At 62.5% G+C, this 56,025-nt stretch carries 52 protein-coding genes, 1 tRNA gene, 1 pseudogene and 1 riboswitch (1 of these 55 only partly in view); of the genes and pseudogenes, 24 read left to right on the forward strand and 30 right to left on the reverse strand.

Features of this window, described 5'->3' with window-relative positions:
* Window positions 1–279: 279 nt before the first annotated feature.
* The 4 genes from FHT70_RS26570 to mscL all read right to left on the reverse strand — a co-directional run bounded on the left by FHT70_RS26570 (window position 280) and on the right by mscL (window position 4,439).
* Complete coding sequence (locus FHT70_RS26570; RefSeq protein WP_183705943.1) at window positions 280–1,332, reverse strand: enoyl-CoA hydratase/isomerase family protein; 1,053 nt, start codon at window positions 1,330–1,332, stop codon at window positions 280–282.
* Window positions 1,333–1,477: 145 nt separating this feature from the next.
* A complete protein-coding gene (gene galE, locus FHT70_RS26575; protein WP_183705945.1) occupies window positions 1,478–2,512 on the reverse strand; it encodes a UDP-glucose 4-epimerase GalE in 1,035 nt (344 codons plus the stop codon).
* Window positions 2,513–2,714: 202 nt separating this feature from the next.
* Complete coding sequence (locus FHT70_RS26580) at window positions 2,715–3,881, reverse strand: pyridoxal phosphate-dependent aminotransferase (RefSeq protein ID WP_183705947.1); 1,167 nt, start codon at window positions 3,879–3,881, stop codon at window positions 2,715–2,717.
* Between the two features lie 120 nt (window positions 3,882–4,001).
* Window positions 4,002–4,439: a large conductance mechanosensitive channel protein MscL gene (gene mscL, locus FHT70_RS26585; RefSeq protein WP_183705949.1), complete on the reverse strand. Its 438-nt coding sequence runs from the start codon at window positions 4,437–4,439 to the stop codon at window positions 4,002–4,004.
* Between the two features lie 221 nt (window positions 4,440–4,660).
* On the opposite strand from mscL, the gene FHT70_RS26590 reads away from it, so the two are divergent.
* Window positions 4,661–8,164 carry a PAS domain-containing hybrid sensor histidine kinase/response regulator gene (locus tag FHT70_RS26590; RefSeq protein ID WP_183705951.1) on the forward strand — a complete coding sequence of 1,168 codons (3,504 nt, stop codon included), beginning with the start codon at window positions 4,661–4,663 and terminating at the stop codon, window positions 8,162–8,164.
* A gap of 9 nt (window positions 8,165–8,173) precedes the next feature.
* Here the strand turns inward: FHT70_RS26590 and FHT70_RS26595 are convergent, their stop codons facing one another.
* Window positions 8,174–8,731, reverse strand: a complete 558-nt coding sequence (locus FHT70_RS26595) for a TetR/AcrR family transcriptional regulator (RefSeq protein ID WP_183705953.1) — start codon at window positions 8,729–8,731, stop codon at window positions 8,174–8,176.
* 136 nt (window positions 8,732–8,867) lie between these two features.
* Here FHT70_RS26595 and FHT70_RS26600 point away from each other — a divergent pair, with 136 nt between their 5' ends.
* Entirely contained in the window at window positions 8,868–10,070 is a 1,203-nt protein-coding gene (locus FHT70_RS26600) for an MFS transporter (RefSeq protein ID WP_183705954.1), read from the forward strand.
* Between the two features lie 15 nt (window positions 10,071–10,085).
* Here the strand turns inward: FHT70_RS26600 and FHT70_RS26605 are convergent, their stop codons facing one another.
* On the reverse strand, window positions 10,086–10,529 hold the full coding sequence (locus FHT70_RS26605; protein WP_183705956.1) for a nuclear transport factor 2 family protein: 444 nt from the start codon (window positions 10,527–10,529) through the stop codon (window positions 10,086–10,088).
* Between the two features lie 118 nt (window positions 10,530–10,647).
* Window positions 10,648–11,052: a GFA family protein gene (locus FHT70_RS26610; RefSeq protein ID WP_085776860.1), complete on the reverse strand. Its 405-nt coding sequence runs from the start codon at window positions 11,050–11,052 to the stop codon at window positions 10,648–10,650.
* 57 nt (window positions 11,053–11,109) lie between these two features.
* On the opposite strand from FHT70_RS26610, the gene FHT70_RS26615 reads away from it, so the two are divergent.
* On the forward strand, window positions 11,110–11,610 hold the full coding sequence (locus FHT70_RS26615) for a MarR family winged helix-turn-helix transcriptional regulator (protein WP_183705958.1): 501 nt from the start codon (window positions 11,110–11,112) through the stop codon (window positions 11,608–11,610).
* Window positions 11,611–11,752: 142 nt separating this feature from the next.
* On the opposite strand, the gene FHT70_RS26620 is transcribed toward FHT70_RS26615, so the two are convergent.
* The 4 genes from FHT70_RS26620 to FHT70_RS26635 all read right to left on the reverse strand — a co-directional run bounded on the left by FHT70_RS26620 (window position 11,753) and on the right by FHT70_RS26635 (window position 17,724).
* Entirely contained in the window at window positions 11,753–11,962 is a 210-nt protein-coding gene (locus tag FHT70_RS26620) for a cold-shock protein (RefSeq protein ID WP_011423929.1), read from the reverse strand.
* A gap of 299 nt (window positions 11,963–12,261) precedes the next feature.
* Window positions 12,262–14,478, reverse strand: a complete 2,217-nt coding sequence (locus FHT70_RS26625; RefSeq protein ID WP_183705960.1) for an FAD-dependent oxidoreductase — start codon at window positions 14,476–14,478, stop codon at window positions 12,262–12,264.
* Between the two features lie 67 nt (window positions 14,479–14,545).
* Window positions 14,546–15,754, reverse strand: coding sequence for an acetyl-CoA C-acetyltransferase (locus tag FHT70_RS26630; RefSeq protein ID WP_085776857.1), 1,209 nt, complete (start codon window positions 15,752–15,754; stop codon window positions 14,546–14,548).
* A 173-nt stretch (window positions 15,755–15,927) separates the two neighbouring features.
* Window positions 15,928–17,724, reverse strand: coding sequence for an acyl-CoA dehydrogenase C-terminal domain-containing protein (locus FHT70_RS26635; RefSeq protein WP_183705962.1), 1,797 nt, complete (start codon window positions 17,722–17,724; stop codon window positions 15,928–15,930).
* A 241-nt stretch (window positions 17,725–17,965) separates the two neighbouring features.
* On the opposite strand from FHT70_RS26635, the gene FHT70_RS26640 reads away from it, so the two are divergent.
* The 4 genes from FHT70_RS26640 to FHT70_RS26655 all read left to right on the forward strand — a co-directional run bounded on the left by FHT70_RS26640 (window position 17,966) and on the right by FHT70_RS26655 (window position 24,879).
* Entirely contained in the window at window positions 17,966–18,649 is a 684-nt protein-coding gene (locus FHT70_RS26640) for a DNA-3-methyladenine glycosylase I (protein ID WP_183705964.1), read from the forward strand.
* A 338-nt stretch (window positions 18,650–18,987) separates the two neighbouring features.
* On the forward strand, window positions 18,988–22,755 hold the full coding sequence (locus FHT70_RS26645) for a peptidoglycan-binding protein (protein WP_183705966.1): 3,768 nt from the start codon (window positions 18,988–18,990) through the stop codon (window positions 22,753–22,755).
* Between the two features lie 400 nt (window positions 22,756–23,155).
* A complete protein-coding gene (locus FHT70_RS26650; RefSeq protein ID WP_183705968.1) occupies window positions 23,156–24,079 on the forward strand; it encodes a sulfite exporter TauE/SafE family protein in 924 nt (307 codons plus the stop codon).
* Window positions 24,079–24,879 carry a TIGR02186 family protein gene (locus FHT70_RS26655; RefSeq protein ID WP_085776851.1) on the forward strand — a complete coding sequence of 267 codons (801 nt, stop codon included), beginning with the start codon at window positions 24,079–24,081 and terminating at the stop codon, window positions 24,877–24,879. Before FHT70_RS26650 ends, FHT70_RS26655 begins: the two co-directional genes overlap by 1 nt.
* Before the next feature lie 30 nt (window positions 24,880–24,909).
* Here FHT70_RS26655 and FHT70_RS26660 read toward each other — a convergent pair whose 3' ends face one another.
* Window positions 24,910–25,197, reverse strand: coding sequence for a YciI family protein (locus FHT70_RS26660; protein WP_183705970.1), 288 nt, complete (start codon window positions 25,195–25,197; stop codon window positions 24,910–24,912).
* 12 nt (window positions 25,198–25,209) lie between these two features.
* Complete coding sequence (locus FHT70_RS26665) at window positions 25,210–25,818, reverse strand: TetR family transcriptional regulator (protein ID WP_183706013.1); 609 nt, start codon at window positions 25,816–25,818, stop codon at window positions 25,210–25,212.
* Window positions 25,819–26,012: 194 nt separating this feature from the next.
* Between FHT70_RS26665 and FHT70_RS26670 the strand changes: the two are divergent.
* Window positions 26,013–26,606: pseudogene (locus FHT70_RS26670) on the forward strand (dihydrofolate reductase family protein).
* Between the two features lie 184 nt (window positions 26,607–26,790).
* Window positions 26,791–27,372 carry a transglycosylase SLT domain-containing protein gene (locus tag FHT70_RS26675; protein WP_097601598.1) on the forward strand — a complete coding sequence of 194 codons (582 nt, stop codon included), beginning with the start codon at window positions 26,791–26,793 and terminating at the stop codon, window positions 27,370–27,372.
* Window positions 27,373–27,424: 52 nt separating this feature from the next.
* On the opposite strand, the gene pdeM is transcribed toward FHT70_RS26675, so the two are convergent.
* Entirely contained in the window at window positions 27,425–28,150 is a 726-nt protein-coding gene (gene pdeM / locus FHT70_RS26680) for a ligase-associated DNA damage response endonuclease PdeM (RefSeq protein WP_183706015.1), read from the reverse strand.
* A 22-nt stretch (window positions 28,151–28,172) separates the two neighbouring features.
* A complete protein-coding gene (locus FHT70_RS26685; protein ID WP_183706017.1) occupies window positions 28,173–30,683 on the reverse strand; it encodes a ligase-associated DNA damage response DEXH box helicase in 2,511 nt (836 codons plus the stop codon).
* Window positions 30,684–30,780: 97 nt separating this feature from the next.
* Here FHT70_RS26685 and FHT70_RS26690 point away from each other — a divergent pair, with 97 nt between their 5' ends.
* Together FHT70_RS26690 and FHT70_RS26695 are read left to right on the forward strand one after the other, a co-directional pair.
* Window positions 30,781–31,281 carry an Rrf2 family transcriptional regulator gene (locus FHT70_RS26690; RefSeq protein ID WP_183705972.1) on the forward strand — a complete coding sequence of 167 codons (501 nt, stop codon included), beginning with the start codon at window positions 30,781–30,783 and terminating at the stop codon, window positions 31,279–31,281.
* Between the two features lie 21 nt (window positions 31,282–31,302).
* Window positions 31,303–31,764: a carboxymuconolactone decarboxylase family protein gene (locus tag FHT70_RS26695; protein ID WP_183705974.1), complete on the forward strand. Its 462-nt coding sequence runs from the start codon at window positions 31,303–31,305 to the stop codon at window positions 31,762–31,764.
* Window positions 31,765–31,815: 51 nt separating this feature from the next.
* Here FHT70_RS26695 and FHT70_RS26700 read toward each other — a convergent pair whose 3' ends face one another.
* The 3 genes from FHT70_RS26700 to FHT70_RS26710 form a co-directional block, all read right to left on the reverse strand.
* Window positions 31,816–31,983: a hypothetical protein gene (locus FHT70_RS26700; protein ID WP_157131363.1), complete on the reverse strand. Its 168-nt coding sequence runs from the start codon at window positions 31,981–31,983 to the stop codon at window positions 31,816–31,818.
* A gap of 303 nt (window positions 31,984–32,286) precedes the next feature.
* Window positions 32,287–32,922, reverse strand: coding sequence for a YitT family protein (locus FHT70_RS26705; protein WP_183705976.1), 636 nt, complete (start codon window positions 32,920–32,922; stop codon window positions 32,287–32,289).
* A gap of 211 nt (window positions 32,923–33,133) precedes the next feature.
* Window positions 33,134–34,066, reverse strand: a complete 933-nt coding sequence (locus FHT70_RS26710; RefSeq protein ID WP_183705978.1) for a methyltransferase domain-containing protein — start codon at window positions 34,064–34,066, stop codon at window positions 33,134–33,136.
* A gap of 142 nt (window positions 34,067–34,208) precedes the next feature.
* Here FHT70_RS26710 and FHT70_RS26715 point away from each other — a divergent pair, with 142 nt between their 5' ends.
* From FHT70_RS26715 to FHT70_RS26725, 3 genes are read left to right on the forward strand one after another with little or no spacing between them, the layout of a single operon-like run.
* Window positions 34,209–34,475: a DUF6460 domain-containing protein gene (locus FHT70_RS26715; RefSeq protein WP_085779950.1), complete on the forward strand. Its 267-nt coding sequence runs from the start codon at window positions 34,209–34,211 to the stop codon at window positions 34,473–34,475.
* Between the two features lies 1 nt (window position 34,476).
* Window positions 34,477–34,995 (forward strand): CAP domain-containing protein, encoded by a 519-nt coding sequence (locus tag FHT70_RS26720; RefSeq protein ID WP_097601590.1) that lies wholly within the window; start codon window positions 34,477–34,479, stop codon window positions 34,993–34,995.
* Window positions 34,996–35,003: 8 nt separating this feature from the next.
* The gene (locus FHT70_RS26725; RefSeq protein ID WP_183705980.1) at window positions 35,004–36,350 is read left to right on the forward strand and encodes an MATE family efflux transporter; all 1,347 of its coding nucleotides are present in this window, start codon (window positions 35,004–35,006) and stop codon (window positions 36,348–36,350) included.
* Here FHT70_RS26725 and FHT70_RS26730 read toward each other — a convergent pair.
* Complete coding sequence (locus tag FHT70_RS26730; protein WP_183705982.1) at window positions 36,326–37,414, reverse strand: quinone-dependent dihydroorotate dehydrogenase; 1,089 nt, start codon at window positions 37,412–37,414, stop codon at window positions 36,326–36,328. The two genes, FHT70_RS26725 and FHT70_RS26730, sit on opposite strands and share 25 nt — an antisense overlap.
* Window positions 37,411–37,764 carry a DUF952 domain-containing protein gene (locus FHT70_RS26735; RefSeq protein WP_183705984.1) on the reverse strand — a complete coding sequence of 118 codons (354 nt, stop codon included), beginning with the start codon at window positions 37,762–37,764 and terminating at the stop codon, window positions 37,411–37,413. The genes FHT70_RS26730 and FHT70_RS26735 overlap by 4 nt, the downstream gene beginning before the upstream one ends.
* A gap of 120 nt (window positions 37,765–37,884) precedes the next feature.
* Between FHT70_RS26735 and FHT70_RS26740 the strand changes: the two genes are divergently transcribed.
* The 5 genes from FHT70_RS26740 (at window position 37,885) to FHT70_RS26760 (ending at window position 41,145) form a co-directional block, all read left to right on the forward strand.
* Window positions 37,885–38,283: a hypothetical protein gene (locus FHT70_RS26740; protein WP_097601587.1), complete on the forward strand. Its 399-nt coding sequence runs from the start codon at window positions 37,885–37,887 to the stop codon at window positions 38,281–38,283.
* An 89-nt stretch (window positions 38,284–38,372) separates the two neighbouring features.
* Complete coding sequence (locus FHT70_RS26745) at window positions 38,373–39,020, forward strand: response regulator transcription factor (protein WP_085776838.1); 648 nt, start codon at window positions 38,373–38,375, stop codon at window positions 39,018–39,020.
* A 228-nt stretch (window positions 39,021–39,248) separates the two neighbouring features.
* Window positions 39,249–39,920 carry a helix-turn-helix transcriptional regulator gene (locus FHT70_RS26750; RefSeq protein ID WP_183705987.1) on the forward strand — a complete coding sequence of 224 codons (672 nt, stop codon included), beginning with the start codon at window positions 39,249–39,251 and terminating at the stop codon, window positions 39,918–39,920.
* 11 nt (window positions 39,921–39,931) lie between these two features.
* Window positions 39,932–40,645: a thermonuclease family protein gene (locus FHT70_RS26755; RefSeq protein ID WP_183705989.1), complete on the forward strand. Its 714-nt coding sequence runs from the start codon at window positions 39,932–39,934 to the stop codon at window positions 40,643–40,645.
* Between the two features lie 86 nt (window positions 40,646–40,731).
* On the forward strand, window positions 40,732–41,145 hold the full coding sequence (locus FHT70_RS26760; protein ID WP_183705991.1) for a tellurite resistance TerB family protein: 414 nt from the start codon (window positions 40,732–40,734) through the stop codon (window positions 41,143–41,145).
* A gap of 10 nt (window positions 41,146–41,155) precedes the next feature.
* Here FHT70_RS26760 and FHT70_RS26765 read toward each other — a convergent pair whose 3' ends face one another.
* On the reverse strand, window positions 41,156–42,031 hold the full coding sequence (locus FHT70_RS26765) for a transporter substrate-binding domain-containing protein (protein ID WP_183705992.1): 876 nt from the start codon (window positions 42,029–42,031) through the stop codon (window positions 41,156–41,158).
* 416 nt (window positions 42,032–42,447) lie between these two features.
* Here FHT70_RS26765 and FHT70_RS26770 point away from each other — a divergent pair, with 416 nt between their 5' ends.
* On the forward strand, window positions 42,448–44,460 hold the full coding sequence (locus tag FHT70_RS26770; protein ID WP_183705994.1) for a methyl-accepting chemotaxis protein: 2,013 nt from the start codon (window positions 42,448–42,450) through the stop codon (window positions 44,458–44,460).
* Between the two features lie 253 nt (window positions 44,461–44,713).
* Here FHT70_RS26770 and FHT70_RS26775 read toward each other — a convergent pair whose 3' ends face one another.
* Window positions 44,714–45,094 (reverse strand): VOC family protein, encoded by a 381-nt coding sequence (locus tag FHT70_RS26775; RefSeq protein ID WP_183705996.1) that lies wholly within the window; start codon window positions 45,092–45,094, stop codon window positions 44,714–44,716.
* A 354-nt stretch (window positions 45,095–45,448) separates the two neighbouring features.
* Here FHT70_RS26775 and FHT70_RS26780 point away from each other — a divergent pair, with 354 nt between their 5' ends.
* Window positions 45,449–45,727 carry a hypothetical protein gene (locus FHT70_RS26780; RefSeq protein ID WP_183706019.1) on the forward strand — a complete coding sequence of 93 codons (279 nt, stop codon included), beginning with the start codon at window positions 45,449–45,451 and terminating at the stop codon, window positions 45,725–45,727.
* Between the two features lie 23 nt (window positions 45,728–45,750).
* Here the strand turns inward: FHT70_RS26780 and FHT70_RS26785 are convergent.
* Window positions 45,751–45,824: transfer RNA gene (locus tag FHT70_RS26785), tRNA-Gly, on the reverse strand.
* A gap of 61 nt (window positions 45,825–45,885) precedes the next feature.
* Window positions 45,886–46,980: a 2'-deoxycytidine 5'-triphosphate deaminase gene (locus FHT70_RS26790; RefSeq protein ID WP_085776833.1), complete on the reverse strand. Its 1,095-nt coding sequence runs from the start codon at window positions 46,978–46,980 to the stop codon at window positions 45,886–45,888.
* A 74-nt stretch (window positions 46,981–47,054) separates the two neighbouring features.
* Window positions 47,055–47,133: riboswitch (SAM riboswitch) on the forward strand.
* Window positions 47,134–47,177: 44 nt separating this feature from the next.
* On the opposite strand from FHT70_RS26790, the gene FHT70_RS26795 reads away from it, so the two are divergent.
* Together FHT70_RS26795 and apaG are read left to right on the forward strand one after the other, a co-directional pair.
* Entirely contained in the window at window positions 47,178–48,362 is a 1,185-nt protein-coding gene (locus FHT70_RS26795) for an O-succinylhomoserine sulfhydrylase (RefSeq protein WP_183705999.1), read from the forward strand.
* Between the two features lie 224 nt (window positions 48,363–48,586).
* Window positions 48,587–48,979, forward strand: coding sequence for a Co2+/Mg2+ efflux protein ApaG (gene apaG, locus FHT70_RS26800; protein ID WP_010029240.1), 393 nt, complete (start codon window positions 48,587–48,589; stop codon window positions 48,977–48,979).
* Window positions 48,980–49,027: 48 nt separating this feature from the next.
* Here the strand turns inward: apaG and FHT70_RS30750 are convergent, their stop codons facing one another.
* From FHT70_RS30750 to FHT70_RS26820, 4 genes are all read right to left on the reverse strand, one after another.
* Window positions 49,028–49,369, reverse strand: coding sequence for a hypothetical protein (locus FHT70_RS30750; RefSeq protein ID WP_311044243.1), 342 nt, complete (start codon window positions 49,367–49,369; stop codon window positions 49,028–49,030).
* Window positions 49,370–49,727: 358 nt separating this feature from the next.
* A complete protein-coding gene (locus tag FHT70_RS26810) occupies window positions 49,728–50,720 on the reverse strand; it encodes an Hsp33 family molecular chaperone (protein WP_183706001.1) in 993 nt (330 codons plus the stop codon).
* A 93-nt stretch (window positions 50,721–50,813) separates the two neighbouring features.
* On the reverse strand, window positions 50,814–51,728 hold the full coding sequence (gene argF / locus FHT70_RS26815; protein ID WP_085776829.1) for an ornithine carbamoyltransferase: 915 nt from the start codon (window positions 51,726–51,728) through the stop codon (window positions 50,814–50,816).
* A gap of 37 nt (window positions 51,729–51,765) precedes the next feature.
* On the reverse strand, window positions 51,766–52,965 hold the full coding sequence (locus tag FHT70_RS26820) for an aspartate aminotransferase family protein (RefSeq protein WP_183706003.1): 1,200 nt from the start codon (window positions 52,963–52,965) through the stop codon (window positions 51,766–51,768).
* A 424-nt stretch (window positions 52,966–53,389) separates the two neighbouring features.
* On the opposite strand from FHT70_RS26820, the gene FHT70_RS26825 reads away from it, so the two are divergent.
* Window positions 53,390–53,923: a GcrA family cell cycle regulator gene (locus FHT70_RS26825; protein WP_097601772.1), complete on the forward strand. Its 534-nt coding sequence runs from the start codon at window positions 53,390–53,392 to the stop codon at window positions 53,921–53,923.
* Window positions 53,924–54,545: 622 nt separating this feature from the next.
* Here FHT70_RS26825 and phoB read toward each other — a convergent pair.
* Window positions 54,546–55,229 carry a phosphate regulon transcriptional regulator PhoB gene (phoB, locus tag FHT70_RS26830; protein ID WP_004672768.1) on the reverse strand — a complete coding sequence of 228 codons (684 nt, stop codon included), beginning with the start codon at window positions 55,227–55,229 and terminating at the stop codon, window positions 54,546–54,548.
* 125 nt (window positions 55,230–55,354) lie between these two features.
* On the reverse strand, window positions 55,355–56,025 hold the 3' portion of the coding sequence (phoU, locus tag FHT70_RS26835) for a phosphate signaling complex protein PhoU (protein ID WP_004672769.1). Its footprint extends 43 nt past the window's final position; the window shows 671 of its 714 coding nt (coding positions 44–714); the start codon falls outside the window, past its right edge; it ends in the stop codon at window positions 55,355–55,357.

A 56,025-nucleotide genomic window follows, 5' to 3' on the forward strand; every position in this document is an offset into this window, starting at 1 on the left:
GAGAACCTTACAAACCATCGACAACCCGTTCGGCACGAGGTTGTCACCCATGTCTTAGGGACAAACTGTTACCTATGTCTCCGGGTCGGACAGACACTATGCCGAAGCGTATCTGGCGGTCGATCAGGTCAAGGGAGAGAGAAAGCTAGGCTTTAGGACAGGGCGGCCTATGGTTTCGGCGTGTCGCGCCGGAGATTTGGTATTGAAGAGACTGGCAACAGGAAGCAAAAGGCTCTCACCCGCCGCACGGTGCCACGCATTCGGCAGAGGATGACAGCGTCAGAGTGAAAGCGGCGGGTCGGCCGGTTCCAAGAAACGTTCGACCGTTTCCGTCTTCACGGCCTCGACTGATGCCGGTGACCATTTCGGATTGCGGTCCTTGTCGATGACAGCGGCGCGGATGCCTTCGAAGAAATCGGGATTATCCAGCATCTGCAGGCAGGCGCCGAGTTCGCGGCGAAGACATTCGGCGAGCGAACCGCTGCGCCGGCCGGCCCTCAGCAGCCGCAGAGCGAGTTTCAGGCTGGTCGGCGACCGGCTGAGCAGCACCCGGCGCGTCTCGGCGGCAAACTCGCCCTCTTCCTTGGCGAGAGCCCCGAGGATTTCCTCGACGCTGTCGAAGGAAAATGTGTGGTCGATCATATCGGCGTTCTGCCGCAAGCGGCTTTCCCCCAGTGGCTCGGAAAATCCCTGCAGCAGGGCATCGACTTCAGTCGACGCGCTGGCGCGCGGCAGGTCGCAAAGAGCATCGATCACCGCGTCGAGCCGCAACGAAGCGATCTGAACATCGGCAAGACCGGCATAGATCGCATCCGCAGCACCAATGTCGAGTCCGGTCAGGCCGAGCCATGTTCCGGCTTCGCCGGGTGCCTTGGGCAGCAGCCATGTGGCGCCGACATCGGGGACATAGCCGATGCCGGTTTCGGGCATGGCAAGCCGCGTACGCTCGGTCACGATGCGATGGCGGCCGTGTGAGGACAGACCGACGCCGCCGCCCATGGTAATGCCGTCCATCAGCGCGACATAGGGTTTGGGATAGACGGCAATCTTATGGTTGAGGCGGAATTCCTCGCGCCAGAAAGTTCCGGCGAGATCATCACCGGCGCGGGCGCTTTCATGCAAGGCACGGATATCACCGCCGGCACAGAAGCCGCGTTCGCCTTCGCCGGTGATTACGACGCTTGCCACCTCGGATTCGGAGGCAAAGTCATGAAGGGCCTCCGTGAGCGCGCGGATCATCGGCAGCGTCAGACTGTTCAGCGCCCGCGGCCGGTTGAGCCGGATGATGCCGGCAGTGCCCCGCCGTTCGATGATCACTTCCCCGTGCTGCATGGTTCACCTCATCTGCTGCACCATGCATAGACGAGGATGCGCCATCGCTCCAGAGCATTTCAGGCCCGGCACCGATCGACTGCTCAGGCCGACAGGGACCCTCGGGCTGACGCTGCGGCTTCGCAGCGGCTCGCATAGACACCGCTCAGAAGGATGCGGCGGCAAGTGCGCGGTGGATGCTGTTCAGGTCGTCGACGTTTCTGTTCGACAGGAAGAGTTCCCAATCGAGCGAACTCTGGACGATGGTCTCAAGCGAGTCGTATCGGGGCTTCCAGTCGAGCACCTGCCGGGCGAGCGAAGCGTCGGCGACGACGCTTGCCGAGTCGCCGGCGCGCCGCGGCGCCATGTGGATCTTGAAGGAATGCCCGTGCAGGCGGGTGACCATGTTCAAGACGTCGAGCACGGAATAGCCGCTGCCATAACCGCAATTGGCGACGAGCGGGCCCTTGTCTCTACGCAGGTGCTGCAGCGCTTTCAGATGCGCATCGGCGAGATCGCTGACATGGATGTAGTCGCGCACGCCGGTGCCGTCATGGGTGGGATAGTCGATGCCGTAGACATGGACGCTGTCGCGCTTGCCGAGCGCTGCCTCGCAGGCAACCTTGATGAGGTGCGTGGCGCCGGAGGTAGACTGGCCGGTACGGTGGTGCGGGTCAGCGCCGGCGACGTTGAAGTAGCGAAGCGCGACATAGTTGAAATCATAGGCGGCGGCGGCATCACGCAGCATGATTTCGGTCATCAGCTTCGACTGACCGTACGGATTTTCCGGGTTGAGGGGAGCCGTCTCCTTCACCGGCAGATCGCTCTGCTGCTGGCCGTAAACGGCGGCCGTCGAGGAGAAGACGAAGTTGCGGATGCCGGCCCTGATCGAGGCGGAAAGAAGCGCACGGGTCCTGCCGGAATTGTTGTCGTAATAAGAGAGCGGATCGGCGACAGACACCGGCACGACGGCGGAGCCGGCGAAATGGATGATCGCCTCGATGTCGTTTTCGATGAAGATCTTCTTCAGGATGTCGGGGTCGGCGACGTCGCCGAGATAAAAACGCGCCTCCGGCGCCACCGCCCAGCGGAAGCCGGTGGAGAGACGGTCGAGCACGACCACATCCTCGCCGGCATCGATGAGCGCCCAAACCATGTGACTGCCGATATATCCGGCGCCGCCCGTCACCAAAACCGCCATGCCCCACACCCCGCTTCAATTTATAAGCAGGGGCATCAGGCGCCGGTTTTCTTTCCAATTTTCTTATCACGGCGCCGTTGTTAGTCTTTTGAACGGGTATGTTTGGAGTCGTGGTTAGAGGCCGATTTCGCTCTTCGCTACAGTTTTATCGATCGGCCGATTCCGGCACGAAATCATCCCGCACGGTGTGCCCCGCGCCCTCTCAGCGCTTGACGATATAGTCGCAGAGCCGCTCGGCCGCGATCGCCACCTGGGCGGGGTCGCGCAGGAAACAGGCACGCAGGAAGAGTTCGCCGCCGGCGCCGAAGGCAGCCCCGGGAGCAAGGCCGACGCCTGTCTTGTCGACGATATCGATGGCGGCGCTGCGGCTGTCGGCAACGCCGTCGATCTTCAGGAACGCATAGATCGCGCCGTCGGGCTTCAGCGTCTCGACGCGATTGGTGGCAATCAGCGCATCGCAGAGGGTATCGCGCGACCGCGCCGCCTTGGCGATGTTGGCGGCGACGAAATCATCGCCTTGATCAAGGGCTGCGACGGCGCCCTTCTGCATGAACTGCGCCACGCCTGAGGTCGAATACTGGATGAGATTTTCGAGCACCTGGCCCATTTCGGGGGGTGCCACGATCCAGCCGACGCGCCAACCCGTCATCGACCAGTTTTTCGAGAAGGAATTGACGAAGACGATCTTGTCGTCCGGCTCCATCACGTCGAGGAACGAGGCGGCACGGCCGCCGGCGAAGTAATAGCGCGCGTAGATTTCATCCGCCATGATCCAGAGATCATGCTTGCGGGCGAGCGCCAGGATATCGCCGAGATCTTTCTTCGTCGCGGTCCAACCCGTCGGGTTGGAAGGGGTGTTGATGAAGATGCCTCTGGTCCCGGATGTGATGGCGGCTTCGACACGCCCGAGATCGACCGTCCATTTGCCGCCTTCGAACTGCAGCGGGACGCCGACGGAGCGGGCACCTGCTATTTCGAGGGCTGCGGCAATATTCGGCCAGGCGGGGGTGAGATAAACGAATTCGTCGCCAGGCGAAGTCAGCGCCTGCACGCAGATCTGGATCGCCTGCATGCCGGAGCCGGTGACATAGAAATGCTCGGCCGGAAGACGGACGGCGAAATGCCTGTCGTAATAATCCGACAGCGCCCGGCGAAGCTCCGGAATGCCGCGCTGCCAGGTATAGAAGGTCTCGCCTGATGCAAGCGCTTCCATCGCCGCCCTGCTGATGAAGTCGGGGGTCGGCAGATCGCCTTCACCGACCCAGAGCGGCAACAGGCCTTCGCGGCCGCGTGCATAATTGACGACTTCGACGATCCCGCTTTCGGGCGCCGCTATGGCGCGCGGGCTGAGGCTTTTCACAATCGACATGCATATCTCCGGTTTCCGCCTTCATAGCGGATTTGCGCCGGCAAATCCCATGATAACAAGTGATCGCATATCGATTTTCGTGATGAATGGCGGCCCGCCCGACAGCGGGCCGAAGACCGATCAGAGGGCCGGGCGTTTGGCCAGCAGATCGCGGATCTCGGTCAGCAGCTGGACGTCGGCCGGCGGCGGCGGCAATTGTTCCGGCTCCTGCTTTTCCTGACGCTCGACCTGCTGGCGCAGATAGTTCACTGCCTTGACCATCAGGAAGATAATCCAGGCAAGGATCAGGAAGTTGATGAGAACGGTGAGGAAGCTGCCATAGGCGAAGACCGCCCCTTGGGCGCGGGCGGCGGCAAGTGTCGGCGCGTTGACGGCCGACGAGAGCGGCAGGAAATAATTGGAAAAATCGAAGCCCCCGAAAATGGCGCCGACGATCGGCATGATAAGGTCGTCGACCAGCGATTTGACGATGCCGCCGAAGGCACCGCCGATGATGACGCCGACCGCAAGATCCATGACATTGCCGCGGGCGATAAAGGCCTTGAACTCATTGAGCATCGGATCCGTCTCCCTTCGATCCCATTTCAGAGATATGCCGTTGTTTCGATTAGCTACATTTTCGTTGCAATTAATCAATTGCAAATCGCAATTATCTGGTGAAGTCGCCACCAGGCCTTTGACTTAAGGTGTAGATGGACGGGAATTTTCAAGGCACCTGAAATGCCTTAAGCTGACTTCGTTGCGGGAGGTGCCGGCGGCTTTTCGCCGGCGGAGGACTAATGCTTCCAGGCTGGGTCATATTCGCGTCTGCCTTCGGCTATCTGCTCCTGCTTTTCGCCGTGGCTAGCTACGGCGACCGCAAGAACCGCGGTCCGGGCGCGCTCGAAGGCGGATGGCCCGTCGTCTATGCGCTGAGCCTTGCGATCTATTGCACCTCCTGGACCTATTTCGGCAGTGTCGGGCTTGCCGCCCAACGCGGCCTGGAATTTGCCGGTATCTATATCGGCCCCATCCTCGTCTTCACCTTCGGCATGCCGCTGCTTCGCCGCATCATCGAGCTTGCCAAGGCGGAGAAGCTCACCTCCGTCGCCGATTTCGTTGCTGCGCGTTACGGCAAGAATCCGACGGTCGCGACGATCGTGGCGCTGATCTCGCTGATCGGCACCATTCCCTATATAGCCTTGCAGCTGAAAGCGATCTCGAGCACCGTCAGCGCGATGGTCAATCCGTCCGACTACGGCATCGGCAGCGGTAATCTCTATTTCCTCGACCTGCCGCTCATAGCCACCCTGGTGCTTGCCTGCTTCGCCATCATGTTCGGCACGCGGCATACGGATGCGACGGAACATCAGGACGGCCTCATCCTCGCCGTCTCGATGGAATCGGTCGTCAAGCTCGTCGCCTTCCTGACAGCCGGCGTCTGCGTCATCTGGTTTCTCTTCGATGGCCCGGCGGACCTCTGGAGCAAAACCGTCGAGAACGACCTAGTCATGTCGGCGCTTAGCTATCATACGCCGATCAGCCGCTGGATCACGCTGATCGTGCTGTCGGCCTTCGCGATCATCATGCTGCCGCGGCAATTCCACGTCACCGTCGTCGAAAACCGAACGGCAAAGCAGCTGAAACTCGCGGGCTTCCTGTTTCCCAGCTACCTCGTCGCCATCAATCTCTTCGTGCTCCCGGTGGCGATCGGGGGCCTCCTGACCTTCGGCGGCACTGGCAATGCCGACTTCTACATGCTGTCGCTGCCGCTTGCCGGCCAGATGCCGGTGGTTTCGCTCATCACCTTCATCGGCGGCTTCTCCGCCGCAACGGCAATGGTCATCGTCGATTCTGTGGCGCTGTCGATCATGGTGTCGAACGACATCATCATGCCGATCTTCCTTCGGCGCAAACTTGCCGGCCGCGCCGGCCAGCGCGACGATTTCGCCAAGACGCTGCTCAACATCCGCCGCAGCGCCATCTTCGCCGTGCTGCTGTTCGGCTATGCCTATTACCGCTCGACCGACAGCACCGCCGGGCTCGCCTCGATCGGCTTGCTGTCCTTTGCGGCGATCGCGCAGATTGCGCCTGCGCTGTTCGGTGGGCTGATCTGGCGGCGGGCAAATGCGCGCGGCGCCATCCTCGGCCTGACCTCCGGCTTCACCATTTGGGTCTATCTGTTGTTCCTGCCGTCGCTCGGCGGTCCCGACTATTCCTATGTGGCGAGCGCCGTGCTCGGCTTCATCTTTCCGGGCGCGACGCTGTTTACCGCGCCCGACGCCGACCCGCTGGTCAATGCGACCGTCATGAGCCTGCTCGTCAACACGGCCTTCTTCATCGTCGGCTCGCTCACCCGCAATGCCCGACCGCTGGAGCGCATCCAGGCCGGCATCTTCGTCAAGCGGCATTCGCGATCGCAGTTTGCGACACGCGGCTGGAAGACCCGCATCAGCGTCGGCGATCTCAAGGCGGCGATCTCGCGTTATCTCGGCGAAGAGCGCATGCAGCGCTCGTTCACGACCTATGAGCAAAGTTCCGGCCGCAAGCTGGAGGACGAACAGCAGGCCGATATGGCGCTGATCCATTTCAGCGAACAGTTGCTCGGCAGCGCCATCGGCTCGTCCTCGGCAAGGCTGGTGCTATCGCTGATTCTGCAGAAGATCGAGGACGCCTCGTCCGACACCGCATGGCTGCTCGACCAGGCAAGCGAAGCGCTGCAATATAACCAGGACATGCTGCAGACGGCGCTGTCGCAGATGGATCAGGGCATTGCCGTCTTCGACAGTTCCAACCGGCTGACGATCTGGAACCGACGCTTCCGGCAACTGCTTGAGCTGCCCGAGAGTGCCGGCCAAGTCGGCTTTCCCCTGTCGGAGATCGTTACCACACTCAGCCAGCGCGGGGACATCGCGCCCGGCGATCTCAACCAGACGGTGCGGCATTTCCTGACGCTCGACAAACCCTTCGCGCTGGTGCTCGGCGGCGGCGAGCGGATCATAGAGGTGCGCTCCAACGCCATGCCCGATAAGGGCATCGTCGCCACCTTCACCGATATCACCCAGCGCGTCAGCGCCGACCAGGCATTGAAGCAGGCGAATGAAACGCTGGAGCAGCGCGTCGCCGAACGGACGGCGGAACTCACCCGCGTCAACCGCGAACTTGCCGAGGCGCGGGCGGCCGCCGACGAGGCGAATATCGGCAAGACCCGCTTCTTCGCCGCCGCCGGCCACGACATTCTGCAGCCGCTCAACGCCGCCCGGCTCTATTCCTCGGCGCTGGTCGAGCGCATGGCGCAATCCGACAACAGCCCGATCGTGCGCAATATCGATTCGGCACTGGAATCGGTCGAAACCATCCTAGGCGCGGTGCTCGACATCTCCAGGCTCGATACCGGCGCCATGCGGCCGCGGCTCGCTTCGGTCGCGCTTTCCGACCTCCTGGAGCGAATCGAGACCGATTTTGCGCCGATCGCCCGTGAGAAACAGCTGAAGCTGGTGGTCATGCCGACATCGCTCAGGGTCCGCTCAGACCCGAACCTCCTGCGCCGCCTGGTGCAGAACCTCGTTTCCAACGCCATAAAATACACGATCACCGGCAAGGTGCTGGTCGGGGCGCGGCGGCGCGGGAACCAGGTGATCATTCAGGTGATCGATTCCGGCATCGGTATTCCGCCATCGAAATTTCGCACCGTGTTCAAGGAATTCGCGCGGCTGGATGAAGGCGCCAAGACTGCCTCCGGCCTCGGGCTCGGCCTTTCGATCGTCGACCGCATCTCCCGCGTGCTCAACCATCCGGTCGAGCTGCTCTCGACGCATGGCAGGGGCACTGAATTTCGCATCTCCATGCCGCTCGACGTCTCACGCCCGGCCGAGGCTGCGGTAGCCGTCACCCTCGCCGACCGCCCGGGGCAGCCGCTCAAGGGACTGAAAATCCTCTGCATCGACAACGAGCCGAATATCCTCGAAGGCATGCGGCTGCTGCTCAGCGGCTGGGGTTGCGAGGTGACGGCGCTTGATTGCCTTGCCGACGTGATCGCCATGGACGGCCGGGACGGGCCGCCGGATCTTGCCATCGCCGATTATCATCTCGACGACGGCACCGGCCTTGCCGCAATACTGCATCTGCGCCGACAGTTCGGCATCGACATCCCCGCCTTGCTTGTTACTGCCGACCGCACGCCTGAAGTGCGCAGCGAGGCGGAGCGGCACGAGATCGCCGTTCAGCACAAACCGGTACGGCCGGCGGCGCTGCGCGCCTATATCACCCAGATATCCGGCCTCAAACGCGCGGCTGCGGAATAGCCGGCAAGCTCAGCCGGCCGGGCTGATGACGCGAGAGACGAGATCGCGCACACGCGCAGTATCCGGCACCTCGCCAAACAGGATGCGGTACATGATCGGCGCCACAACCTGATCCATCACAAGATCGACGTCCGGGAAGGTTTCGCCCCGCGCCTTTGCCCTGTCGGCGATGACGACGATCTGCTGTCGCGTATATTCGCAGCATTTGCTGGCGTTGGCGCCGGCCTGCGCCGCCAACACGTCGCGGATCATCTCGCGGCCCGGCCCGGAGGACATTTCATCGGCATATTGCTCGGCCCAGGCCTGAAGATCGGCCGTGCCGCTGCCGGCGTCGACCGGCTGCATATCGGGCCGCAGCCGCTCGACGGCGACATCAGCGAGAAGCTCCTGCAGGTCGCCCCAGCGGCGATAGATGGTCGACGGCGTCACGCCTGCCCTGGCGGCGATCAGCGGGATCGTCACCTCGGCGCGGTTCATCTCGGCCAACAGATCGCGTGCCGCCTTGTGCACCGACGCCTGGACCCGGGCGCTTCTGCCGCCCGGACGGAGATTCTCTTTCACTGCCATGCCTGCAACCCGACCTTCATCCTGACATCGATGGTTCAAAATCTTTGACAGGAGCATAAACGCAAATAATTTGCCTTTGCGGCGCATCCACCCTACATCGAGCTAACGCAACAGGTTAGCTTTAAGGGGTTTATATATGTTCGCCGCAGCCAAATCCACAGAGAATGCGCCGCGCCCCTCGATCGGTTTCCATGCGCTGACGCTCGCCACCTTCTTCGGCGCCTCCTCGGTGCCGACGCCACTCTACCGGATCTATCAGGAGAATTTCGCGATCTCGCCGGTGCTGATCACCGTTATTTTCGCCGTCTATGCCTTCGCGCTCTTGGCGGCGCTGCTGACAGCCGGCTCGATCTCAGATCATCTCGGCCGCAGGCCGGTAATCTTTTCCGCCCTGCTGCTCGAAATCGTCGCCATGATCCTATTCGTCGTCGCCAGCGGCCCCGGCTGGCTGATCGCGGCGCGGATCGTCCAGGGCATTGCCACCGGCATCGCCGGCGCCTCGCTCGGAGCAGCCCTTGTCGATGTCGACCGGGCGAAGGGACAGATCGTCAATTCGATCGCGCCGCTTTCCGGCATGGCGCTGGGTGCGGTCGGCACCAGCGCCCTGATTCAGTACGGCCCCTTCCCGATGCATCTCGTCTATGCGCTGCTGCTCGTCGCCTTCGCGTTGCAGGCGGCCGCCATCTGGCTGATCCCCGAGAGCGGCGGCACGCGCCCCGGCGTTTTCGGCTCGCTGGTCCCGCGCGTTTCCATTCCGCCGCAGGCGAGGCGGCCGCTCTCGCTGGTGACGCCGATCAATATCGCCAATTGGACGGTCGGCGGTTTCTACCTTTCGCTGGTCCCCTCCCTAGTCGCTACCACGACCGGCAGCGCCGCACCGCTGACGGGCGGAGCAGTCGTCGCCGCTTTGACGGCGAGCGGCGCGATCACCGTCTATCTCAGGCGCGGCAGGACGGCCACGGCCAATCTCGGCTTCGGCGTATCGGCAAGGACGCTCGGCATCCTGACGGTCGTCGCCGGCGTGCATCTCGCCAATGTGCCGCTGCTGTTGATCGGCACTATTCTTACCGGCGCCGGTTTCGGCACCAATTTCCTGGGCTCGCTCGGCACCATCATGCCGCTCGCCAAAGCGGACGAGCGGGCCGGACTGCTGTCGGCCTTCTACGTGCAGAGCTACCTCGCCTTCAGCCTGCCAGCGATACTGGCAGGCTTCCTGGCGAAATCCGCCGGCTATCAAGTGACGACGGACATTTATGCGACGGCGATCCTGCTGTTGCTGGGCGTCGGCATCGTGGCCCTTCGCGCCGGCCGAGGAAAGACTGCGGAGAATGCGGCCTAATTCCGGAGGGAGTGTTCACGGCTGGAGATCCAGCAGTGCCCGGCCGCTGCCATCCATGGCGAAAGGCACCGAGGCGTGCTGGTGGGCGACCAGCCAGCGGCCATCCTGCTTGACGAGGCCGAGGGTCTGACGGAACCAGAGATCGACTTCGGTGCCATCGGTCTTCGTCCCGGTCATCCGCGTGAGGCCACTCCAGAAAGCGACACCCTCGCCGACCGTCAGTTTGGCATCGCGCACCTCGCCGCCAATCGGGCCTTCCCAGGTGTCGAACCAGGCCTGCAGGCCTGCCTTGTCCTTGCCGTTGATGACCAGCGGCGGCGCCAGGGAAAATTCCACGGAATCTTCGGCCTCGTAGGAAAGCGCCTCCTCGGCGTTCTTTTCCCCCAGCGCCTTGGCCCGCATCATCAGCATGGCGATGACCGCCTCTTCCTTGTGCCTAACAATTGCTTCGTCTTTCACGGCCGTTCTCCTTTTCCGCTATGGACAGAGGACGAGCGGCAGGAGAACAATCCGACAATGATGCATTTCACTCTCGGCAATTTCGGACACAAGATCGCTGCGTTCTACCGGAATTACTTCAGAGATAACTCGTCACTGCGGGCTCGTTCCACCAGGCATCGTGCCTGCCATCGGCGTAACGAACCGGCAGCCCCGCCAGTTCCTCCGGCCTAATATTATCCAGGCAGGCGATGTTGATCGAGACATAGGCGCCGCCGATCGCCTCGACATAACCGTCGCCATAGGCCGGCACCCCGCAGGTGCGGCAGAAGCGGTGATGGCCGCTCATCGTGTTGAACTGGTAATCGGATGTCTCCGCCGGGTCGGACATCAGCCGGAAATCCTCGGGCTTGACGTTGGCGCCCCAATAGCGCCGCTTGGCACAGATCGAGCAATTGCAGCGGCCGGTGCCGGCTTCGAGGTCGATATCCACCTCGTAGTGCACTTTGCCACAATGGCAGCTTCCCTTGTAAGTCTTCTTCATGGCGATCTCCCCATCGGCGTTGCTTTCAGCATGTCAATATGACAATGTGTTGTCATTATGAATGAGATACAGAATAGACAACATGTTGTCAAACAGAATCGGCCGAAGCGAACGGTGGAAGGGGATGCCTTTTCCGCTTTCGCGATCACGGTCCTGCGTCTGGCCGCTCACCTGACGGCGGCCGGCGACCGGTTGGCGAAGCCTGCAGGACAGACCAGTGCGCGCTGGCAGGTGCTCGCCGCGGCAAGGCGCGGCGACCTGTCGGTGGCGCAGATCGCCCGCGCGCTCGGCCTCGCTCGTCAGGGCGTTCAGCGGCTGGCCGACGTGCTGGAGAGCGAAGGGCTGATCGCCTATGCCGACAACCCGCAGCATCAGCGCGCCAAGCTGGTGCGACTGACGGCGGACGGGGCGGCACGGCTCGGGGCGATCGAGGTGGCGCAGGCAGGATGGGCAAACAAGCTCGGCGCCGCGTTTACCTCAGCCGAGCTCGATGTGGCGCGGGCTGTCATGGCGCGGGCAATGGAGGCGATGGAGGTGGACGAGGCGTCCGGCGGTTGAGCAATTCGCCCCGCGGTGATGCGCCCGCCGTGGACTGAAAACGAAAAAAGGCCGGGCTAACCCGACCTTCCCTGCCATCTCGACGAACCGTGCCAGTACATCCGTGGTCACGATCCGGAGATGATATTCAAGCCCCGGAGGCTCAGGCCGCCTGGAGGCGGTCTGCCGACATCTTGCCGGATTTGTTGTCGCGGACGAGATCGTAGGACAGCTTCTGGCCATCCTTGAGGTCACGCATGCCGGCGCGTTCAACGGCCGAGATGTGGACGAAAACGTCGGCAGCGCCGTCGTCCGGCTGAATGAAGCCGAAGCCCTTGGTTGCGTTGAACCACTTTACGGTACCTGTGTTCATGACGATATCCTTTCGAATCGCTCATAGAAGATTGCAGCCCGGAAATACCGAACGGCGATGAAAACCGATTTTGGAGGAAGGTCGCCAGGAACGACGCAAGCGCCGTTTCAAAGTTCATCTAGCAAGATCGATGTGCACGGGTGTAATCGGAAATTGTGTCCGCGGCAAGGCGTCGGCAAGGAAAAGTGGAATTCGGCGAACTGGAGAAAGCGCGGGATTCTTTTGCGCCGTGACCTGGCATCCCTCTGCCTGCCCGGCAGAGGGTGGCTACGTTTGGCGGAAACGATAGCAAAAACAGATTACGCCGCCGCCTTCGCTCCTGCATAGGGATCGAACCGGCCATAAAATGTCTCACCCTTGGCGGCCATATCCTTCAATAGCGGCGTCGGCTTGAAATGCTCTCCGTAAGCTGACGCTAACTTTTCTGCCAGTTCCACGAATGCCTTTACGCCCATCCCATCGATATAGCTCAGCGCCCCGCCGGTGTAGGGCGCGAAGCCAAAGCCGAGGATCGAGCCGACATCAGCTTCGCGCGGATCTGTGACGATGCCTTCCTCGACCGTCCGGGCGGCTTCGAGCGCGATGGTGACGAGGAAACGTTGCTTGAGGATGGCGACGTCGACCTCGTCCGGGCTTTTCTGCGGATAGAAGCTCTTCAGCTCCGGCCAGAGCGACTTCTTCGCCGGTTTCGGCGGATAGTCATAGAAGCCCTTGGAATTCTTGCGGCCGAAGCGTCCTTCCTTTTCGACGATGCGGGAGATCAGCTCCATGTGCCTGGGATCGACAGCCCTTTCGCCGAGATCGGCGACCGTCGCCTTGAGGATCTTCAGCGAAAGGTCGATCGCCACCTCGTCGTTCAAAGCCAGCGGCCCCACAGGCATGCCGGCCATCTTGGCGGCATTCTCGATCATGGCGGGCGGCACGCCCTCGATCAGCATGTCGTAGCTTTCCGACATGTAGCGCAGCACGCAGCGATTGACGAAGAAGCCGCGGGTGTCGTTGACGACGATCGGCGTCTTCTTGATCGCCGCGACATAATCGAGTGCGACGGCGAGCGCCTTGTCGCCGGTTTCGCCTCCGAGGATCACCTCGGTCAGCATCATCTTTTCGACCGGCGAGAAGAAGTGAATGCCGATGAAGTCGGCGGGGCGTTTCGAATTCTTCGCAAGGCCCGTGATCGGCAGCGTCGAGGTATTGGAGGCGAAGATCGCGCCCTCGGGCAGCACTGCTTCGACCGCCTCGATAACAGCCTTCTTGACTTCGCGATCCTCGAACACGGCCTCGATGACGAGGTCGGCATTGGCGAGATCGGCATAATCGGCCGACGGCGAGATGCGGGAAAGAAGGGCTGCCGCTTCGTCCTGCGTCAGCCTTCCCTTACCGATCGAATCCTTAACGAGCCCTTCGGAGACGGCCTTGCCCTTGGCGGCCGCTTCCATATCGCGGTCGATCAGAGTCACCGGAATGCCGGCGGCGGCGGTGACATAGGCGATCGAGGCGCCCATGAAGCCGGCGCCGACGACGCCGACATGTTTCAGCTCCGTCTTCGGGATACCGGCCGGGCGGCGTGCGCCCTTGCCGAGCTCTTGCATGGAGATGAACAAAGAGCGGATCATCGAGAAAGCTTCCCGGGTCTGCAGCACCTCCGTGAAATAACGCTGCTCAATCTTCAGACCGGTGTCGAACGGCACCTGCAGGCCTTCATAGACGCATTTCAGGATGGCGAGCGCTGCCGGATAATTGCCCGACGTCTCGCGGCGCAGGATCGCCGGCGCGGCCGGCCAGAGCTGGGCGGAAGCCGGCGTCCAGATGCCGCCGCCCGGCAGCTTGAAGCCTTTCTCGTCCCACGGCGCGACCGGCTTCAGGCCATCCCTGATCATTTGCTTGGCGGCGGGGATCAGCTGATCCGGCTCGACCACCTGGTGCACGAGGTTCATCGCCTTGGCGCGCGAGCCGCTCAACGACTGGCCTGTCGTCATCATCTGCAGCGCGTCCTGGGCATTGGCGAGGCGCGGCACGCGTTGGGTGCCGCCGGCGCCGGGGAAGATCCCGACCTTGACCTCGGGCAGCGCGATCTTGACGCTCTTGGCATTGGAAGCGACGCGGCCGTGGCAGGCAAGCGACAGTTCGAAGGCGCCGCCCATGCAGGTGCCGTTGATCGCCGACACCCAGGGCTTGCCGGAGGTTTCGAGCTTGCGGAACAGGCCGCTCATCCGGCCGACCAGACCAAAGAGCGTCTGCACCGCCGTCTCCGGGCTCTTGGCTTTCTCCTCCTGGTAGGAGCTGAACATCGACTTGATCATCGAAAGATCAGCGCCGCCGGAGAAGGAGGATTTGCCTGAGGTGAATACGACGCCCTTGACGGCGACGTCAGCGGTCGTCGCGTCGATGATGGCGTTGAGCTCCTCCATCACCTCGGCGGTGAAGACATTCATCGATTTCCCGGGCATGTCCCATTTGACGAGAGCGATGCCGTCGGCGTCGGTTTCGAGCGTGAAATTGGTGTAGCTGCTCATTGGGAATTCCTCTCCCTGAATTCTCTTGCGGTGAAGCCCTCCCCTTGTGGAGAGGGTCGCGATCCCATCAGACGCGTTCGATAACCGTTGCCGTGCCCATGCCGGCGCCGATGCAGAGCGTCACCAGCGCGGTGTTGAGGTCGCGGCGCTCCAGCTCGTCGAGCACGGTTCCGAGGATCATCGCGCCGGTGGCGCCGAGCGGATGGCCCATGGCGATGGCACCGCCATTGACGTTGATGCTGTCGTGATCGATGTCGAAGGCCTGCATGTAGCGCAGCACCACGGCGGCGAAGGCCTCGTTCAACTCAAAGAGGTCGATGTCCGACAGGCTCATGCCGGTCCGCTTCAGCAGCTTTTCGGTCACGTCGACGGGGCCGGTCAACATCAGCGCCGGATCGGAGCCGATATTGGCGAAAGCCTTGATGCGGCCACGCGGCTTCAGCCCCATGCTCTCACCGCCAGCCTTCGATCCCAGGAGCACCGCAGCGGCGCCATCGACGATGCCGGAGGAATTGCCGGCATGGTGGACGTAGTTGATCCGCTCGATCTCGGGATGGGCCTGGATGCCGACGGCTTCGAAGCCACCCATCTCGCCGGGCATCTGGAAGGAGGGGTTGAGAGAGGCAAGCGCCTGCATATCGGTGCCGGGGCGCATGTGCTCGTCCTTATCCAGGATCGTCAGGCCGTTCTGGTCCTTGACCGGGATCACCGACTTGTCGAACCAGCCCTGCTGCCAGGCATGGGCGGCGCGCTTCTGGCTCTCGACGGCGTAGGCATCGACATCGGTTCTGCTGAAGCCGTATTTGGTGGCGATGAGATCGGCCGAGACGCCCTGCGGCATAAAATAGGCCGGGAAATTCACCGACGGATCCATGAACCAGGCGCCGCCCGACATGCCCAGGCCGACGCGCGACATGCTTTCCACACCGCCTGCGATGACGATGTCGTCGGCGCCCTGGGCGATCTTGCCGGCGGCGAAATTGACGGCATCGAGGCCGGAGGCGCAGAAGCGAGAGATCTGCATGCCGGGCGCACGGGTGGAATAACCGGCTTCGAAGGCGGCAGCCTTGGGGATGACGGCGCCGGCATCCATGACCGGGTCGACGCAGCCCATGATGATGTCGTCGACGGTTGTCGTGTCGAGCCCGTTGCGGTCGCGGATCGCTTCCAGCGTCTTGGCGGCGAGGCGGACGGAAGGCACCTCATGCAGGGCGCCGTCCTTCTTGCCGCGGCCGCGCGGCGTGCGGACGTGATCGTAAATGAAAACCTCGGTCATTGTCTCGTCTCCCTGATGGCGCAGACGCGCCTTTGAATTCTGCGAAGACCAAATAGCCCTTCGTTTTAAGCTCAGGGCGTTCGGCGCTCGAAACGATTCACCGGATCGTTTCGTCGGCTGCGCCGACCGCTTTCTCACCCCCAACCCTCCCCACAAGGGGAGGGAGAACCGGCTCAAAACGCTTCAGCGGCCAGCGCCATCATCGTGTCGGCGCCGGCTTCGATGCGGGTCTTGCGAAGGGCGGTTTCCGGCATGATCCGCTCCATGAAGAATTTCGCCGTGGTCAACTTGTTCTTCAGGTAATCCTCGCGGGCGGCATCGCCCGAGGCAAGGCCGTACTCGGCGGCCTTCGCCATCTTCGCCCACATATAGCCGAGAACGACGAGACCGAAGAGATGCATGTAATCGGTCGAACCGGCGCCGGCATTGTCGGGCTTGGCCATGGCGTTCTGCATGAACCACATGGTCGCGGCCTGGACGTCGTTCAAGCCCTTCTTCAGATGCTTGGTGAAGAAGGAGAGCTTTTCGTCGCTGCGGTTCTCCTCGCAGAAATCGCCGATTTCCTTGAACAGCGCCATGACGGCGCGGCCGCCGTTGAGCGCGAGCTTGCGCCCGACGAGATCGAGCGCCTGAATGCCGTTGGCGCCTTCGTAGATCATGGCGATGCGGGCATCGCGCACATACTGGCTCATGCCGTGCTCTTCGATATAGCCGTGGCCGCCGAAGACCTGCTGGGCCATGACGGCGTGGTCGAAGCCCCTGTCGGTCATCACACCCTTGAGGATCGGGGTGACGAGGCCGAGAATGTCGTCAGCGGTCTGGCGCTCCTTCTCGTCGGTGGCGCGGTGGGCGATATCGGACTTCAGCGCGGTCCAGAGCAAAAAGGCGCGGCCGGCCTCGTTGAAGGCGCGAATGGTCATCAGAGTCCGGCGGATATCGGGATGGACGATGATCGGATCGGCCTTCTTATCCGGCGCCTTGACGCCGGAGAGCGAGCGGCCCTGGATGCGGTCGCGGGCATAATTCGCGGCATTCTGATAGGCGATTTCGGAAATGGCGATGCCCTGCAGGCCGACCATCAGGCGCGCCTCGTTCATCATCACGAACATGGCATTGAGGCCGCGGTTTTCGGCGCCAATCAGGAAGCCGGTCGCCTCGTCGTAATTCATGACGCAGGTGGCGTTGCCGTGGATGCCCATCTTGTGCTCGATCGCACCGCAGGACACGGCATTGCGGTCGCCAAGAGCGCCGTCCTTGCCGACCAGGTATTTCGGGACGATGAAGAGCGAGATGCCCTTGGTGCCCTCGGGGGCCCCCTCGATGCGAGCCAGAACCAGATGGACGATGTTGTCGGTCAGATCGTGCTCGCCGGCAGAGATGAAGATCTTCTGGCCGGATATTTTATAGCTGCCGTCGGCCTGCGGCACCGCCCGGGTGCGCAGCATGCCGAGATCGGTGCCGCAATGCGGCTCGGTCAGGTTCATCGTCCCCGACCAGGAACCGTCGACCATGTTCGGCAGATAGGTTTCCTTCTGCTCCTGCGTGCCATGGACGAGGATCGCGGCGATCGCACCCTGCGTCAGGCCCGGATACATCATCAGCGACATGTTGGCGGCGGAGGTATATTCGCCGACGGCGGCATGCAGCGTATAGGGAAGCCCCTGGCCGCCGAATTCTTCCGGCACGGCAAGGCCGATCCAGCCGCCTTCGCGATAGGCATTATAGGCTTCCTTGAAGCCCTTCGGCGTCGAGACACTGGCGTCGTCCTGACGTCTGCAGCCTTCCTGGTCGCCGGAATAATTGACCGGAAAAAGAACTTGTTCGGCCACCTTGGCTGCCTCGCCGAGGATCGCCTCGATCATATCGGGCGTCGCATCGGCAAACCCGGGAAGATTGTTGTAGCGTTCGAGGCCCAGCACGTCGTTCAAAACGAAAAGCGTATCGTTCACCGGGGCCTTGTAGACTGGCATCTCTCAATTTCCTCCCATTCGGATAACCGGATCGCGCCGGCCTTGGTCATCGTCTTACAAAATATTGACGTTTGCGTAAACGTCAAACTCTTCCTCTCCATCGCCTTTTCATGAAAAAATTCGAGAGGGCGAATCCGCAAGCCGTCGATGCGGAGGCAGGAGACGCCATCTCATCTTCCTTGTCCATTCGGGAATGGCGTATAAGCGCAAGCGTCTTTCACTATGCATCAGGTGGGCCGGCATGATCAGTTTCGAGGCGATTAGGCAGCGTGCGGAAGAGCGAAAAGGCGGTGCGGCCGCGCTGCAGGCAATGCTCGAGAAGCACCAGCCGGATCACGACCGGCTGCGCGCCATGCCGGACGACCGCATTCTGGCCGACATGACCCGCCGCATCTTCTACAGCGGCTTCGTGCAGAAGGTGATCGATGCGAAATGGCCGGGCTTCGAGGCGGCGTTTTCCGGCTTCGATCCGGCGGCGCTGAATATCGCGCCCGACGATTACTGGCATGAGCTGACATCGGACGAGCGGATCATCCGCAACGGCGCGAAGATCATGTCGGTTCGCGCCAATGCCGCCTTCGTCAGAGAGCTGGCGAGCGAACATGGCAGCGTCGGCGCCTTCTTCGCCGACTGGCCGCGGGAGGACCAGATCGGCCTCCTCGATCTGATAAGCAAACGCGGCAGCCGGCTCGGCGGCATGACCGCCCAGTATTTCCTGCGCGGCATCGGCCGCGACAGCTTCGTCGCCACGCTCGACGTGCTCGCCTGCCTGAGATCGGCCGGCGTGCCGCTCTCCTCCTCCGGCACGACGAAGAAGGACCAGCAGCTGATCCAGCAGGCCTTCAACGACTGGGCCGCCGAGACCGGCCTTTCCTTCATCCACCTCTCGCGCATCAGCGCCTATTCGATCGATGCCGCGCACTGAAATTCCGGCCTGGCGATGTCTATCCGATCCGGCGAATTTCACGGCAATTGCCGCCTAAAGAAGCCTTTCGGCTGCAAACGTTAAAAAATTCTCATCTATCTTAACGGCTTGTTTACCACGTTTCGTGAAAGGTGCGGATTGAGCCGTAGTGATCCGCATTCCTTTTCCCAGTCCCGCGTTCCTAAAGAATGCCGCTACATCGTTCAGCCTGAGGAAAGTCTAATTGACTATCTTCTTATGGATGATGCGCTCCGGTCCGCGTGAAGACGTGGGCAGCAGACGAAGAAGCCACGGATCGAGCTCTGACGAGAGGTCGAGCAGTCGAAGCGAGCAAGAAGATGAACGGATCGCGATCAAATCCTTCCCGACAGTCCGACAGGACCTCGCTCGATGCGCTGAACCGCACGATCGAAGGGCTGGAGGCGCGCATCGAAGGGCTGATGGGCAGCGGACGCGATCAGCGGACGCGCACGCCAACGGCCGAGCGCGATCCTTATGCGGCCTCCAATGCGCCGCGCCCCACACGAGCGCCGGTCGAGCCGCGGCCGGATCCGCTGGCGGAAATTCGCCAGCGCCAGCGCGCATTGGAAGCGGGCCGCGAACGCTCCTATGGGCGCGAGCAGGCCACCCAGCTGCGCGACCCCGCACCGCGCGCCGCCGCGCCACTGGCCGCCCCTGCCTTACGCGCCGGCGACGACACGATGACCGAGATCGCCCAGGCGCTCGTCAACCTCAGGCAGGACTTGAAGCGCGATATTTCCGAGGGCGTGACCCGCGAGATGAGCGCACTGCGCGCCGAACTGCGCGAGATCAAGGCGACCGCCGGAGACAGCCGCTTCGCCGACGACATTCGCGCCGACATGAACCGCCTGGCCCAGAGCATCAGCCAGTTGACCGGCCGCTCGAGCGGCCCGGAGGCCGTCGGCCTGCGCGAGGATTTCGAGGAGCTGCGATCGCTGATGGACGGGCTGGCGCGCGAGGAATCGCTGCGCCATATGGAAAACCGCTGGGACGGCGTCGAGAGCCGACTTGCCGCACTCGATACCGAGGGGCTGCAGGAAGAGCTCGTTTCGCTGGCCTACCGGCTCGACGATATCAAGCGCCATATCGGCGGCATGGGCGAAAGCCCCGCGGTCCGGGCGCTGGAAGACAAGCTCATCGCCATCGCCACGGCGATGGAGCAGTTCGGCAACATGATCCAGCCTCATGACCGGGTCATGTCCGAGCAGTTTGCCGCCATGGATATGCGCCTCGACGAGATCAGCCGGGCGATTGCGGCAAGCGGCCGCGCAGCTGCCGCCAACGATCCGACGCTGATGCAGCGGCTGGAAAGCCGCCTGTCGTCGCTCGCCGACCAGATCGACCTGATGAGCCACGACGCGGCCAGCCGGGCAACCCCAGCCGACGAGCTGGCGATGCGGCTGGAAGCGCTGACGGAGCGCGTCGAGGAGCTGGCCAAGGCGGAAGCGACGTCCCGGCTCGACGAGCGGCTGGAACATCTATCCTACCTGCTGGAGCGCACGCAGAAGGCGGCCGCGCAACCCGACCTCACCGGCCCGCTTTCCGACATCTCCCGCAAGATCGATGCGCTCGAGAATGGAGCGGTCAATGACGTGCTGGCGCAGCGGCTCGATTATCTCGCCCGGCGGATCGACGAGATGGCCTTTCAGCAGCCCGCGCCTGCCGCGGCGATCGATGACAGAGCTTTCCAGCGTCTCGAAGGCCGGCTGAGCGACATCGCCGCCCGGCTGGAAGAAACAACGGCGGCGCCGCCGACCGATCCGCAAGCGCTGAAGAACCTCGAAGACCAGATTGCCAACCTTTCGGCGCTGATGAGCGAGCCGCGCGAAAGTGCCGCGATCCCGGCCGACCTCGACCGGCGCATGGGCGCGATCGAAGATTATATGGCGACAAGCGACGAATATATCATCGAGGCGGCGCGCCAAGCGGCGGAGGCCGTCGTCGAGGCCTATTCGCGCAATGGCGGCCTGCAGGGCGGCGTGCCCGCCGCCGACATGTCGGCGCTGACGGCGCTGGCCGAGGATCTGCGCCATCTCGAGGATATCAGCCGCGACAGCGAGGAGCGCACGCACAAGACCTTCAAGGCGCTGCACGAGACGCTGGTCCACATCGCCGACCGGCTCGACGGCATGGAAGAGCGCGGACGGCCGATCGCTCAGATGCCGATGGCCGACGTCGATTTCGATGTCGACCCCTATGCGCTGATGGTGGCTGAAGCCGCCCAGACGGCGGACGTGCCCCCGGCAGCGAAAGCCTCTCCGGTCATCCGCACGGCTGAGGTCGCGGCGGAACCTGCCGCCCCCGCCCAGGCCGCGAGCATGAGCGCAACAAGCGCAATCGCCATCGAAGCCGCGACGCGGCCGCCGGAGACCCCGACACCGGCGCCGGCAAAAACCAGCCTGTTCGCCAGCCTTGGCAAGCGGCTGCGGCCCGGCAAAAAAGCCGAGGCGCAGGCGAAGGAACGACCGGTGATCGACCCTGCGCCGTCGATCGATCCCGCCGACGTGGTCCCGACGGATGCGGCGAACGAACTGCTCGAGCCGGGTTCGGGCGCGCCCGACGTCAAGAAGATTCTTGAACGGGTGCGCGCCAGCCAGAGTGCCCAACGCGGCAAGCCTGCCATCGAGACGGATCGGGCCGACTACATCGCGGCTGCGCGCCGGGCGGCGCAGGCTGCCGCAATGGAAGTGGACGCCAATCCAAAGCAGGCGGCAACCAAGGCCGACAAGAAGGCCGCAAATGCCGACAAGACGAGCAAGACCGACAAGGCGGGCAAGCCCAGCGCCTTTTCGCGCTACCGCCGACCGATCCTTCTCGCCGTCGGCGCCGTCTTGCTCGCCATCATGGCCTTTCCGCTGGCGCGGACGTTGACGAGCGGCGAACCCGCACCGCAGCCGCCGGCGGAGGTCTCTGCGCTGACGGGGGCGACGGAAAACCCGCAGCCGGTTCCGCCTGAGGCGACACCCGCCCAGCCGGACACCGGCGCTGCCGATCTGAACGTCCCTGCAGCGGCGAGCGCACCGGCCGCCGATCAGGCGCAACCGGAAACAGCCTCGCCGGCCGCAGGCGATCATCTGACCGATGCAACGCCGCTCGATGGCGAAGGGGCCGCAACTTTGGCCCCCGCCGGTTCGTCCGCGACAATGCAGGAAACATCGAGCTTCACTCCGAACAGCCCGACCGCAGCGGCGGTCGCGCCGCAGGCAGCGATCACCATCCCCGACACCGTGCAGCCGAAATCACTTGCCGATGCGGCACAGGGCGGCGACTCCCTGGCGCTGTTCGAGATCGGCGCACGCTATTCGGACGGCCGCAACGGCATGACCGTCGATCAGAAACAGGCCGCAGGCTGGTACCAGCTTTCGGCCGACAAGGGTTTTGCGCCGGCACAATACCGGCTCGGCAGCATGTATGAGAAGGGCAACGGCGTCGAACGCGACATCTCCAAGGCGAAGGGCTTCTACGAGCAGGCGGCGAACCGGGGCAATGCCAGCGCCATGCACAATCTAGCCGTTCTCTACGCCTCCGGCGCGCTCGGCCAGCAGGATTATGCGACGGCGGCCTCGTGGTTCACCAAGGCCGCCAATCTCGGCATCACCGACAGCCAGTTCAACCTGGCGATCCTCTGCGCCAGGGGCAACGGCGTTCCGGCGGATCTCGAAGAATCCTATAAGTGGTTCGCGATCGCCGCCAAGGCCGGCGACAAGGATGCAGCACAGAAGCGCGATGAAGTGGCCAACGCCATGAAGCCTGACCAGCTCGAACGGGCGCGTGCCAAGGCCGACCTCTGGAAGCCAGAACCGCTCGACCACCGCGCCAACGGCATCGACATCCCCGACGAATGGGCGGGCACAGGGATGAAGACGGCAACCGTCGACATGAAGAAGGCGATCCGCAACATCCAGGCGATCCTCAACAATAACGGTTTCGACGCCGGCGTGCCCGACGGCGAAATGGGGGCGAAAACCGTCGCCGCGATCAAGAGCTTCCAGAAGTCGATCGGCCAGGAGCCGGACGGCAAGGTGAGCGACGCGACCGTGAAGGCGCTGCTCGAACGCAACAAGCAGGTCGCCAAGGCGATCTAAGGTGCGTCGACGGAGGTCGAGCCGCCGGTGAAGACCCCTCCCCGCAAGGGGAGGGGCTTGCATGCCGCGCCGACGTTATCTCTTTCACGGATTCACCCGCGGAAACGTTGATGTTGCTATGGGGTGATGCCGCGCATCCCCCTTGGGGAGGGGTCTTCGCAGGCCTTGCGGCACTAAGCCGCAAGCTTTTCCGAAATTTTCCCACCCTCGTCACAAAACCTGAAAAAAGCCCGATTATGCCGGACATATCGATCCGCGCATCGCCGAATCTCCCGCCATCGATCTCTATCAATCGGGGCCGATCGAAAGCCTCTGGCAACGATTTCACAGTATGGTGCGCATTCGAACGGGGACGTGACAGGAACCGCCCGGCAGGGGCGGTCATCATTCGGGGTCGGTTGTGACAATTTATCTGCCCATCGCAGAATTGTCGGTGAACATCTTCATCATTCTCGGCATGGGGGCGGCCGTCGGATTCCTGTCCGGAATGTTCGGCGTCGGCGGCGGTTTTCTCATCACCCCGCTATTGATCTTCTACAATATCCCGCCCGTCGTCGCCGTCGCCACCGGCGCCAACCAGGTCGTGGCGTCGTCGATTTCGGGTGCGATCACCCATTTCCGGCGCGGCACGCTCGACGTCAAGCTCGGCACAGTGCTCCTGGTCGGCGGTCTTACAGGGGCGACCGTCGGCATCTGGATCTTCTCGCTGCTGCGCGCCATCGGCCAGCTCGACCTGATCATCTCGCTGATGTATGTCATCTTCCTCGGAGCGGTCGGCGGGCTGATGCTGCTCGAAAGCATCAATGCCATGCGCCGCGCCGCACGCAACGAGCCGCCCGCGCCGCGCAAGCCGGGCCACCAGCATTGGGTGCACAAGCTGCCGCTCAAGGTGCGCTTCAAGAAATCGAAGATTTTCCTCAGCGTCATTCCGATCATTGCGCTCGGCTTTGCGATCGGCATCCTGACCTCGATCATGGGTGTCGGCGGCGGCTTCATCATGGTGCCGGCAATGATCTACCTGCTGCGTATCCCGACCAATGTCGTGGTCGGCACCTCGCTTTATCAGATCATTTTCGTGACCGCCTATACGACGATCGTGCAGGCGGCGACGAACTTCTCTGTCGACATCGTGCTTGCCTTCATCCTGATGGTGGCGGGTGTCATCGGGGCGCAATATGGCGTGCGCGTCGGCCAGAAGCTTCGCGGCGAGCAGCTGCGCGCCCTGCTTGGCCTGCTGGTTCTGGCCGTCGGCCTGCGTCTGGCGATCGCGCTGGTCGTGACCCCTGCCGACGTCTATTCGGTGGTGATGGGGACCGGGAACTGATGCGCCTGCTTGCCTCGATCCTCCTGCTCCTGTGTCTGCTGCCGGCGGTTGCCGGGGCGCAGTGGCTGCCGGGACAGGCAACGGAAGCGGTGCGGGAGGGGCTGGAGATCGGCACATCGACCAGCGAAATTGCCATCACTTCGGATTTCCACGGTGCCGATCTGACGATCTTCGGGGCGCTCTCGAACACCGACCAGCTGCTGCTCGCCATTGGCCAGTATGACGTGGTGGTAGTGCTGGAAGGCCCGCGCGAGGATGCGACGGTGCGCAAGAAGGAGCGCGTCTTCGGCATCTGGGTGAACAGGCGCTCGATGACTTTCGAGGCGGTGCCGCATTCCTATTCGATGTCGAGCTCGCGCATGATCGACGATCTGACGACGCCGCTGGAACTCACCGACCAGGGGATCGGCATCGACCACATTCCGCTGACGCCGGTCGGCTTCGTCGGCGACGGCAGCAATCTCGGCGAGTTCCGTCAGGCTTTCCTGCGGCTGCAGCAGGTGGGCGCGCTTTACGACCGGAACCCGAGCGGCGTGCGGTTCGTTTCATCGAACCTCTTCAAGGCGAGCCTGCGCCTGCCGGCAAATATTCCGAACGGGGTGCACACGGTGCGCGCCTATCTCTTCAAGAGCGGCAATCTCATCACCGATAAATCGCTGCCGCTGCGCGTCATCAAGACGGGCATCGAACAGACGATCACCGACGCGGCCCATGATCAGCCGATCCTCTACGGATTTGCGGCCGTGGCGCTCGCCGTCGTCACCGGCTGGAGCGCCAGCCTGATCTTCCGCAAGGAGTGATCCGGCGCCGCGAACCGTCGCGCTCGTGTCTCATGTCTTCAGGAAGGCGAGCCGCTCGTCGACGCGAGCGGGGGCAATTTCCAGAATATCGGCGCTGACGACGCCTTCCGCTACGAAAGGATCCAGCTGAATCCTGGTTTCGAGTTCGGCGCGCGAGGTGTTGTGAGCGACGACTGCTCCACCTGCGCTCGGCTGAAGGCCGCCGGCGAGAAGAAAAATCCCGTCGTCGAAGCCTCGTTTGAGCCAGGCATTATGCGCTTCCATCAGAACCGGTGCTTTGGCCCTGCTTTCAGAAAATTTCAGAGTAATGAAAAACATGCAGTGTCTCCTTCAGGAATGCTGTCGTGAAAGGGTGTCGGGAAAGGCGGGTGTTTCTGGCCGCTGCTCCGCCAGCCACGCGCGCATATTTTCCACCTCGTTTTGAACAAAGATTTCGTCGCGATAGGCGGCCGCAAGCGTCGCGACGCCCTGGCTCCGCATCAGAATGTGCATGGCAAGCGCATCGGCTTCAGCCTCGCGGCCAAGCTCGCTGAATTGACGTGAGAGCCAATGGCGAAACAGATCGAAAAGTTCGGCAGCACGGCTCTTGGCAATGTGATCGAGCTTGGCGAGTTCGGCGCAAAGCGTGCCGACCGGGCAACCGTGGGCCATGATTTTCGACTGATTCACGATGAGGAGATTGACGAAGCTGAGAATACGCTCGTCAGGTGCCTCGGCCTGTGCTTCCCACTCATCGAGCATTGACCTGGTTTTGAGGAGGCGATGGGTGATCACCGCATCGAGAAGCTCGTCCTTCGTCTTGAAGTGATAATAAAAATTGCCTCGCGAGAGTCCGACTGTACCCGCAATGTCGGCAAAGGACGTTGCTTCAAAGCCTCTCTCGTAGAAAAGCCTGTCGGCTGCTTCGACAATTTGCTGCCGGGTGGCCGCAGCGACCATTTTCATTCTCCCTTTCTGTCCGCGAAGCTACGATTCGTAGGTCAATTGACCTAGCCATTAGGACAATTGACCTAGAAGAGTCAAGCGCCGGAACTTCTTGTCGGCGGCCTCCATGACCGCTTGCGTATCGCAATCAGTTGAACTACTGTGAACCAGTTGCTTATTAAAAGCGGTTCTCACTTGAGGAGGATGAAATGCGGAAGCTTGTCGTCTGGAACCTGATGACGCTCGACGGCTAGTTCGAGGGAACGAAACCGTGGGAGATCGACTTCCACAATCTCGCCTGGGGACCGGAGCTCAAGCGCTATGCCGAGCAGTTCGGCGAGGAAGGTGACCTCCTGGTCTTCGGCCGCAAGACCTATGAGGGCATGGCCGCCTACTGGCCGACTGCCGAGGACGAAGACAAGATCAAGGCCTATATGAACGGCATTGCCAAGATCGCCGTCTCTCGAACAATGACCGATCCCGGCTGGAACAATGCCCGCATCGTCAGCGATCCGATTCCCGAATTGACGAGGCTGAAGCAGGAGGACGGCAAGACGATCTTCATCTTCGGCAGCGCCGCGCTTGCCGACAGCCTGCTGAAGGCGGGCCTTATCGATGAGATCAGGGTTTGCGTGGTGCCGGTCATTCTCGGCGGCGGCAATCCGCTTTTCAAAGCGAACGCGGCCCAGGTGCCGCTGAGGCTTATTGAATCCTCGACCACGCAAAGTGGCGCGGTGATCCTGCGCTACGAGCCGCTCAGGGCAGTGGGACACGACGGATTCGGCTCGCTGCCCCTACCCTGAGCCTAGTCATGGCCGAGCCACTGTCTCGATTCCAATTGGCGCCGGCAGACAGACGGGCGGCTGATCTCACCGGCCTCCGCGACGGAAATGGCACTCCGCTGCCTTCAGAAAAGCTCGTATTCGACTAAAAACCGGTTTTTAACATTTACGAGTTAGTAATCTCTCGGAAACGAGAGGTTCTGTTATGCGTACTCGTATCGTTCTGACCGCCGTGGGTCTCGCGCTGCTTGCCGGCTGCGCGACGGCGCCGAAGCAGACGAGGAACATCTGCGCCGTCTTCGACCAGCGCGAAGGACTCTTCTCCAGCTGGCAGAGCGCGGCCGAGCGGACGGAGAAGAAATACGGCGTGCCCGTGCCGATCCTGATGGCGACGATGTACACCGAATCGGGTTTCCAGCCCTACGCGCGGCCGCCGCGCACCAAGCTCTTCGGCTTCATTCCCTGGACCCGGCCGTCGACCGCCTACGGCTATTCGCAAGCGCTCGACGGGACATGGGATCACTATCAGTCGCAGACGGGGAACTGGGCGGCGCGCCGCACGAACTTCGCCGACGCGATCGATTTCATCGGCTGGTATCATTACCAGAACAGTGTGGAGACCGGTATTCCGCTCAACGATGCCTATAATCTCTATCTCGCCTATTATTCGGGCCCGACGGGATATAAGCGCGGCGACTGGCGCTCGAACGGGCAATTGCAGCAGACGGCACAGAAGTTCGCGCGAATGGCGGGGACATATCAGCAGCAATTGCAGGGGTGTGATTAAGTTCAAAGGCGTGCAGTGTGGCACCCCCCACGGCACACATCGAGGACAGACGCTACCCCCGCAAATTCCCATACCTGACCGAATAAATCCGATCGCGTCCCAACAGATGCGCGATCAGCGATTCCTTTTCGAACAAGCCCTTCATCGCATGATGGCCGAGATCGAGGCCGCCGCTCATCACCCCAAAGGCCGGCATGAGGAGGCGAGCGCCGTCCGTGGCGAAGCAGGGGCGGCGGATTGATCGTTCGCGCCGGCGCACGGTCGCCGAAGGATGCAGGTGGCCGGCGATTTCGCCGCTCTGCAAGCCGTTCCTCGGCTCGTGGCGGAAGGTCAGGCCGGCATAATGCACCTCGTCGGCGCAAGCGCCGGGCAGATCGACGATGCCGTCGGGATCATGGTTGCCGTTGATCCAGATCCATTCGCGGCCGCGCGCCATACCGACGATCAGCGCGCGAAAATTTTCCGGCAGATGCTTCGAACCGATGCGGTCGTGAAAATTGTCGCCGAGCGAGACGACGACCTTCGGATCATAGCGGGAAATGACAGCGGCAAGCACGGTCAGCGTCGCCAGCGTGTCATAGGGCGGCAGCATCATGCCACGGCGCGCGAAGGCTGCGCCTTTTTCGAGATGCAGGTCGGAGACGACGAGCAGTCCGGCATCCGGCAGATAGAGGGCGCCGAGCGGATCGCAGACGGCGGCAATGCCGTTCACCGATGTCTCGATGCCGGGGATCGCAGCCAATCCGGAAATGTCGCGCGCCAGCGCCAGGCGGTTCATCACAGTCGTATTTTCCCAGTCATCATGCCAGAGCTTCGGCGATCAGATCGTCCGCCGCCTCGGCCAATAGCGCATCATGGGCCTCGCCCGGCACCGCCTCCCGGCCGATTTCCAGCATCACCGGCACGGCGAGCGGGGAAATATGATCGAGCGGGCGGTGGGTGATGTGGCCCCTGATTCGCATCAGCATATCGCCAAGACGGCTTATATCCAAAAGCCCCGTCGCCGCATCCTGGCGCGTTGCCTGCAGCAGGATGTGATCCGGCTCATGGCTGCGCAGCACGTCATAGATCAGGTCGGCCGAGACGGTGATCTGGCGGCCGCTCTTTTCCTTGCCCGGATGGCGGCGCTCGATCAAGCCCGCAATCACGGCGCAATTGCGGAAGGTGCGTTTCAACAAGAAGGATTCGGCGAGCCAGGCCTCGAGATCGTCGCCGAGCATATCCTCATCGAAGAGGTCGGAGAGGCTCAACCGGCCATTGGCGATCATCAGCCCCATATCCTCGAGACCCCAGACGGCGAGCGAATAATCGGTGGCGACGAAGCCGAGCGGCTTGGCGCCCGCTCGCTCCAGCCGGCGGGTCAGCAGCATGCCGAGAGTCTGGTGGGCGAGACGGCCTTCGAAGGGATAGGCGACCATATAGCCGCGGCTGCCGCGCGGGAAGGTTTCGATCAGGAACTCGTCGCGCTTCGGCAGCATCGACTTGTCGGTCTGCAGCGACAGCCAGTCGCGCACCTGATCCGGCAAGTGGCGCCAGCGATCGGGATCGGCGATCATCGCCCGCACCTGCTCGGCGAGATAGGTCGACAGCGGAAACTTGCCGCCATTATAGGCGGGGATCTTCGGATCGAGCGAAAAGGCCTGCGACGCCAGGCATTCATTTTCGCGTATGCCTTCGAAACGCAGCACCTTGCCCGAAAATACGAAGGTGTCGCCCGGCGACAATTGCTCGAGGAAATATTCCTCGACCTTGCCCAGCGTGGCGCCGCCGCGACCGAGCCGGCCGCCCTCGCCGCGCTTGACCATGCGGATGTTCAGCATCGGGCTTTCGACGATGGTGCCGAGATTGAGACGGTATTGCTGGGCGACCGCCGGATTGGAGACGCGCCAGCGGCCCTCCTTGGTCTTGCGGATGCGAGCGTAACGCTCGTAGGTCCTAAGCGCATAACCGCCGGTCGCGACGAAATCGACGACGCGCTCGAAGGTCTCCCAGCTAAGATCGGCATAGGGCGAGGCGCTGGTGACCTCGTCATAGAGCTCCAGCATGTCGAAGGGTTCGGCGCAGGCCATGCCGAGTACGTGCTGGGCGAGCACGTCGAGAGCGCCGCGGCCGACGGGCGGCGTGTCCTGGGCGCCGATATAATTGGCGTCGAGGGCTGCCTGGCACTCCATGACTTCAAAGCGATTGGCCGGCACGAGGATCGCCTTCGAAGGCTCGTCCATGCGGTGATTGGCGCGGCCGATGCGCTGGGCAAGGCGTGAGGCGCCCTTCGGCGCTCCGACATGGATGACGAGATCGACATCGCCCCAGTCGATGCCGAGATCGAGCGTTGAGGTGGCGACGACGGCGCGCAAGCGGTTTTCGGCCATCGCCGCCTCGACCTTGCGGCGCTGGGCGACATCGAGCGAGCCGTGGTGGAGGGCGATCGGCAGGTTGTCGTCATTGATCGTCCAGAGTTCCTGAAACAGCATCTCGGCCTGGCTGCGGGTATTGACGAACAGCAGCGTCGTCTGGTGTTCGAGGAGCTGCTTGTAGACATCGGGAATGGCATAGCGGGCGGCATGACCGGCCCAAGGAATGCGCTCTTCGGTCGACAGGATCGAGATATTGGGTTTGGCACCGCCTTCGACGACGACAAGACCAGCGTGATGTTCCCTCCCCTCCTCCTGGGCGACCAGCCATTTCTGCAAGTCCATCGGCTCGGCGACGGTCGCCGACAGGCCGATGGTCTTCAGGCCGGGGGCAAGGCGGCGGAGGCGCGCAAGGCCGAGCGACAGCATATGGCCGCGCTTGGAGGTGACGAGCGAATGAAGCTCGTCGAGCACGACATATTTCAGGTCCTTGAAGAAGCGCTCCGCCTCACGGTTCGCCAGCAGCAGGGCAACCTGCTCCGGCGTCGTCAGCAGAATATCCGGCGGATTGAGCTTCTGCCGCTGGCGCTTGGCAATCGGCGTATCGCCGGTGCGGTTTTCGATCGTGACGGGCAGGCCCATCTCTTCGACCGGCTTCATCAGGTTGCGCTCGATATCGATCGCCAGCGCCTTCAGCGGCGAGACGTAGAGCGTATGGATACCGGTGAAGGGGGAGCCGGGCGGAATTTTGCCGCGGCGGGTGAGATCGGTGAGCGAGGGCAGAAAGCCAGCGAGCGTCTTGCCGGCGCCGGTCGGCGCAATCAGCAGCGTGCTTTGACCGGCCTCGGCGCGGGACAGCAGTTCCAACTGATGGGCGCGAGGGCGCCAGCCCTTTTCCGCAAACCAGCGGGCAAAGGTTTCAGGCAATAGGGCGCGGGCTTCGGAATCGATCTGGTCCACGTCCTGAAGGTAGTGAAAAGCGGGCGAAAAAGAAGGGCAGTTGACAGAAGCGATAATCATGGATATTTTTTATCCACGAATTGAGGAGATGACACCGATGAAAATGAGCGATGGAGTCGAGCAGGCCATTCACAGCGTCGCCATGCTCTCCGGCCTCTCCGAAGGCGGTCTCCTTTCGGCGGCTGCGCTGGCGGAATTCCACGGCGTGTCGACAAGCTATCTGCTCAAACATCTGCAGGCACTGTCGGGCGCCGGCATCCTCGATACGGTGCCGGGGCCGAAGGGCGGCTATCGGCTGGCGAAGGCGCCGGCGGAGATTTCGCTGCTCGACATATTGCTTGCTGTGGAGGGACCGGCCCCGGCCTTTCGCTGCGCCGAAATCCGCCAGCGCGGACCGAACCCGGTCTCCGACCACTTCTTTTCCAAGCCCTGCAACATCAGCGCGGCAATGCTCCGGGCCGAGCGGGTCTACCGGGCCGAACTTGCCAACACCAGCATTGCCGATCTCGGCATCGAACTCGCCGCCCTCGACGACGGATCGATCGCAGCCCGAGGCTGCGCCTTCCTTGAAATCCATGAACGCAAGACGGCTCGTTGAGCCATATCAAAGGAGAAAGACATGCAACCGCGTTTCAACTTCGCCAAAGCCGCTCCCGATGCCTACAAGGCGGTCGTCGCACTCGAACAATATGTCCAGTCTTCCGGACTGGAGCGCCGCTTCATCCATTTGATCAAGCTGCGCGCCTCGCAGATAAACGGCTGCGCCTACTGCGTCGATATGCATGTGAAGGAAGCCCGCCACGACGGGCTCAGCGAACAATGGATCAACCTGATGTGCGTCTGGCGGGAATCGCCGGTCTATGACACGCGCGAAAGGGCCCTGCTCGGATGGGTCGACGCTGTGACCAATATCGCCAAGACAGGCGCGCCGGACGCAGATTACGAGGCACTGAAGGCGCATTTCTCCGAGAAGGAGATGACCGAGATTACGGTGGCGATCGGCGCGATCAATATCTGGAACCGGCTTGCCGTCGGCTTCCGCTCACAGCACCCGATCGATCAGGTGACGAAAGCCGCGTAATCGATGTTGACGGGAACCGACCCGAATATCTCGGGTCGGTCGAATATCAGGTTAATCGCGATCGGCAGCGGCGCGCGCGGCAACGGCTTCAGACCCACTGCCCGAGAGGTCGATGCTGTTGAATATGTCGCGGACGACCTTGGTAATTTCCTCTGCGGAAGCGCCCTTGGCGTATTCTTCCTGCATGCGGCGTCTTACGAGTTTTTCCAAATCTGACATGGTTCACCTCATCAAATCCGGCGCGACAGGAGTGTCGCGCCGAGGCCGATCTGAGGCAAGTTACGATTTGTTTAGAATGGGTTACCGATTTGTAAGGTTAGTCCGCTATCGGTGAAGGTCCGATTACGGCGCGTCCCCTCTCCCCGTTTTACGGGGAGAGGGGACGTGCCCTGCGAAAGGTGTGCGAGGAACGGAGAGGTCGCGGCTTATCCCTTCGCCTCGCGTGCGGGGTCCGAAGGACGGGTCGAGACCCGTGGTTCGGCCTCGGTCGATGCCCGTAGACGGATAAAGGGGCAGCCACCCCTACAGCGCAATGTAACGATCGGCGCGGTGGTTGATGGCAACGAAGAGGTTGAGGACAATGGCGCCGAGCACCGAATAGAAGACGACGGACGGCGTGGTGACGAAGAAGGCGGCGGCGAGGACGCACATGTCGATGGCGAGCTGGACGAGGCCGGCGCGGATGCCGAAGCGTTCTTGCAGGTAGATGCCGAGGATGCCGACGCCGCCGAGACTGGCGCGGTGGCGATAAAGCGCCAGCAGGCCGAAGCCGAGCAGCAGGCCGCCGAGAAGGGCAGCCCACGCCGGGTGGATGCTCGAAATCGAAAAGAAGCGCGACTGCACGTCTGATAGCACCGAGGTCAGGCCGATGGCAATGAAAGTCTTGATCGTGAAGGCCATGCCGAGGCGCTTCCACGAGAGATAGAAGAACGGAAGGTTGAGCAGGAAGAAGGCGAGGCCGAAATTGACGCCGAAGGCATAGTGCAGCAGGAAGGCGACACCGGCGGTGCTGCCGGTGAGAAGGCCGGCACTGGCGAGCACATAAATGCCGAGAGCGGCAATCAGACTGCCGGAGAAGATACCTTGCACATCTTCGATCGGCGTATGGCGGGTCGCGCTGGTATTCCAGACGCCAAGGGCATTGATGCGCTGTGTCATATTCCAGTCTCCACGGCAGACAGGTTCGCGAAAGCCTCCGAGGAACTCCTGAAGGCGGTGACGTTTTTTGCAATGTGAAATGAGCCGGCGGGGCGCGGTCGGTATCGCCGCGCTCTTGGCGATATCAGTGAAATATCAGTCTTCTGCCGTTGCAATCAAGCAAAATAGGTAAGTAATGCTGACCTATTAAAAAATAGCAAGAAAAGTTCGCTTACGCAGCGTTGCGCGTAAGGAACAGAATGCCGGAAACCGGTTTTCCGCCATCTTTGCGAATGACCGTCTTGACGATCTTGAGGATTTCGAAGCCGTGGCGGGAAAGCAGTTGCCTCACATAGGCTTCCGAATGGGCGTAACGCAACGACGGGGCGAGTTGGAAAGCCTCTCCGTCGCCCGCATCCTCGACGGAGAAGGCGAAATCCGCACCGGCGGCGGCGAGTTCACCGACGATCGCAAAGACGCTCTCGAGGTTGCCGAGATACATCAGCACGTCGGCTGCGCTCACGAGGTCGGCCCGCCAGTGCCCGGCATCGTCGAACAGGCCGGAGCGCTCGGGCGCAAGCGACAGATCGGCTCGGGCGAGATGATCATAGGCTCGTTTCTCCGCGGCCTTGGCCAGCATGTTCTGCGAGAGGTCGAAGCCTTCGAGGCGGCGGGCGCGGGCGCGGATCTCCGGGCCGAGCAGGCCGGTGCCGCAGCCGAGATCGACGGCGCATTCGTAACGCCTGCCGGTGGAGGCGATGAGGTCTGCGAGCTTCTGCGGGACGCTGTAATCGAGTTTTTCGACGAGGGCGGTGTCGAATCGATCGGCATAATCGTCGAACAGGCGCTCGACGTAGCGGCTCGGCGGCCGGTCGGGGATCGCAGAGTCGCCGAGAAGGGCAAGCTTGAGGGTGGCGCCGAATATATCCTCGGGATCGAGGGCGATCGTCCGGCGATAGGCCTCGATCGCGGCTTCCCCCCTGCCCGCCTTTTCCAGATAGGTGGCGAGCCGATACCAGCCGGCGGCCCAGGCAGGCACGAGCTCCAGCGCCTGCTCCATCAGCTCGGCCGCTGCCTCCGCCTCGCCGCCTTCTTCGAGCATCCTGGCATAATCGGCGCGGCGGTCGGCGATGACATCGCCTGAGGAAAGCTGGTGGGACTGCATGACGAACCTATCGTTTCGCTGGCATTTGCCGGCGGCCACAAAAAAACTCAAGTCCTATTTCAGAGGCGAAGCGGCCAATTCCGGAAAGGGCTTGCGGGCGGTGCGCCGCGACCTTATTCCAGGGGCAAACAGGAGATGGCGCATGTCCGATCAGGTGAACAGGTTCCTCGGCGATTCACTCGGCCGCACATTGATTAAACTCATCGTGGTGTCGCTGATTGTCGGATTCGTCATGACCGTTTTTGGCCTGACGCCGTGGAACATCATCTATGGGTTCCGCGACTTCATCCTGGAACTCTGGCACCGGGGCTTTGCCGCGCTCGGGCGCGTCGGCGACTATCTCCTCCTCGGGGCGACGATCGTCATCCCGCTCTTCGTCATCCTTCGCCTTTTCAGCTATCGCCGATAACATGATATCAATCGATCTTTCCAGGCGCAGCCTGCTCACTCTTTCCGGACTTGCACTCGCCGCCGGCATCGCCGGCTGCACCACGACCCCGCGAATTGCCGGCACGCCCTCGAACGGCGAGGACGAGACGACGAGCGTGCTGCCGCTCGTCAACCAGTTGAGGGCGAAGAACGGCCTGCCGCCGCTTGAGGTCGATCCGGCGGCGCAGACGGCGGCCCTCTTCCAGGCGAAGCGCATGGCGAGTGCCGGCAAGATGGCGCACCTCATGGGCATGACGGACAGCTTCGGCGCCCGCGTCAAGGCGAGCGGCGTGCGGCTGCCGGCGGCCGAGAACATCGCTTCCGGCCAGCAGAGCGTCGACGCCGTTGTGACTGCCTGGATCAATTCGCCGCATCATCTGGAAAACATGCTCGGGCGTTATGACGGCCTCGGCGTCGCAGTCGCCCATAATACGTCTTCCAGGAACCTGCCCTACTGGGCCATGGTGCTTTCCAGCCGAGGCGATTCTGCCTCGATCTAAGGCAGGTCATGGATACGCGCAGCAACAACAACACTCTCGCTTTCGAGGTGACGCACCGGTTGGTGCTTTCGATCGCTATTCCGATGACGCTCGGCTTCATGACGACGCCGCTGCTCGGGCTGACGAGCACCGCCGTCGTCGGTCATATGGGTAACGCGGAAGCGCTGGCGGGGCTGGCGATCGGCGCGATGCTCTTCGATCTGATCCTCGGCAGTTTCAACTTCCTGCGCGCCTCGACGACGGGACTGACGGCGCAGGCCTATGGCCGGCGCGACGGGCACGAACAGCAGGCTGTCTTCTGGCGAGCGCTGATTTCAGCGCTCGCCTGCGGGCTGGCATTGCTCTGCCTTTCGCCGCTGATCGAGACGGCGGGATTGCGGCTGATGGGCGCGGAAGGGGCGATCGCCGAGGCGACCGGCACCTATTTCGCGATCCGAATGCTGGCGGCACCGGCGGCGCTGGCGAATTACGCCATTCTCGGCTTCGTGCTCGGGCGCGGACAGGGCAGTGTCGGGCTGCTGCTGCAGGCGCTGATCAACGGCATCAATATTCTGCTATCCATTTATCTCGGCCTGTCGCTCGGCTGGGGCGTGGCCGGGGTCGCCTGGGCAACCACGGCCGGTGAAACAGCCGGCGCATTCGCCGGGCTTTTCATCGTGCTCAAAGATTTCGGCAGGGCCGAGCGTCCGGCATGGGCCGAGATCTTTTCCCGGCACCGGCTGGCGGAGCTTTTCGCACTCAACCGCGACATCCTGATCCGCACCTTCGTGCTGATCGGCGCCTTCACGATCATGACGCGGATCGGCACCGGCTTCGGGGCGGTGACACTGGCCGCCAATGCCGTACTGATGAATTTCTTCCTGCTGTCAGGTTATTATCTCGACGGGCTTGCCAATGCCGCCGAGCAGATCACCGGCCGGGCGATCGGCGCACGCTACAGGCCGGCCTTCGACCGCGGGCTGAAGCTGACAACCATCTGGTCGTTCGGACTGGCCGCATTCGCTTCCGCCTTTTTCTTCCTCGCCGGCCCTTGGCTGATCTCGGTGCTGACCACCTCGCCGGAGGTGCGGCAGGCGGCCGAAACCTATCTGTCCTGGGCTGCGATTACCGGACTAACGGGGGCGCTCGCCTTCCTGATGGACGGCGTCTTCATCGGCGCGACATGGTCGGTCGACATGCGCAACCGGATGCTGATGTCCTTTGCCGGCTACCTCCTTATGCTCGCCGTCTTCGTGCCGCTCTTCGGCAATCACGGTTTGTGGCTTGGCATGAACGCCTTCCTGCTCTTCCGCGGCTTCTTCCTCGCCATGCTGGTCGGGCCGCGGGCCGATCAGACCTTCCGCGCCGCCCAGTAATCCAGCCTGCTGTCACGCAGCGCGCGGATCGAGCCGGCCTTTTCGCGGTCGAGCAGCGCCGAAAGACCGCGGACGATATCGCCGGGCAGGCTGGGGCCTTCATAGACCATGCATGAATAGAGCTGGACGAGATCGGCACCCGCCCTGATTTTCTCCAGCGCTGTTTCGGCCGAGGAGACGCCGCCGACGCCGATGATCGGCAGATCAGGGCCGACGCGCTTGCGCATTCGGGCAAGCACCGCCGTCGATTTTTCGAACAGCGGCACGCCGGAAAGACCGCCCGCTTCCTTCGCCTGGCGCTGGTCCTTGAGACCGTCGCGAGACAGCGTGGTGTTGGAGACGATCAGTCCATCCAGCGGATGCGCGAGCGCTTCCGCCGCAATATCGTCCATGCCTTCCTCGGTCAGGTCAGGGGCGATCTTCAGAAAGACCGGGATCTTGCGGCCGGATTTCTGCGCCATCTCGTCGCGCGCCGAAAGCATGGTCGACAGCAGCGCCGCGAGGCTTTCGCGTGCCTGCAGGTCGCGCAGGCCGGGCGTATTCGGCGAGGAGATATTGGCGGTGAAATAACGCGCCACGGAATAGAAGCGACGGATGCCGGCGACATAATCGGCGATGCGATCTTCGCTATCCTTATTGGCTCCGATATTGACGCCGATCATGCCGCCGCCCGCCAGCGTTGAGAGACGTCCGAAAGCGGCGTCATGGCCCTCATTGTTGAAACCGAGGCGGTTGATGACGGCTTCATCCTCGACTAGGCGGAAGATGCGCGGGCGCGGATTGCCAGCCTGGGGCTTCGGCGTCACGGTGCCGATCTCGGTAAAGCCGAAGCCGAGCTTCAAGAGCGCTTCCGGCACCTCGGCATTCTTGTCGTAGCCGGCCGCCATGCCGAGCGGGTTTTCGAAAGTGAGGCCGGCGATGGTCTGGCGCAGGCGCGGATCGGGAGTGATCCGGCAGGCGGGCACGAGGCCAGACTTCAGCGCGGCGATCGACATGCCGTGCGCCGTTTCCGGGTCGAACAGGAAAAGGCCCTTGCGGGCGATGCGCTTGAAGGGATCGATCATGGCTGCAGCTCCGGGAAGATATGAACGCCGTTCTCATCGAGCGGCAGCGGCGCCTCCCAGAGCACGGCCGCAAGCGGCAGATCGGCGTAGAGATGCGGGAAGAGATCGCCGCCGCGGGAGGGTTCGAAGAGGAGCTTGTCACCGAAACCGCGGCCATCGACGGCGACCAGCACTAGGCCGGACTGGCCGGCAAAATGCAGGGCCGCGGTCTGCTTCACCTGGTCGGCCGTGGAGAAATGGATGAAGCCGTCCTTGAGATCGATGCCGGCGCCATGAAAAACACCGCTTTGTCTGACTTGCTGCCAGAGCGTTTCCGTCACGATCTTGTAAAGGGTCGGTGTCACGGTCATCATGGCCTCGCGATTGCTGATCCTTGGGTCATGAGCGCTTTGCCGGAAAGAGGCGGCGATGTCCACGCCTCGGCACGCAAAAAGCGGGGCCAGCCCAGGCAAAATCCGGAGGATGAGACGATGAAGATTTTGGTTCTCGCACTTGGCGCTGTTCTCCTGCCGCTTGGCGCCGCAGCGGCCGAGACCGACGCGGGCCGATTCCAACTGGAGAAGAGCGGCGACCATTTCGTCCGGCTCGACCGCCAGACCGGCGCCATGTCGATCTGCCAGGACAAGGACGGCGCCCTCGTCTGCCGTATGGCGGCCGATGAGCGGGCGGCCTATGAGGACGAGCTCGACCGGCTTTCAGAGCGGGTGACCAAGCTCGAACAGGGCGGCCTCATCCAGCGTGCGCTGCCGAGCGACGCCGAGATCGACCGCTCGATCAGCATCATGGAGCGGATGATGAAGAGCTTCATGGGGATGGTGAAGGAGTTCCAGGCTGACGAAAAAGCCAATCCCCTTCCGCAGAAGACATGATCTGATATAGTCATTTCAGAATGCCTGCATGCAATGCCGAGGGGACGGCGCGCATGCGGCATGATCGGACTCTTGGGAGGGAGTTTTCGATGCAGGAACAGACCATCATCATCGCGGACGATCATCCGCTGTTTCGCGATGCGCTGCGCCAGGCGGTGATCGGCATGGAAGGCCGGCAGACCATCGTCGAGGCCGGTGATTTCGCAGCCGCACGCACCGCCGCCGGCACACATCCAGATGCCGACCTGATGCTGCTCGATCTCGCCATGCCCGGCGTCAGCGGCTTTTCCGGCCTGATGGCGCTGCGCGCCGAATTCGCCAGCCTGCCGATCATCATCGTTTCGGCGAGCGACGACGCCACGACGATCCGCCGGGCCCTGGAGCTCGGCGCTTCCGGCTTCATTTCCAAATCCTCGGGCATCGAAGACATCCGCCGCGGCATCCAGACGGTGCTTGCCGGCGATATCGCCACACCGGAAAGCTATCGCGACGGCCAGGAGCAGGATCCCGACGTCGCCGACCTGATCCGCCGCCTGCACACGCTGACGCCGCAGCAGAGCCGGGTGCTGACCATGCTGGCCGAGGGCCTGTTGAACAAGCAGATCGCCTATGAACTCGGCGTCTCCGAAGCGACGATCAAGGCGCATGTCTCGGCAATCCTGCTGAAACTCGATGTCGACAGCCGCACACAGGCGGTTATCCAGCTCGGCAAGATCAATATGGCGATGGTGGCTTGAGGGCGGCCGAAACCGGTCGATAACAGGATTTTATTCCTCCTTACCTTTACGGTCGGCGTGCGGTCGGCTAGTATTCTGTCGCTGAAGCATCGGCTCGAAAAATCCAAATCGATTTTCGGCAGGTGAGATGTTCAGACTTAGAGTGTTAGAGCGTCCTTTATACGTCCGAAGCGGACGCACGGTGCTCTAAAGCGCGGCCTGAGACAGGCTGCACGGAATCGGGCGCATATGCTGTCACACAAGCAGATCTGGGAGGCGATCGACAGGCTTGCCGAACGGCACGAGCTGACGCCATCCGGTCTTGCGCGCCGTGCCGGGCTCGACCCCACCTCTTTCAACAAGTCGAAACGGCTTTCCGCCGATGGGCGGCTGCGCTGGCCATCGACGGAATCGATCGCCAAGGTGCTCGATGCGACGGGGGCGAGCATGGAGCAGTTTCTCGCCTTCATGCAACCGGCCGCCAGTTCCGCCGGAGAGCGGATCGGCGAGCGTGCCGCCCCCCCGCCGGGCAGCGCCATTCCTCTGCTCGGCTTCGCTCAGGCCGGCGCCGGCGGCTTCTTCGACGATAGCGGCTTTCCGGCCGGTCATGGCTGGGACGTGGTGGAGTTTCCGGCCAACCCGTCGCAGAGATCCGGCGCCTACGCGCTGGAGGTGCAGGGCGAAAGCATGATGCCGCTTTATCGCGACGGCGACGTGCTGATCGTCGAGCCCGGGGCGCATGTGCGCCGCAACGACCGCGTCGTCGTGCGCACATGCGCGGGCGAAGTAATGGCCAAGGTGCTGCTGCGCCAGAGCCCACGGTCGATCGAGCTGATGTCGCTCAATCCCGAACATCCCAACCGCACGCTCGATCTTGCCGATGTCGATTGGATCGCCCGCATCATCTGGGCCAGCCAGTAGGAAGATATTCCATGCGCCCTGCCGCCGTCTTTACAGGTATTATGGGGATGGCGGTGGTGGTCGGCCTGCTGAAGGCAGGCGAAGCGAGGCTTCGCGGCGGCACGGGAGGGGAAGAAACCGCAGCCACAGAGGAGACGGCAGCGGCTGCGCCGAATGTTGCCTCCGGGGCCGCCGAACCGGCAGCGACAATATCCGACGAACGTGCCGAAATGATCGCCCGCTCTGTGGAACCGGCGGTCCCGCACCCAGCGGCGGCGACTGAAGGCGCGGCGCCCAGAGCCGCCACTATCCCGCAACAAGCGGCGCCGACATCCAGCCAAACGGCAGGGCCGGCCGAGAAAAAGGCCATGGAGTTGCCGCGGCCACTGGTCGAAAACGCGGGCATTCTTTCCTTCGGGGAGCGCAGGCTCCAGCTTGCCGGCATCGCCCTCACGCCGGCCGACGGGATATGCGGGCCGGCAGGCCGGCAATGGCCCTGCGGCATGATGGCGAAGACGGCGCTGCGCCAGCTCTTGCGCAACCGCAGCATCACCTGCGATCTCGACACGGTCGAATGGAAGGGAACGGCGATCGCCGCCTGTCGGCTCGGTACGCAGGATCTCGGCGCGTGGCTTGCCGAAAGCGGCTGGGCGGAAGCAGAGGCGGGTTCGCCGCTTGCATCCGTCGCCGACAAGGCGAAACAGGCGCAGAAAGGGGTTTACGGCGGCGATCCGCGCCGCAAGTGACAGGCCGCCCGCCGGGGGAGAGCTGCCGATCTCTTGTAAAGGCCGCCGCCAATTCCTAATCTGCGCTCATCAACAAGGAATCAGAAATGAACAAGCCGCTTTCCGCCCATGATGCGCTGATCTACGTGATGGTGATGGCATCCGCCGTCGACAGCACCATGAACGACAGGGAGATGGAAAGGATCGGTCAGCTGATCGGCTTCCTGCCGGTTTTCAGGGATTTTGATGACGACAAGCTCATTCCGATAGCACGCGACTGCGCCGTGCTGCTGGCTGGGCCTGAAGGCCTCGACGTGGTCCTCGAAACGGTCCGCGATACCTTGCCGGCAAAACTCTATGACACCGCTTATGCGCTTGCCGTCGAGGTGGCCTCCGCCGATCTTTCGGTCAAGGCAGAGGAACTGCGACTGCTCAGCCTGCTGCGGGACCGCCTCGGCCTCGATAAGCTCACCTGCGCGGCGATCGAGCGGAGCGCCATTGCCCGCTTCCGCAAGGGATAATCCTTGAGGCTCAGTAGAGCCCGTAGGGAAAATAGCGCAGATAGATCTCCTGGAGACGGCCGGTGCGCGACAGCGCCGCCAGCGCATGATCAATGGCGGATGTCAGCACGCTGTCCTTCTGTCGCAGCATGATCGTCATGCCCTCGCCGAGGAAATGTTCGGAGAGGTAGGGGCCGTCGAACAGCGCGCAGCATTTGTCGGAGGCCGGGGACGAGACCCAGAAAGAAAGCTGCAGCGCATCGGCGAAGGCAGCATCGACCTTTCGCTCCTTCAGCGCCGCAAGCAGGGCGTCCTTCGTGTCGAAAGCCTGCGCTTTCAGCGCCGGGAAAAAGGCTGCCAGCATCGCCTCGTGCACCGTGCCTTTGACGACGCCGACCGAATGGTTGGAGAGCGCAGCAGCGGTCTTTCCATCAAGCGGGGCGGCGAGATTGCGCACGAAGCGCGCCGGCAGCATCAGATATGGCCGGGAGAAGAGAAATTGACGGCGCAGCTCCGGGGTGACCGCAAGGCCGGCGATGACGGCATCGCCTTGCGAGGCGGCGAGGGCATCCTTGAGATCGGTGAAAGGCATTGCCTGGATCTGGCACTTATCCGAAATCTCCAGCTCGCCGCAGATTTCGCGGGCGAGATCGACGTTGAAGCCGGAAAGCTTGCCGTTCTGATCGGTGAAATTAAACGGCGGGAAATCAACCGACGTCAGAAAGCGCAGGCGGACCAGCGACGAGAGATCCGGCCTGGCGAGACGCTCGCGGGCATCGAAGAGCAACGGCAGCGAAGGGGCAGCCTGCTGAGCGAATGCAGCAAAGTTTGAAAACAGCGCTGCCAGAAACAGGCCGGCCGCCAGAAAAGCCCTGAGAGTCGGGGATGCCAGCTGGGGTCCAATCATGATGATCCAGTTCCGGGGTTAGGGTCGAGGAGATGTAACAGAGTCATGCCCGCCGGGGAATATCATGGGAGTGAGGGAGTGGATGAGGCTCACGAACCCATTGGCCGCGACATCCTCCAACGCTCCTCATTTGCCGCAGCATCCTCCCACGCCCCGCGAAGGATGAGCTCTCTGGAGCGATGGCGCAGTCCTCCCGCTGCCCCTCAAAACTAGGGGTGCGCCTGCACCTGCACGTTAGCGCGGAATTAAAGAATATCACCTCTATTTGTCGCGACGACACAGGCCCGCCAGCCGATTGCATGATGCATGCGTCAATTCCCTTTCCGGCGCCGCGACAGTCAGGCAGCGCTCTTTACCAACATAATTTCCAAACACCGGACGCGCCGCGCGCCCGGCAAAATCGGGTGACATTTTACATGTTGAAGCATCTGAAAATCCGTACCAAGATCATTTCGGTCGTGGCGCTGCTCGGGCTGATCACGATGGCGGGGCTCATCTATGTCATCTCCGAGTTCCGCCGGGCGGACGCCGCTTATGGCGCCTTTATCGATCATGAGGCGCAGGCCTCGATGCTGAGCGCACGTGCCAGCGCCTCGGTCGTAGCCTCGGTGCTGCAGGTCACCTTGGTTGCCGAGATGCAGCCCGATACGCCGACATACCAGACGGCGCTTGCCACACCGAGCAAGCTGCCGCAGGCCCGCGACCGGATGAAACAGGCCCTCGCCCTGGTTCCGAGCCGCAAGGCAGCGATAGACGAAATCCAGGCCGGCATCGATGAAATCGAAGCTCTGGCCAATAAGATCATCGAGCAGAACAAGGGCAAGGACAGCGCGGGCGCACTCGCAAACGTCGCCCTGATCAATGCCAAGCTCGATGCGCTGACGCCGAAGATGATCGCCAACAATGATGCGATGATGGCGATGCTCAACGATGGCGGCGACGGCCTCTCAGCATCCGTCAACGGCCGGATCACCTTCTGTCTCACTCTGATCGGCACCGCTGTTCTCACAGCAATCGGCTTTGGCGTCACCATGGCGCAGAAAGGCATTGCCGACCCGATGACGAAGCTCAGCCTGCGCATGACGCGCCTTGCCGAGGGCGACACCGATAGCGATATCAGTGGTCTCGACCGCCGCGACGAAGTCGGCCAGATGGCAAAGGCGGTCTCGATCTTCCGCGACAACGCGATCGAGCGTCGCCAGATGGAGGCGCGCGCCGAGGCCGACCGCAGCGTCAGCGACGGCGAGCGCCGCGAACGCGAGGCGCAGAAAGCCCGCGAGGCAGCCGAGCTCGAACGCGCCGTCGCAGCCCTTGGCGATGGCCTGCGCCGCCTTGCGGCCGGCGATCTCGCTTCGCATATCGACGCGCCTTTCGTCGCCCATCTCGATGCGCTGCGCCAGGATTTCAACCACTCGGTCGAGAAGCTCAACGAGACCATGCAGGCGGTCGGGGCCAATGCGCGGGCCATCGGCGCCGGCGCTAACGAGATCCGTTCCTCCGCCGACGAGCTTTCCCGGCGAACGGAACAGCAGTCGGCCTCGGTAGAAGAAACAGCAGCGGCGCTGGAAGAAATCACCACGACGGTGCGCGATGCCGCCAAGCGCGCCGAGGAGGCGAGCCAGCTCGTCACCCGCACCCGCCTCGGCGCCGAAAAATCCGGCGAGATCGTCCGCAAGGCTATCTCCGCCATGCACGAGATCGAAAAGTCCTCAGGCGAAATTTCCAACATCATCGGCGTCATCGACGACATCGCCTTCCAAACCAACCTCTTGGCCTTGAATGCCGGCGTCGAAGCCGCGCGCGCCGGTGAAGCCGGCAAGGGTTTTGCGGTCGTCGCCCAGGAAGTGCGCGAGCTCGCTCAGCGCTCGGCCAATGCCGCCAAGGAGATCAAGTCGCTGATCACCAATTCCGGCTCTCATGTCCAGACCGGCGTCACGCTGGTGGGCGAGACCGGCAAGGCGCTCGATGTGATCGTCACCGAGGTGCAGGAAATCAACCAGCACGTCCACGCGATCGCCGAAGCCTCGCGCGAACAGTCGATCGGGTTGCAGGAGATCAACACCGCCGTCAACACCATGGACCAGGGCACGCAGCAGAATGCGGCAATGGTCGAGCAGTCGACGGCCGCCAGCCACAGCCTCGCCAGCGAAGCATCGGCGCTCAACACGCTGCTCGGCCAGTTCCGATTGACCGGCACCGGCGGCTTTGCCGCCGCCGCACCGAGCGCGTCTACGCGGTCGACAGCCCCGGCACCGCGGGTGGCCCCACGCCCGGCCGCTAAGGCAGCGCAGCTCCGCATCGCCAGGGAAGGCACGGCCCGCCCGGCCGCCTCACCCGCCCGCGCACTCGGCCAGAAGATTTCCAACGCCTTCGGCGCCGGCAACAGCAGCACGCCGTCGACGCAGGATGCCGACTGGACGGAATTCTGAGCCGGCAAGAGGCACGCCTGCCCGGTTCGCGCGGATAGCTGCCCCTCACCCTAACCCTCTCCCCGTAAAAACGGGGCGAGGGGACGTGCCCAGCGAGAGGTCGGCGGGGACCGGAAAGGTCGCGGCACATCCCCCCTTCGCCCTGTTTACGGGGGTCCGAAGGACGGGCCGAGACCGTGGCGCGACCCCGGTCGATGCCGGGAGCCGGATGAGGGGCAGGCTACGGGCCGCACCCTTCCTTCTGGGATTTCACTTAAACCGGCCGCCACCCAACCTCGACCAGAATATTTCCGGGCGCCGTGCAATAAAACAGCCAGCCGCCGCGCATGGTGGCCGGCGGGCCGGACAGGACCGCACCGGCGGCAACAAGCCCGGCATGAACAATATCAACATCAGCCTTCTCAGGCAAAATAAAGCCGACGTGATAAGTCTGACGCTGCAGTTCGACCTGGTCGGCGGTGCCGAACTTCGCGATCGCGTGGCTGAGAACGATTTCGAGGCCGGCGTCGTCGGTCAGGATCGCCAGGCCATTCTGGCCGCGCATATCCTTCAGCGTCAGGCCGAAATGGCGGATGAAGAAATCCGCCGTCGCGGTAATATCGGGAACGTGAAAATCGAGATGGTTCAGGCGCATGACAGTCTCCGTTTGAAAAAATCCCGGGACTGCCTTTTGCCGTCTCCGCACGCCGCCGGGATCCCGCATCTTGATGCGGATCACGTCGCGGGTTCTCGTGCCATAGGCCACGGAGCAGAGCTTCTTGAGAGCGCTCACGACGCTCCAACGGAAGGGATCGGGCTTACCTCAACCGATCCTGCCTTTTTCGACACTGCCGATCTAGCAGACACCGCCGGTTTCGGCAACGCATGGATTTCCTGCGCTCCGGGCAGCACCTCTCGAACGAGTGAAGGCGGAGACGCCGTTTCATCTGGTGCGTCTGTTGCGATCGGGAGTAAGATCGCAACGTTCTGCGCATCGGAAGGGATGGATATGAAACCGGCAATCATCGGCCTCGTCGGCACACTCGTTCTGGCGGGATGCAACACCGTCAGCTACAGCGGCCCGGGCCTCGAACCCATCCCAGGCAGCATCATCTATCACGGCCAGCCGCGCACCAAGCTCACCAAATCGCCACCCGGCTCCTCCTTCCCGCATGATTTTATCGACCAATACGGCCAACAGGTGGAGGAAACCTACATCATCCAGCCCGACCGCAGCCTGATCATCGCACACCGCCGGTATAAGCCGATTCGGTTTTTCGGGGATTAGAAGGACATCGCTGGAAAGGCAGCTGGAGCGGGTGAAGGGAATCGAACCCTCGTATTCAGCTTGGGAAGCTGCTGCTCTACCATTGAGCTACACCCGCGATGCCTTGAGATTTCCAACAGATGGGGGCCGCTGTCAAGTCGCGGCCCGTCAGGCCGGCGTCAGATGCGGAAATGTTTGGAAAGCTTGAGGCCCTGGGCCTGATAGTTGGAGCCGAGGCCGGAGCCGTAGAGGCTGGCCGGTTTTTCCTGCATGTGCTCGTAGACCAGGCGGCCGACGATCTGCCCGTCTTCGAGGATGAAGGGCACTTCGTGGCTGCGCACTTCGAGCACGGCGCGACTGCCGCGCCCGCCGGCCGGCGCATGGCCGAAGCCCGGATCGAAGAAGCCGGCATAATGGACGCGGAATTCGCCGACCAGCGGATCGAAGGGGGTCATCTCGGCGGCATAATCCGGCGGCACATGCACGGCTTCGCGCGAGACGAGGATATAGAACTCGTCGGGATCGAGGATCAGCTCGTTGCGGCCGCGGCTGTATAGCGGTTCCCAGAAATCAAAAATATCGTGCTGGTCCTTTTCATCGACGTCGACGACGGCGGTGTGGTGTTTGCCGCGATAGCCGATCAGGCCGTCCTTGTCGCCGGTGAGATCGATCGACAGCGCGATGCCGCCGCCCGAGACGTTCGGCTGCTTGCTGGCAACGAGCGTTTCGCTTTCATGCAGCCTCAGAAGTTCCGGCTCGCCGAGCACGGACTGGCCGACGCGGAAGCGGATCTGCGACAGGCGCGAGCCGCGGCGCACGACGATCGGGAAGGTGCGCGGGCTGATTTCGAGATAGAGCGGGCCGGAATAGCCCGGCGGGATCTTGTCGAATTCCTGGGCGTAGTCGGTGATGACGCGGGTGAAGATATCGAGCCTGCCGGTCGAGCTCTTCGGATTGGCCGAAGCCGACATGTCGGCCGGCAGCGCTAAGCTCTCCATCAGCGGCACGATGTAGACGCAACCGGTTTCGAGCACCGCGCCCTGGGAAAGGTCGATCACGTGCAGGCTCAGCCGATCGAGCTTGTCCGAGACCAGATGCGAGGGGCCGGGCATGAAAGAGGCGCGCACACGAAACGCCTTGCTTCCTAAGCGCAGGTCGAGACTTGCCGGCTGGATCTGATCGCGGTCGAGCTCCCGCTCGGAGTTCAGACGCCCCGTTTCGAACAGTGCCGCAATCGCGCGGTCCGCCAGAATTCCAGTTTCGCGAGCCATCATGCCCCATCCATCATTTCGCTGCCGACAAAACCAAACTCGGGGAATTGACGCAAGCAGCTAACAGCAGTATTGCAGAATTATCCCGTGGTGATTTGGCCGGTCGGCTTGCAGCCACGTTAAACAAGTGGCTAAAAAGACCGGGTTATGAAACCGGTCTGCTTTTGCGGCCGGTTTTTTTGTTATGTGAAGGTGATGGCATGAGCAAGACCTGGCGCCCGGCAACCCAACTCGTCCATGGCGGCACGCTGCGTTCGCAATATGGCGAAACATCAGAGGCAATCTATCTCACCCAGGGTTTCGTCTATGACACGTCGGAAGCGGCAGAAGCCCGCTTCAAGGGCGAAACGGACGGCTTCATCTACGCTCGCTACGGCAGCCCGACCAACGACATGTTCGAAAAGCGCATGTGCGCATTGGAAGGCGCCGAAGATGCCCGCGCCACCGCCTCCGGCATGGCAGCCGTCGCCGCCGCCGTCCTCTGCCAGGTCAAGGCCGGCGACCACATTGTCGCCGCCCGCGCGCTGTTCGGCTCCTGCCGCTGGGTCGTGGAAACGCTGGCGCCGAAATACGGCATCGAGTGCACGCTGGTCGACGGCCGGGATCTCGCCAATTGGGAAAAGGCGGTCCGCCCGAATACCAAGGTATTCTTCCTGGAGAGCCCGACCAACCCGACGCTCGAAGTGATCGATATCGCAGGCGTCGCCGAGCTCGCCAACCAGGTCGGCGCCAAGGTGATCGTCGACAACGTCTTCGCGACGCTGCTCTTCCAGAAGCCGCTCGAACTCGGCGCCCATATCGTCGTCTATTCCGCCACCAAGCATATCGACGGCCAGGGCCGGTGCCTCGGCGGCGTGGTGCTCGCCGACAAGGCATGGATCGACGAGAACCTGCACGACTATTTCCGCCATACCGGCCCGGCCATGTCGCCGTTCAATGCCTGGACGCTTCTCAAGGGCATCGAGACGCTGCCGCTGCGCGTCAAGCAGCAGACTGAAAATGCGGCGAAGATCGCCGATTTCCTGGCAGAGCAGGGCAAGGTCGCCAAGGTGATCTATCCCGGCCGCAAGGATCACCCGCAGGCTGACATCATCGCCAAGCAGATGACCGGCGGCTCGACGCTCGTCTGCTTCGAGCTGAAGGGCGGCAAGGAGGCGGCCTTCGCGCTGCAGAACGCGCTTGAGATCATCAAGATCTCTAACAATCTCGGCGACAGCAAAAGCCTGATCACCCATCCGGCAACGACGACGCACAAGAACCTGACGGAAGAGGCGCGTGCCGAACTCGGCATTTCTCCGGGTACGGTGCGGCTTTCGGCCGGCATCGAGGATACGAACGACCTGATCGAGGATTTCGCGCAGGCGCTTTCCAAGGTTTCGGCCTGATGGACTGGAATAGCGGCCGGACTTCAATGAGGAGCCGGCCGCCGATCTGCGGGAACAAGTACCCCCGCGCCGGCGTTGCGAAGTAAAATTAACGCTGACGATTAGGCTTAACGATCGAAAACCATACGATGATCACCATTTGACCGCTGATCAACGTTCCGTTTCTTGACGGACGGGGCCTCTTTATAAGATACGGGTAACATATCTTGACTATGGTGCAAGGCATGTATCGCGCCCTCACAAGAGATATCGAAGTCGTGGTCGAACCGTTCTATCTGGAGGAGCAATCCGATCCGGAAGACGATCGCTATGTCTGGGGTTACCGGATCGTCATCAGCAACAATTCCGGCGTCGCCGTTCGCCTCATCAATCGTTACTGGAACATCACCGACCAGAACGGGGTGGTGGACGAGGTGACCGGCCCCGGCGTGGTCGGCGAACAGCCGCGGCTCAGCCCCGGCGACACCTACGAATATTCCTCCGGCTGCCCGCTCGACACGCCCTCAGGCCTGATGTTCGGCCACTACCAGATGGAAACGGATGAAGGCGAGCTATTCGACGTCGACATCCCCGCCTTCTCGCTGGATTCACCGGGGCTACTGCGCGTGCTGAACTGAGCGCAGGCCCCAAAGTCGATATGCCCGATCACCCCCAGACGACATGCATCAGAGATCAAAAGGATCCGAGGCCGTCCGGGTGTCCGGCTTTGCTTCGAACGGATCCTTTGATTGGGGCGTGGCTGGCCGCTGAGCGACTGCAGCGTTTACCGCCTTCTGGCAGGTGAGCATCTCATCCGTTGCCCTGACGGAATTTTTTAAACTCAGCGCAACAATCTGCTTTCCGTTGAAGGTGGCGCGAAAACTCAGTTTACGAGCGAACTCGGCAATCAGACTGGAATCCTTAAAATCGATCCATAATCCCTTGAAGCCATCAAGATCGAGAGCGCTCGCATTCGCCGTCCATTGAGAACGATCTAACGACAGTTCGATGGGATATTGCTTTCCCACTTCCAAGGATCCAGTTCGGATTTGCGATCACAATGTAAAAAGGGCTCTCCTTTTTTGTAAAATTAAAGCCCAGACGAAAAACGGTGCCGTCATCAAATGAAGTGAGAACAAAACAGCCGTTGCCCAAGGTCGGGTCGACAGCCACGGTCCAGCCGCCAACTTCTTTCCATTTGATTGTTTCGTCATCAGCCAGGACAATCCGTGGCATCGCAGCAATGAATGCGAATACAAAATACAAAAGCCGCATTGACGTCCCGCCCCCAGAACCAGTTGGGATAATAGGTGCACAGTGACTACTAAAAGTCGAGTCACTGTGCCGCTGCAATGCGCATCTTTTTCGCGCTAAGCGCGACTAATGTTATTCCGCCGGCTGAAGCTCGGCTGCTTCGAAGCGGTAGGTGGTCGAGCAGAATTCACAGGTGACGGATATCTCGCCGTTTTCCTGGCTGGCCTCGATCTCCTCGGCGGTGAACCCCTTCAGCACGTTGCCTATTTTTTCCCGCGAGCAGCTGCAGCGGTCGAAGACGGCGCGGGGCTCGAAGACGCGCACGCCGCGCTCGTGGAACAGGCGGAACAAGAGACGTTCGGTGCCGACCTGCGGATCGGTCAGCTCGTCGGCATCGATGGTCTCGACCAGCGAGCGCGCTTCGGTCCAGGCGTCATCCTCGCCATGCGGACGGTCGCCGTTATCGCCGTCGCCGCCGTGGAGATCAGGCTGGCGCATGCGCTCCGGTGCCTCCGGCAGGAACTGGGCGACGAGGCCGCCTGCCCGCCAACGATGGCGCGGCTTGCCGGTATCGTCACGGTCGAAAAGTTCGGCCGCAGCCAGGCGCACGCGCGTCGGGATCTGCTCCGACTGGCGGAAATAGACGCCGGCGATCTCCTCGAGCGACGTGCCGTCGAGGGCGACAATGCCCTGGTAAGGCTGCGCGAACTTGCCCTGGTCGATGGTGAAGGCAAGCACGCCCTTGCCGAGCAGCTGCTCCGGCTCGGTCTCGCCTGAGGCAATCGCCTGGTCGAGCAGCGCCCGGTCGAAACGGGCATAGGCACGCACGTTCTCCGGCGTCGAGAAATCGGCGACGAGCAGATCGACCGGGCCGTCGCCCTTGGTCTGCACGGTGAACTTGCCGTCGAACTTCAGCGAGGTGCCGAGCAGCACCGTCAGTACGACGACTTCGGCGAGCAGCCGGGCGACGGGCGCGGGATAATGATGGCGCTCGAGGATCGCATCGAGCATGGGGCCGAGCTGGACGGCGCGGCCGCGCACATCCAGACCCTCCACCTGAAAGGGGACGACATGATCATCGCCGGCGAAATCGAACTGGCCGAGGGCGGCTGCAGCTTCTGCCATGGCTTTACTCCTAGTTTCTGGAGCGGCGGCCAAAGTGTCCGGCGCTCGCGCAGTCGGGCCGCAAGCTTATGACTCGCAACATCCGATTATGGTTCAGATCGCGCCCAGGCACCAAGCAAGAATCGACTTCTGCGCATGAAGACGGTTTTCCGCTTCATCGAAGACCACGGATTGCGGGCCGTCGATCACCTCGTCCGTCACTTCCTCACCGCGATGAGCAGGCAGGCAATGCATGAACAATGCATCGCTGCCGGCCTTGGCCATCAAGGCCGCATTGACCTGATAAGGCTGGAAGACGTTGTGACCCCGGGCCCGATGTTCCTGATTCATGGAGACCCAGGTATCGGTCACCACGCAATCGGCGCCTTCGACCGCACGGTCGGCATCATGGCAGAGCATGACTTCGGCGCCCTCATTGCGGGCCCAGTTCAGATAGTGATCCTTGGGCTCGGAACCAAGAGGCACGGCCATGTTCATGCGGTAGCCGAAGCGCGCCGCCCCTTCGACCAGCGAATGCAGCACATTGTTGCCGTCGCCGGTCCAGGCGATCGTCTTGCCCTTGATCGGGCCGCGATGCTCCTCGAAGGTCATGATATCGGCCATGATCTGGCAGGGATGGGTATCGTCCGTCAGCGCGTTGATCACAGGCACGGTCGCATGTTCGGCAAGCTCCAGCAGGCGCGAATGCTCGGTGGTGCGGATCATGATCGCATCGACATAGCGCGACAGCACCTTGGCGGTGTCGCCGATCGTCTCGGCGCGGCCGAGCTGCATTTCAGTACCGGAGAGAAACAGCGTTTCGCCGCCGAGCTGGCGCATGCCGACGTCGAAGGAAACGCGGGTGCGCGTCGACGGCTTTTCGAAGATCATCGCCAGCATCTTGCCGGCGAGCGGCTTGTCGCCCTTACCGGATTTGAAGGCCTGCTTGCGGGCGAGCGCGTCGTTCATGATAGTTCTGAGGTCGGCCGAGGTGACGGCCGAAAGATCAAGGAAATGTTTAGGAGCCATGTTCTTACCTGTCGTGCGCCCGAAGGCGGCGATCCCTTCAAGCCGTCTTCTTGATCTTGGCGGCGCGGATGCTCTCGGCGGCGCGCTCGAGGCGCACGAGCCCCTCGCGGGCTTCTTCGGCAGTGACCACCAGCGGCGGAAGAAGGCGGATGACGTTGTCGCCGGCCGGCACGCCGAGCAGATGCGCGGCACGGATCGCCTGCAGCAATTCGGCCGAGGGAACCGCAGCCTTGACGCCGAGCAGAAGCCCCTCGCCTCGGATATCCTCGATCACATCGGGATACCGATCCTTGAGCGAGGCCAGCCCCTGGCGGAAGACGAGCGCGACGTCGCGCACATGCTCAAGGAAGCCATCGGCGAGGATGACGTCGAGCACGGCACTGCCAACCGCCATGGCCAGCGGATTGCCGCCATAGGTCGAACCATGCGTGCCGGCCTTCATGCCGGAGGCAGCCTCGGCCGTGGCAAGGCAGGCGCCGAGCGGGAAACCGCCGCCGATGCCCTTGGCAACGGCCATGATATCGGGCGTGATGCCGGACCATTCATGGGCGAAGAGCTTGCCGGTGCGGCCGACGCCGGTCTGGACCTCGTCGAGGATCAGCAGCAGGCCGTTTTCGTCGCAGATCCGGCGAAGCGCCTTCATGAATTCGCCGGTGGCGGGACGCACGCCGCCCTCGCCTTGCACCGGCTCGATCAGGATTGCGGCCGTCGCATCGGTAATGGCGGCGCGGACGGCCTCGATGTCGCCGAACGGCACCTGATCGAAACCCGGAGCCTTGGGGCCGAAACCTTCGAGATATTTCTCCTGACCGCCGGCGGCAATCGTCGCGAGCGTGCGCCCATGGAAGGCGCCCTCGAAGGTGATGATATGGTACCGCTCGGGATGGCCCTTGGAAAACTGGTAGCGGCGCGCGGTCTTGATGGCGCATTCGAGCGCCTCGGCCCCCGAATTGGTGAAGAACACCTTATCGGCGAAGGTAGCGTCCGTCAGGCGCTTGGCGAGGCGCTCCTGGCCGGGGATCTCATAGATGTTGGAGAGGTGCCAGACCTTGTCGGCCTGCTCCTTCAGCGCCGCAACCACATGCGGGTTGCCATGGCCGACGGAGGTGACGGCGACACCGGCGCCGAAATCGAGATAACGCTCGCCGCTCTCGGTGATCAGCCATACGCCCTCGCCTCGCTCGAACCGCAGCGGGGCGCGAGAATAGGTGTCATAAAGCGGCGCGGCTTCAGCCATGGCGCGGGTCTCCCGTTCAATGTTGTCTTGCACGGACTCCGGCTAACAAAACCAGGTCCAAAAAATCAAAAATGCCGCCTTTCGGCGGCGAGCGGTACTATTTCCTTTTCGCGCTGCAATGTCAACAAAACTGGCGCCTTAGCCTATGCAGCAGGCTTGTGCAGCGGCACTTTCGGCCTTCAACAGGCATTATTGCAGAAATGCCACGCAGAGGCAGCAAGTTGGGGAAAACTTGAAATTCGATTCATCCGGATTCCCGCGACTCTTGTCACGGAGTCAGCCTCACACTAGGTTAAAGTTCAATTACTAGACTGCATGCGGCGGAACTAGTCACCAAAATTGATCAAGCGTTTCTTGTTTCGGAGGCTTCCGGGACAACGGTGAGGGATTCTGCCATCACCAACGCAAAAGGTGGAGACAGGGCATGAACTGGACAGACGAGCGGGTCGAGAAACTCAAGAAGCTTTGGGCCGAAGGACTGAGCGCCAGCCAGATTGCTGCGCAGCTTGGCGGCGTCAGCCGAAACGCCGTTATCGGCAAGGTGCACAGGCTCAGCCTTCCCGGCCGCGCCAAGGCCGGCGGCACGGCCACCGCGGCGCGCACGCCGAAGCGCCAGACATCCGCGCCCCGCGCGCCGAATTACGCCTCCCGGATCACCACCCGCACCGTGACCCGTCAACAGGGCGCAACGATGCTGAAGGAAGAGATCGAGGTCGATGCCGTCGAGGAAATGGAATATGTGCCGGCCGGCAATGTGGTCGTGCCGATTTCTCGCCGCCTCGGCCTGACGGAGCTCACCGAACGCACCTGCAAATGGCCGGTCGGCGACCCGCTCAAGGAAGATTTCCATTTCTGCGGCTGCGAGTCCCCCGACAATTCGCCCTATTGCAGCTATCATCAGAAGCTTGCCTATCAGCCGATCAACGAAAGGCGCCGGGCCGCGGCACGGGTCAGCTGAGAAGGCGACATCGCCGGACATAAAAAACGGGCCGAGCGGCCCGTTTTTTTATTCGAGCGGGGAAGTGACCTTTGCGTTTAGCAACCAAGCCAACCCCACACTCCGTCATCCCGGGGCTTGGAGGAGAAGTGGTGCCTGGACAGATAAGCCACGCCAGTGCGATGAAGCTGGTTCTGCAGCGGCGATGGCGCGACGGCTCTGCAGCGGCGATGGATCGGCGGCAAAAACGGGTGCTACAGGTTGCACCACCGGCGCGTTTGGCGAGAGCGCCAACCACGCGCTCCGTCATCCCAGGGCTTGACCCGGCTTGACCCTGGGATCCACAACCAAGCACTCGGCTTCCATAATTTCCCTGCTGTTGGATGCATCCCTGTTCCCGCAGCGCCGGCCGCATGGATCCCAGGGTCAAGCCAGGTCAAGCCCTGGGATGACGGAGGCGAGGTGATGCTGGGACAAGTCGGCTCTGCAGGCGCGATGGAAAGGTGGAGCCGAGACGCATAAGCCTCGCCGGCGCAATGACGCTGGCGACGAAGCGGCTGCGATCGACGACGGCAAGGGGGGCCTCACAAGCCGTACTGCCGTGCGTTTGGCGGGAACGCCCACCCCACACACTCCCTCAGCCTCAGGCTTCCATCGAATAACCCGCGCCGCGGACGGTGCGGATGACGTCCTGCATGTTGGAGAAGTTCAGCGCCTTGCGCAGGCGGCCGACATGGACGTCGACGGTTCGTTCGTCGACATAGATGTCGTGGCCCCAGACGCCGTCGAGCAGCTGCGAGCGGGAAAAGACCCGGCCCGGCGACGACATCAGGAATTCCAGCAGGCGGAATTCGGTCGGGCCGAGGCGGACTTCGCGGCTCTTGCGGTGGACGCGATGGGTTTCGCGGTCGAGCTCGATATCGCCGCATTTCAGCACCGAGGACAGCACCTCGGGGCGGGCACGGCGCAGCATCGCCTTGACGCGGGCGACGAGTTCGGGGGTCGAGAAGGGCTTGACGACATAATCGTCGGCGCCGGTGGACAGTCCGCGCACACGCTCGCTCTCCTCGCCGCGCGCCGTGAGCATGATGATCGGCAGTCGCTCGGTTTCCGGCCGCATGCGCAGGCGCCGGCAGAGTTCGATGCCGGAGACGCCGGGCAGCATCCAGTCGAGGATGAGCAGGTCGGGCGTGCGCTCCTGAAGCCTAATTTCGGCCTCGTCGCCGCGCAGGATGGTATCGACCTCGAAGCCTTCGGCTTCGAGATTATAGCGAAGGAGCACGCTGAGCGCTTCCTCGTCTTCAACAACTGCGACTCTCGGGATCATGCGTGTCCGTCTCCTCGCGCACAAGCCTTAAACTGGGGGTATAAGCAGGCGTCCTGCGCAAATTCAGAAATTGGCTGCGACCTCTTTGCGCGCCCCGAACGGGCGCGCACGCAATCTTGGAAGGATTATTCCGTCGCGGCGCCGACGGTGTTGGCGCTGTCATCCTTCGGGCGATCGCCTTCCGGCTGGGCGCCTGTTGCCATGTAGTAGATCGTCTCGGCGATGTTGGTGGCATGGTCGCCGATGCGCTCGATGTTCTTGGCGCAGAAGAGCAGATGCGTGCAGCTCGTGATGTTGCGCGGATCTTCCATCATGTAGGTCAAGAGCTCGCGGAACAGCGAGGTGTACATGGCGTCGATCTCGTTGTCGCGTTCGCGGATGGCGGTCGCCTTGTCGGCAGCGCGTGTCGTATAGACGTCGAGCACTTCCTTGAGCTGGACAAGCGCCAGCTCGGAGAGATGCTCGAGGCCGCGGGCGAGCTTGCGGGGCACGCCGGTGCTCTGCACGGCGATGACGCGCTTGGCGGTGTTCTTGCCGAGGTCGCCGACGCGTTCGAGATCGGCGGCGATGCGGATCGAACCCATGATTTCGCGCAGGTCCGCCGCCATCGGCTGACGGCGGGCGATGGTGACGATCGCCTTGTCGCCGATTTCGCGCTCGGTATGATCGAGGATCACGTCGTCGGAGATGACCTTCTGCGCCAGCGCGGTATCGCCGTTGACTAGCGCCCGGACGGATTCGGCGACCATCTGTTCGGCCAGGCCGCCCATTTCGGAAATCCGCCTGGAAAGGAACT

This window comes from Rhizobium sp. BK049 (assembly GCF_014193135.1).
Lineage (GTDB): Bacteria > Pseudomonadota > Alphaproteobacteria > Rhizobiales > Rhizobiaceae > Rhizobium.

Coding starts and splice junctions, on each gene's coding strand:
- FHT70_RS26570 (WP_183705943.1), bottom strand. CDS start 1,332: ATGCAGCACGGGGAAGTGATCATCGAACGGCGGGGCACTGCCGGCATC.
- galE (WP_183705945.1), bottom strand. CDS start 2,512: ATGGCGGTTTTGGTGACGGGCGGCGCCGGATATATCGGCAGTCACATG.
- FHT70_RS26580 (WP_183705947.1), bottom strand. CDS start 3,881: ATGTCGATTGTGAAAAGCCTCAGCCCGCGCGCCATAGCGGCGCCCGAA.
- mscL (WP_183705949.1), bottom strand. CDS start 4,439: ATGCTCAATGAGTTCAAGGCCTTTATCGCCCGCGGCAATGTCATGGAT.
- FHT70_RS26590 (WP_183705951.1), top strand. CDS start 4,661: ATGCTTCCAGGCTGGGTCATATTCGCGTCTGCCTTCGGCTATCTGCTC.
- FHT70_RS26595 (WP_183705953.1), bottom strand. CDS start 8,731: ATGGCAGTGAAAGAGAATCTCCGTCCGGGCGGCAGAAGCGCCCGGGTC.
- FHT70_RS26600 (WP_183705954.1), top strand. CDS start 8,868: ATGTTCGCCGCAGCCAAATCCACAGAGAATGCGCCGCGCCCCTCGATC.
- FHT70_RS26610 (WP_085776860.1), bottom strand. CDS start 11,052: ATGAAGAAGACTTACAAGGGAAGCTGCCATTGTGGCAAAGTGCACTAC.
- FHT70_RS26615 (WP_183705958.1), top strand. CDS start 11,110: ATGAATGAGATACAGAATAGACAACATGTTGTCAAACAGAATCGGCCG.
- FHT70_RS26620 (WP_011423929.1), bottom strand. CDS start 11,962: ATGAACACAGGTACCGTAAAGTGGTTCAACGCAACCAAGGGCTTCGGC.
- FHT70_RS26625 (WP_183705960.1), bottom strand. CDS start 14,478: ATGAGCAGCTACACCAATTTCACGCTCGAAACCGACGCCGACGGCATC.
- FHT70_RS26630 (WP_085776857.1), bottom strand. CDS start 15,754: ATGACCGAGGTTTTCATTTACGATCACGTCCGCACGCCGCGCGGCCGC.
- FHT70_RS26635 (WP_183705962.1), bottom strand. CDS start 17,724: ATGCCAGTCTACAAGGCCCCGGTGAACGATACGCTTTTCGTTTTGAAC.
- FHT70_RS26640 (WP_183705964.1), top strand. CDS start 17,966: ATGATCAGTTTCGAGGCGATTAGGCAGCGTGCGGAAGAGCGAAAAGGC.
- FHT70_RS26645 (WP_183705966.1), top strand. CDS start 18,988: ATGAACGGATCGCGATCAAATCCTTCCCGACAGTCCGACAGGACCTCG.
- FHT70_RS26655 (WP_085776851.1), top strand. CDS start 24,079: ATGCGCCTGCTTGCCTCGATCCTCCTGCTCCTGTGTCTGCTGCCGGCG.
- FHT70_RS26660 (WP_183705970.1), bottom strand. CDS start 25,197: ATGTTTTTCATTACTCTGAAATTTTCTGAAAGCAGGGCCAAAGCACCG.
- FHT70_RS26665 (WP_183706013.1), bottom strand. CDS start 25,818: ATGGTCGCTGCGGCCACCCGGCAGCAAATTGTCGAAGCAGCCGACAGG.
- FHT70_RS26675 (WP_097601598.1), top strand. CDS start 26,791: ATGCGTACTCGTATCGTTCTGACCGCCGTGGGTCTCGCGCTGCTTGCC.
- pdeM (WP_183706015.1), bottom strand. CDS start 28,150: ATGAACCGCCTGGCGCTGGCGCGCGACATTTCCGGATTGGCTGCGATC.
- FHT70_RS26690 (WP_183705972.1), top strand. CDS start 30,781: ATGAAAATGAGCGATGGAGTCGAGCAGGCCATTCACAGCGTCGCCATG.
- FHT70_RS26695 (WP_183705974.1), top strand. CDS start 31,303: ATGCAACCGCGTTTCAACTTCGCCAAAGCCGCTCCCGATGCCTACAAG.
- FHT70_RS26700 (WP_157131363.1), bottom strand. CDS start 31,983: ATGTCAGATTTGGAAAAACTCGTAAGACGCCGCATGCAGGAAGAATAC.
- FHT70_RS26705 (WP_183705976.1), bottom strand. CDS start 32,922: ATGACACAGCGCATCAATGCCCTTGGCGTCTGGAATACCAGCGCGACC.
- FHT70_RS26710 (WP_183705978.1), bottom strand. CDS start 34,066: ATGCAGTCCCACCAGCTTTCCTCAGGCGATGTCATCGCCGACCGCCGC.
- FHT70_RS26715 (WP_085779950.1), top strand. CDS start 34,209: ATGTCCGATCAGGTGAACAGGTTCCTCGGCGATTCACTCGGCCGCACA.
- FHT70_RS26720 (WP_097601590.1), top strand. CDS start 34,477: ATGATATCAATCGATCTTTCCAGGCGCAGCCTGCTCACTCTTTCCGGA.
- FHT70_RS26725 (WP_183705980.1), top strand. CDS start 35,004: ATGGATACGCGCAGCAACAACAACACTCTCGCTTTCGAGGTGACGCAC.
- FHT70_RS26730 (WP_183705982.1), bottom strand. CDS start 37,414: ATGATCGATCCCTTCAAGCGCATCGCCCGCAAGGGCCTTTTCCTGTTC.
- FHT70_RS26735 (WP_183705984.1), bottom strand. CDS start 37,764: ATGACCGTGACACCGACCCTTTACAAGATCGTGACGGAAACGCTCTGG.
- FHT70_RS26740 (WP_097601587.1), top strand. CDS start 37,885: ATGAAGATTTTGGTTCTCGCACTTGGCGCTGTTCTCCTGCCGCTTGGC.
- FHT70_RS26745 (WP_085776838.1), top strand. CDS start 38,373: ATGCAGGAACAGACCATCATCATCGCGGACGATCATCCGCTGTTTCGC.
- FHT70_RS26750 (WP_183705987.1), top strand. CDS start 39,249: ATGCTGTCACACAAGCAGATCTGGGAGGCGATCGACAGGCTTGCCGAA.
- FHT70_RS26755 (WP_183705989.1), top strand. CDS start 39,932: ATGCGCCCTGCCGCCGTCTTTACAGGTATTATGGGGATGGCGGTGGTG.
- FHT70_RS26760 (WP_183705991.1), top strand. CDS start 40,732: ATGAACAAGCCGCTTTCCGCCCATGATGCGCTGATCTACGTGATGGTG.
- FHT70_RS26765 (WP_183705992.1), bottom strand. CDS start 42,031: ATGATTGGACCCCAGCTGGCATCCCCGACTCTCAGGGCTTTTCTGGCG.
- FHT70_RS26770 (WP_183705994.1), top strand. CDS start 42,448: ATGTTGAAGCATCTGAAAATCCGTACCAAGATCATTTCGGTCGTGGCG.
- FHT70_RS26775 (WP_183705996.1), bottom strand. CDS start 45,094: ATGCGCCTGAACCATCTCGATTTTCACGTTCCCGATATTACCGCGACG.
- FHT70_RS26780 (WP_183706019.1), top strand. CDS start 45,449: ATGAAACCGGCAATCATCGGCCTCGTCGGCACACTCGTTCTGGCGGGA.
- FHT70_RS26790 (WP_085776833.1), bottom strand. CDS start 46,980: ATGATGGCTCGCGAAACTGGAATTCTGGCGGACCGCGCGATTGCGGCA.
- FHT70_RS26795 (WP_183705999.1), top strand. CDS start 47,178: ATGAGCAAGACCTGGCGCCCGGCAACCCAACTCGTCCATGGCGGCACG.
- apaG (WP_010029240.1), top strand. CDS start 48,587: ATGTATCGCGCCCTCACAAGAGATATCGAAGTCGTGGTCGAACCGTTC.
- FHT70_RS26810 (WP_183706001.1), bottom strand. CDS start 50,720: ATGGCAGAAGCTGCAGCCGCCCTCGGCCAGTTCGATTTCGCCGGCGAT.
- argF (WP_085776829.1), bottom strand. CDS start 51,728: ATGGCTCCTAAACATTTCCTTGATCTTTCGGCCGTCACCTCGGCCGAC.
- FHT70_RS26820 (WP_183706003.1), bottom strand. CDS start 52,965: ATGGCTGAAGCCGCGCCGCTTTATGACACCTATTCTCGCGCCCCGCTG.
- FHT70_RS26825 (WP_097601772.1), top strand. CDS start 53,390: ATGAACTGGACAGACGAGCGGGTCGAGAAACTCAAGAAGCTTTGGGCC.
- phoB (WP_004672768.1), bottom strand. CDS start 55,229: ATGATCCCGAGAGTCGCAGTTGTTGAAGACGAGGAAGCGCTCAGCGTG.